General features: G+C 62.1%; 42 protein-coding genes. 7 read left to right on the top strand and 35 right to left on the bottom strand.

Annotation, left to right across the window (positions count from 1 at the left end; all coding sequences use genetic code 11):
* The 4 genes from ligA to J4E53_RS10685 form a co-directional block, all read right to left on the bottom strand.
* Positions 1-2346: NAD-dependent DNA ligase LigA (gene ligA, locus J4E53_RS10700; protein ID WP_207268134.1), on the bottom strand; the 2346-nt coding region annotated here is incomplete at its 3' end.
* A gap of 133 nt (positions 2347-2479) precedes the next feature.
* Complete coding sequence (gene zipA, locus J4E53_RS10695) at positions 2480-3325, bottom strand: cell division protein ZipA (protein ID WP_060738445.1); 846 nt, start codon at positions 3323-3325, stop codon at positions 2480-2482.
* 258 nt (positions 3326-3583) lie between these two features.
* Positions 3584-7072: a chromosome segregation protein SMC gene (gene smc / locus J4E53_RS10690; RefSeq protein ID WP_060738446.1), complete on the bottom strand. Its 3489-nt coding sequence runs from the start codon at positions 7070-7072 to the stop codon at positions 3584-3586.
* A gap of 1 nt (position 7073) precedes the next feature.
* Positions 7074-7733 (bottom strand): GntR family transcriptional regulator, encoded by a 660-nt coding sequence (locus J4E53_RS10685; protein WP_060738447.1) that lies wholly within the window; start codon positions 7731-7733, stop codon positions 7074-7076.
* A gap of 370 nt (positions 7734-8103) precedes the next feature.
* Between J4E53_RS10685 and xdhA the strand changes: the two genes are divergently transcribed.
* From xdhA to guaD, 4 genes are all read left to right on the top strand, one after another.
* Positions 8104-9558, top strand: a complete 1455-nt coding sequence (xdhA, locus tag J4E53_RS10680) for a xanthine dehydrogenase small subunit (protein ID WP_103308509.1) — start codon at positions 8104-8106, stop codon at positions 9556-9558.
* Positions 9551-11950 carry a xanthine dehydrogenase molybdopterin binding subunit gene (gene xdhB / locus J4E53_RS10675; RefSeq protein ID WP_060738449.1) on the top strand — a complete coding sequence of 800 codons (2400 nt, stop codon included), beginning with the start codon at positions 9551-9553 and terminating at the stop codon, positions 11948-11950. Before xdhA ends, xdhB begins: the two co-directional genes overlap by 8 nt.
* A gap of 127 nt (positions 11951-12077) precedes the next feature.
* On the top strand, positions 12078-12920 hold the full coding sequence (xdhC, locus tag J4E53_RS10670; protein WP_103308508.1) for a xanthine dehydrogenase accessory protein XdhC: 843 nt from the start codon (positions 12078-12080) through the stop codon (positions 12918-12920).
* 19 nt (positions 12921-12939) lie between these two features.
* Positions 12940-14244 (top strand): guanine deaminase, encoded by a 1305-nt coding sequence (gene guaD, locus J4E53_RS10665; protein ID WP_060738451.1) that lies wholly within the window; start codon positions 12940-12942, stop codon positions 14242-14244.
* A gap of 122 nt (positions 14245-14366) precedes the next feature.
* Here guaD and J4E53_RS10660 read toward each other — a convergent pair whose 3' ends face one another.
* Positions 14367-15131, bottom strand: a complete 765-nt coding sequence (locus J4E53_RS10660; RefSeq protein WP_003183531.1) for a GntR family transcriptional regulator — start codon at positions 15129-15131, stop codon at positions 14367-14369.
* Positions 15132-15486: 355 nt separating this feature from the next.
* On the opposite strand from J4E53_RS10660, the gene J4E53_RS10655 reads away from it, so the two are divergent.
* Complete coding sequence (locus J4E53_RS10655) at positions 15487-16677, top strand: benzoate/H(+) symporter BenE family transporter (protein WP_103308507.1); 1191 nt, start codon at positions 15487-15489, stop codon at positions 16675-16677.
* 169 nt (positions 16678-16846) lie between these two features.
* Here the strand turns inward: J4E53_RS10655 and J4E53_RS10650 are convergent, their stop codons facing one another.
* Positions 16847-17191, bottom strand: a complete 345-nt coding sequence (locus tag J4E53_RS10650; RefSeq protein WP_060738453.1) for a YggL family protein — start codon at positions 17189-17191, stop codon at positions 16847-16849.
* On the bottom strand, positions 17181-17375 hold the full coding sequence (locus J4E53_RS10645) for a hypothetical protein (protein WP_139236193.1): 195 nt from the start codon (positions 17373-17375) through the stop codon (positions 17181-17183). Before J4E53_RS10645 ends, J4E53_RS10650 begins: the two co-directional genes overlap by 11 nt.
* 47 nt (positions 17376-17422) lie before the next feature.
* Between J4E53_RS10645 and dacB the strand changes: the two genes are divergently transcribed.
* Positions 17423-18889, top strand: coding sequence for a D-alanyl-D-alanine carboxypeptidase/D-alanyl-D-alanine-endopeptidase (gene dacB / locus J4E53_RS10640; RefSeq protein WP_103308506.1), 1467 nt, complete (start codon positions 17423-17425; stop codon positions 18887-18889).
* Between the two features lie 149 nt (positions 18890-19038).
* Here dacB and J4E53_RS10635 read toward each other — a convergent pair whose 3' ends face one another.
* Together J4E53_RS10635 and rlmKL are read right to left on the bottom strand one after the other, a co-directional pair.
* Positions 19039-21423 carry a GGDEF domain-containing protein gene (locus tag J4E53_RS10635; protein ID WP_103308505.1) on the bottom strand — a complete coding sequence of 795 codons (2385 nt, stop codon included), beginning with the start codon at positions 21421-21423 and terminating at the stop codon, positions 19039-19041.
* A 143-nt stretch (positions 21424-21566) separates the two neighbouring features.
* A complete protein-coding gene (gene rlmKL / locus J4E53_RS10630; protein ID WP_103308504.1) occupies positions 21567-23837 on the bottom strand; it encodes a bifunctional 23S rRNA (guanine(2069)-N(7))-methyltransferase RlmK/23S rRNA (guanine(2445)-N(2))-methyltransferase RlmL in 2271 nt (756 codons plus the stop codon).
* Between the two features lie 531 nt (positions 23838-24368).
* On the opposite strand from rlmKL, the gene rmf reads away from it, so the two are divergent.
* Positions 24369-24584, top strand: a complete 216-nt coding sequence (rmf, locus tag J4E53_RS10625) for a ribosome modulation factor (protein WP_003223300.1) — start codon at positions 24369-24371, stop codon at positions 24582-24584.
* A 359-nt stretch (positions 24585-24943) separates the two neighbouring features.
* Here rmf and J4E53_RS10620 read toward each other — a convergent pair whose 3' ends face one another.
* The 26 genes from J4E53_RS10620 to sctW all read right to left on the bottom strand — a co-directional run.
* Positions 24944-25963: a quinone-dependent dihydroorotate dehydrogenase gene (locus J4E53_RS10620; RefSeq protein ID WP_060738457.1), complete on the bottom strand. Its 1020-nt coding sequence runs from the start codon at positions 25961-25963 to the stop codon at positions 24944-24946.
* 96 nt (positions 25964-26059) lie between these two features.
* Complete coding sequence (locus J4E53_RS10615) at positions 26060-27430, bottom strand: hypothetical protein (RefSeq protein ID WP_103308503.1); 1371 nt, start codon at positions 27428-27430, stop codon at positions 26060-26062.
* Positions 27431-27481: 51 nt separating this feature from the next.
* Complete coding sequence (locus tag J4E53_RS10610) at positions 27482-27919, bottom strand: hypothetical protein (RefSeq protein ID WP_060738458.1); 438 nt, start codon at positions 27917-27919, stop codon at positions 27482-27484.
* On the bottom strand, positions 27909-28610 hold the full coding sequence (locus J4E53_RS10605) for an oxygen-regulated invasion protein OrgB (RefSeq protein WP_103308502.1): 702 nt from the start codon (positions 28608-28610) through the stop codon (positions 27909-27911). The genes J4E53_RS10610 and J4E53_RS10605 overlap by 11 nt, the downstream gene beginning before the upstream one ends.
* Positions 28582-29148 (bottom strand): secretion system protein, encoded by a 567-nt coding sequence (locus J4E53_RS10600; protein WP_103308501.1) that lies wholly within the window; start codon positions 29146-29148, stop codon positions 28582-28584. Before J4E53_RS10600 ends, J4E53_RS10605 begins: the two co-directional genes overlap by 29 nt.
* Positions 29135-29857, bottom strand: a complete 723-nt coding sequence (locus J4E53_RS10595; RefSeq protein ID WP_103308500.1) for an EscJ/YscJ/HrcJ family type III secretion inner membrane ring protein — start codon at positions 29855-29857, stop codon at positions 29135-29137. The genes J4E53_RS10600 and J4E53_RS10595 overlap by 14 nt, the downstream gene beginning before the upstream one ends.
* The gene (sctI, locus tag J4E53_RS10590) at positions 29854-30162 is read right to left on the bottom strand and encodes a type III secretion system inner rod subunit SctI (protein ID WP_103308499.1); all 309 of its coding nucleotides are present in this window, start codon (positions 30160-30162) and stop codon (positions 29854-29856) included. The genes J4E53_RS10595 and sctI overlap by 4 nt, the downstream gene beginning before the upstream one ends.
* A gap of 59 nt (positions 30163-30221) precedes the next feature.
* On the bottom strand, positions 30222-30467 hold the full coding sequence (sctF, locus tag J4E53_RS10585) for a type III secretion system needle filament subunit SctF (RefSeq protein ID WP_371919210.1): 246 nt from the start codon (positions 30465-30467) through the stop codon (positions 30222-30224).
* A 21-nt stretch (positions 30468-30488) separates the two neighbouring features.
* On the bottom strand, positions 30489-31667 hold the full coding sequence (locus tag J4E53_RS10580; protein WP_060738464.1) for a PrgH/EprH family type III secretion apparatus protein: 1179 nt from the start codon (positions 31665-31667) through the stop codon (positions 30489-30491).
* A 128-nt stretch (positions 31668-31795) separates the two neighbouring features.
* Positions 31796-32260, bottom strand: a complete 465-nt coding sequence (locus J4E53_RS10575; RefSeq protein ID WP_060738465.1) for a transglycosylase SLT domain-containing protein — start codon at positions 32258-32260, stop codon at positions 31796-31798.
* Positions 32257-33438, bottom strand: a complete 1182-nt coding sequence (locus J4E53_RS10570) for a winged helix-turn-helix domain-containing protein (protein WP_237140800.1) — start codon at positions 33436-33438, stop codon at positions 32257-32259. Before J4E53_RS10570 ends, J4E53_RS10575 begins: the two co-directional genes overlap by 4 nt.
* Before the next feature lie 341 nt (positions 33439-33779).
* Positions 33780-34037, bottom strand: a complete 258-nt coding sequence (locus J4E53_RS10565; RefSeq protein WP_060738467.1) for an acyl carrier protein — start codon at positions 34035-34037, stop codon at positions 33780-33782.
* 79 nt (positions 34038-34116) lie between these two features.
* Complete coding sequence (locus J4E53_RS10560) at positions 34117-35223, bottom strand: IpaD/SipD/SspD family type III secretion system needle tip protein (RefSeq protein WP_060738468.1); 1107 nt, start codon at positions 35221-35223, stop codon at positions 34117-34119.
* Positions 35224-35236: 13 nt separating this feature from the next.
* Positions 35237-36334, bottom strand: a complete 1098-nt coding sequence (locus J4E53_RS10555; protein ID WP_103308497.1) for an IpaC/SipC family type III secretion system effector — start codon at positions 36332-36334, stop codon at positions 35237-35239.
* A 24-nt stretch (positions 36335-36358) separates the two neighbouring features.
* The gene (sctE, locus tag J4E53_RS10550; protein WP_103308496.1) at positions 36359-38128 is read right to left on the bottom strand and encodes a type III secretion system translocon subunit SctE; all 1770 of its coding nucleotides are present in this window, start codon (positions 38126-38128) and stop codon (positions 36359-36361) included.
* 2 nt (positions 38129-38130) lie between these two features.
* Positions 38131-38613, bottom strand: a complete 483-nt coding sequence (gene sicA, locus J4E53_RS10545; protein ID WP_060738471.1) for a type III secretion system translocator chaperone SicA — start codon at positions 38611-38613, stop codon at positions 38131-38133.
* A gap of 271 nt (positions 38614-38884) precedes the next feature.
* Positions 38885-39919, bottom strand: a complete 1035-nt coding sequence (locus J4E53_RS10540; RefSeq protein WP_103308495.1) for an EscU/YscU/HrcU family type III secretion system export apparatus switch protein — start codon at positions 39917-39919, stop codon at positions 38885-38887.
* Complete coding sequence (gene sctT / locus J4E53_RS10535) at positions 39894-40697, bottom strand: type III secretion system export apparatus subunit SctT (protein WP_103308494.1); 804 nt, start codon at positions 40695-40697, stop codon at positions 39894-39896. The genes J4E53_RS10540 and sctT overlap by 26 nt, the downstream gene beginning before the upstream one ends.
* 3 nt (positions 40698-40700) lie before the next feature.
* Positions 40701-40955 carry an EscS/YscS/HrcS family type III secretion system export apparatus protein gene (locus J4E53_RS10530; RefSeq protein ID WP_014337351.1) on the bottom strand — a complete coding sequence of 85 codons (255 nt, stop codon included), beginning with the start codon at positions 40953-40955 and terminating at the stop codon, positions 40701-40703.
* Positions 40956-40963: 8 nt separating this feature from the next.
* Positions 40964-41623, bottom strand: coding sequence for an EscR/YscR/HrcR family type III secretion system export apparatus protein (locus J4E53_RS10525; RefSeq protein ID WP_103308493.1), 660 nt, complete (start codon positions 41621-41623; stop codon positions 40964-40966).
* Positions 41616-42539 (bottom strand): FliM/FliN family flagellar motor switch protein, encoded by a 924-nt coding sequence (locus tag J4E53_RS10520; protein WP_103308492.1) that lies wholly within the window; start codon positions 42537-42539, stop codon positions 41616-41618. The genes J4E53_RS10525 and J4E53_RS10520 overlap by 8 nt, the downstream gene beginning before the upstream one ends.
* Positions 42536-43405 carry a type III secretion effector protein gene (locus tag J4E53_RS10515; protein WP_103308491.1) on the bottom strand — a complete coding sequence of 290 codons (870 nt, stop codon included), beginning with the start codon at positions 43403-43405 and terminating at the stop codon, positions 42536-42538. Before J4E53_RS10515 ends, J4E53_RS10520 begins: the two co-directional genes overlap by 4 nt.
* Entirely contained in the window at positions 43402-43857 is a 456-nt protein-coding gene (locus J4E53_RS10510; RefSeq protein ID WP_103308490.1) for a type III secretion protein, read from the bottom strand. Before J4E53_RS10510 ends, J4E53_RS10515 begins: the two co-directional genes overlap by 4 nt.
* Positions 43841-45127, bottom strand: a complete 1287-nt coding sequence (sctN, locus tag J4E53_RS10505) for a type III secretion system ATPase SctN (RefSeq protein ID WP_103308489.1) — start codon at positions 45125-45127, stop codon at positions 43841-43843. Before sctN ends, J4E53_RS10510 begins: the two co-directional genes overlap by 17 nt.
* Before the next feature lie 66 nt (positions 45128-45193).
* On the bottom strand, positions 45194-47245 hold the full coding sequence (locus J4E53_RS10500) for an EscV/YscV/HrcV family type III secretion system export apparatus protein (protein WP_060738479.1): 2052 nt from the start codon (positions 47243-47245) through the stop codon (positions 45194-45196).
* A gap of 24 nt (positions 47246-47269) precedes the next feature.
* On the bottom strand, positions 47270-48290 hold a 1021-nt coding region (sctW, locus tag J4E53_RS10495), incomplete at its 5' end, for a type III secretion system gatekeeper subunit SctW (protein WP_207268133.1).

The following is a 48290-nucleotide window of genomic DNA, read 5'->3' as shown; positions in this document are numbered from 1 at the left end:
GCCATGCTGACTCAAAAAAGCCACGAACGCCGCTTCGTCGAGCACCTTGAGGCCCAGCTCGTTTGCCTTGGTCAATTTCGAACCCGCCCCCGGCCCGGCCACCACGCAATGGGTTTTCGCCGACACGGAACCGGCCACCTTGGCCCCCAGGCTCTCCAGCTTGTCCTTGGCGACGTCACGACTCATCAGCTCCAGCGAACCGGTCAGCACCCAGGTGTGCCCGGCCTCCGGCAAGCCTTCGACGACTTTCTTCTCGCTTTGCCAGTGCATGCCGAAGTCGCGCAACTGCTGTTGCGCCGCTTCGGCCTGTTGACGGTTGGCGGCGATGGCGAAGAACTCGCGTACGGCGTTGGCCTGCTTTTCCGGCAGCGCCTGGCGCATGTCCAGCCAATCGGCGTTCATCACGCCTTCGAGCGAGCCGAACTTGTCCGCCAGTTTCTGCGCCCCGCCCGGCCCCACCGAAGGAATGTGCAACTTGTCGAGAAAGCCACCCAGGGTGGTGCTGGCGGAAAACTCGGCGCCCAACTCGCCCTGGTCCTGGATCTCGAGGCCATGGCGCAGCAGGTCCTTGATCACCTGGCGGTTATGCGGGTCTTCAAAGAAGCTGTGGATCTCGTGGGCGACTTCCAGACCGACGTCCGGCAAGTACGTGAGCACCTGGGGCAAGGCCGCCTGCACGCGCTCCAGCGAACCGAGGGAGCGAGCCAGGACCTTGGCCGTCTCCTCGCCCACGTCCGGAATGCCGAGGGCGTAGATAAACCGCGCCAGGCTTGGTTTTTTGCTGTCGACGATGGCGGCCAGCAGGTTCTTGCTCGACAGTTCGGCAAAGCCTTCCAGGTCGACCACCTGCTCGAAGGTCAAGGCATACAGATCGGCAGGCGAACCCACCAGCCCCTCATCCACCAGTTGCTCGACGCTCTTCTCGCCCAGGCCCTCGATGTCCATGGCCCGACGCGAAACGAAGTGAATGATCGCCTGCTTGAGTTGCGCGCCACAGGCCAGGCGACCGACGCAGCGGTACACCGCGCCTTCGCTGACGGTTTCGCGGCCCTTGCTGCGCTTGATCAATTGCGTGCGCTCGACGTGGGAGCCGCAGACGGGACATTGCTGGGGCACCTCCACCGGGCGGGCGTTTTCCGGACGGCGCTCGGAGACGACCTGCACCACCTGCGGGATCACATCTCCGGCACGGCGGATGATCACGGTGTCGCCGATCATCACGCCCAGGCGCGCCACTTCATCCATGTTGTGCAGGGTGGCGTTGGCCACGGTCACGCCGGCGACTTTCACCGGCTTGAGTCGGGCCACCGGAGTCACCGCGCCCGTGCGGCCGACCTGGAACTCGACGTCCAGCAACTCGGTGAGTTCTTCAGTGGCGGGAAACTTGTGGGCGATGGCCCAACGCGGTTCCCGGGCGCGGAAACCGAGCTCGCGCTGGGAGGCGATGCTGTTGACCTTGAACACCACGCCGTCGATCTCGTAGGGCAACGCGTTGCGCCGCTCGCCGATGTCACGGTAGTAATCCAGGCATTCGTCGATGCCGCGGGCCAGTTTCAGCTCACGGCTGATGGGCATGCCCCAGGCCTTGAGTTGCTTGAGGTTACCGATGTGGGTGTCGGCGATGTCCGACGTCACCTGGCCGATGCCGTAGCAACAGAACTCCAGGGGCCGGTTGGCCGTGATCCTGGAATCGAGCTGACGCAGGCTGCCGGCCGCCGCGTTGCGCGGGTTGGCAAACGTCTTGCCGCCCACCTCCAACTGCGTGGCGTTGAGGCGCTCGAAGCCGGCCTTGGACATGTACACCTCGCCGCGCACTTCCAGCAGCGGCGGCCAGCCGGTGCCCTGCAACTTGAGGGGAATGTTGCGCACGGTGCGCACATTGACGCTGATGTCCTCGCCCGTGGTGCCGTCACCGCGCGTGGCGCCGCGCACCAGCATGCCGTCCTGATACAACAGGCTGACCGCCAGCCCATCGAGCTTCGGCTCGCAGCTGTACTCCACCGCCGCGCCACCGCCCAGCAAGTCACCCATGGGCAGGTCGAGACCTTCCGTCACCCGCCGGTCGAACTCACGCATGGTGGTTTCGTCGAAGGCGTTGCCCAGGCTGAGCATCGGGATCTCGTGGCGCACCTGGCTGAACGCCGACAGCGCCACGCTGCCGACCCGTTGGGTCGGGGAGTCGCTGGTGACCAGTTCCGGATGCTGCTCTTCCAGGGCCTTGAGCTCGTGGAACAGGCGGTCGTACTCGGCATCGGGAATGCTTGGCTCATCGAGGACGTGGTAGCGGTAGTTGTGCTGATCCAGCTCGGTACGCAGCTTTTGGATGCGGGTTTCAACGGCGTTCATGGGTGTTCTCTCATAAAGCAAAAGAGCAGCCTAGGCTGCTCGATTTTCTTGATACATGGGGGCGCTTCGCACCCCAGCGGGAGCAAGCTCCCTCGCCACACAAAGCTCTCTGGGCAGGAGAGCCATCTATCGCTCAGCGCTTCTGGGTCAGCGCCCGGCGCTCGAATTCGACGATGCGCTGGCGGTAGTGCTCGATGGTCTGGGCGGTCAGCACGCTGCGCTGGTCATCCTTCAGTTCACCATTGAGTTCCTGGGACAGCTTGCGCGCCGCGGCCACCATCACGTCGAAGGCTTGCTTGGGATGACGCGGGCCCGGCAGGCCGAGGAAGAAACTCACCGCTGGCGTGCTGAAATGATCGATGTCGTCGAGGTCGAACACACCGGGCTTGACCGCGTTGGCCATGGAGAACAGCACCTCGCCGTTACCGGCCATGCTTTCGTGGCGGTGGAAAATGTCCATCTCGCCGAAACGCAGGCCGCTTTCGAGGATGTTCTGCAGCAACGCCGGGCCCTTGAAGCCGGCCGGGTCGCGGCAGATCACGCTGATCACCAGCACTTCTTCAGCCTGGGCCTGGTCCTTGTCGGCGCTCGGGGTCCTGGTCTCGTCCGGGAAGTCGCCGTCGCGACTGCTGAAGCTCGGCCCACCATCCAGGTCGAGGTTCAGGTTCAAATCACCCTGGGACGGCTCGCTGTTGCGCTTGCCGCGCTTGGAACCCGACTCCCGTGGCTCGCGGACAGGTGCGCTCATCGACGGCAAGTCGTGCTCGTCCAGCTGCGGCTCCTTGTGGGTGTCCAGCACCCGCGGCGGGCCCAGCAGTTCGGCGCTGTCATCCTCATCAGGCAGGTTCGACAGGCTGCGATCCAGGCGAAACTTCAGTTTCCCCTTGCCGCCGCGCATGCGACGCCAGCCGTCGAAAAGAATACCGGCAATGACAATGATGCCGATGACGATCAGCCACTCGCGCAGACCGATTTCCATGTAATCCCGTGCCTCTATAAAAATGCTGAAAAATAAGGGGCTTAGCTATTTGCAAACCGCTTTAAAACGTGGCGCCAACTCTATGTTCTGAATGGCGTTTTGCCCACGCATACGAAAAATTGACATTAAACTAGCACGACCAAAGATAACTTTACACCGTCTGTCGCATAGGCTTGTGCCCAATCTGTGAATTGAACATCAACCCCCCGGGTAAAAAATACCTACAGCGTTCGAAGTAGAAGCCCTACAACCGGTTGTTCAGGCATCCACCATGGCCATGGCCTCCTCCACATCCACCGCCACCAGTCGCGAACAGCCAGGCTCATGCATGGTCACCCCCATCAACTGATCGGCCATTTCCATGGCGATCTTGTTGTGGGTGATGTAGATGAACTGCACCGTTTCAGACATCTCCTTCACCAGCCGTGCGTAACGGCCTACGTTGGCGTCGTCCAATGGCGCGTCGACTTCGTCGAGCATGCAGAACGGCGCCGGGTTCAATTTGAAGATGGCAAAGACCAGGGCCAGCGCGGTCAGCGCCTTTTCGCCACCGGAGAGCAAATGGATGGTGCTGTTCTTCTTGCCAGGAGGACGCGCCATGATTGTCACCCCTGTATCGAGTAAATCTTCGCCCGTCAGTTCCAAATAGGCGCTGCCGCCACCGAAAACTTTTGGGAAAAGGGCCTGCAAACCGCCGTTGATCTGATCAAAGGTATCCTTGAAGCGGTTGCGGGTTTCCTTGTCGATCTTGCGGATGACGTTTTCCAGGGTCTCCAGCGCTTCCACCAGGTCATCGTTCTGGGCGTCCAGGTAGCGCTTGCGCTCGGACTGCTGCTGGTACTCGTCGATGGCCGCCAGGTTGATTGCCCCCAGGCGCTGGATACGCTGGGCAATGCGCTCCAGTTCTTCCTCGGCGTCCTTTTCATTCGCCCCGGCCACCAAGGTGGCGAGCACGCCATCGAGGTCGTAGCCGTCTTCCAGCAATTGGTCCTGCAAGGCTTTGCGCCGCACCGTCAGGGCTTGCCACTCCATGCGCTGCTGTTCCATCTGGCCGCGGATCAGTTGGGATTGCTGCTCGGCCTGGCTGCGGCGCTTCTCAGCGTCGCGCAGTTCGCGGTCGGCGTCCTCCAGGGCGATCTGCGCCGTCTTGAGTTCTTCGTCGACGCTCATGCGCTTGTCGAGCAACTCTTCGAGTTTGAGGCGCAGCTCTTCCAAAGGTGCCTCGCCCTCCTCCAGATTGAGGCTCAGTTGCTCGCGTTTTTCGGTCAGGCGTTCGGACTGCATTTCCAGTCGTTCCAAGGCCTGGCGCGTGGAATCGTATTGAGCCTTGAGCGAGCCCAGGCGCACCGCCAACTGATGGGCGTGGTCCTTGTGCTGGCGTGCTTCCTGGCGCACCCGATCCAGGCGCTCACGCAAGCTGTCACGCTGGGCCAGCAGCAGTTCACGCTGCTCGGTGTCCAGTGCCATGGCATCGAGGGCCTCTTGCAGTTGCAAGCGCGCCTCACCGATCTGTTCGTGCTCCAGCGCCCGCTGCTCGCCCAGCTCGGTGATTTCTTCTTCCAGGCGGGTGCGACGCAGCGCCAGTTGCTCGACCTTGGCCTTGCCGGCCGACAACTGCGCCTTGAGCTCGCCTTGCTGGCGCGCTTCATCCTGCAACAGCCGCCGCAGGTGTTCGCGGCCGTTTTCCTGTTGACGCTGTTGCGCCCGCAGGTTTTGCAATTCGGTTTCCAGGGCTTCGACTCTGGCTTCGCGCTCTTCGCGTTCGGCGCCCAGGCGCTGGATTTCCTGGCCACGGGCGAGCATGCCGCTCTCGGCTTCGCTGGCCCGGCGCACCCGCAGGAAATGCCGGCCGACCCAATACCCGTCACGACTGATCAGGCTTTCGCCGGCCGCCAATTGCCCGCGCAGGGCCAACGCCTGCTCAAGGCTGTCCACCGGCTTGACCTGTCCCAGCCACGGCGACAAGTCCACCTGGGCCTCGACCTTGTCCAGCAAGCTGCCGGGAATTCGTACTCCGTCGCCGGCCGGGCTGAGCAGGCGCAGATCGCCCTGGGTAAAGCCCGACAGGTCGAAGCCGCCGAAGTCATCCACCAGCACCGCTTGCAGGTCGGCCCCCAGCACGGTTTCCACCGCCAGCTCCCAACCGGCATCGACCTTCAGCCCCTCGGCCAGCCGCGGGCGTTCGGCCAGGTGCTGGTCGCGCAGCCATTCGGCGGTGCCGGTGCCCGGGTCCAGCGCCGCTTGCTGCAAGGCCTCCAGCGAAGCCAGGCGCCCATTGAGCCGCTGCAACTCACCCTGGCCCTGCTGCTGGTTCTGCAAGGCCAATTGCAAGGCCTGGCGCAGTTGCTCAAGGCGTTCGACCTGGGCGTCTTCGCTGGCCTGCAAGTCTTCGAGGGTGGCTTCGCTGGTCGCCAGTTGTTCGCTCAGTTCCAGGATCGCTGCGTCTTCCGGGTCCGCCGCGAGCAAGGCGCGTTCTTCGGACAGGCGGCGCTGGCGTTCGGCCAGGCGCTCCATACTGGTTTCCAACTGCTGGATGCGCGACTGCTGGACTTCAGCCTGGCGCCGCGGCTCGGCCGAGGCCAGGTTGAAGCTGTCCCACTGCTCTTGCCAGCCATGCATGGTCAGTTCGGCTTCTTCCAGGGCCGCGGCGGCCTCTTCGGCGGCGGCACTGGTGATTTCCTGCTCCGGCGTGAGCCTGTCCAGCTCTTCGCCAAGGGTCAACAGCAGTGTGCGGTCGTGGCCCAGGTGCGATTCGGTTTCCAGGCGCGCCCGCTCGGCTTCCTTCAAGTCATCCTGCAACTGCCGCAGCCGTTGCTGCCCATGCTGGATGCTCTGCTCGACCCGGGCAATGTCGCCGCCCACCGAATAGAAGCGTCCTTGCACCAGATTGAAGCGCTCGGACAGGTCATGATGACCGTCGCGCAGGCGCTCGATGGCGGCGTCCGCATTACGCTGTTCGGCCACCAGGGCTTCGAAGCTGACTTCCTGGTTGCCAATGATCGCTTCACGCTGGCCGACCTGCTCGTTCAACGCCTGCCAGCGCAGGGCCGAAAGCTGGGCCTTGAGCTGGCGCTCCTCGCCCTTGTATTCCTGGTACTTCTTCGCGGCCTCGGCCTGGCGGTGCAGACGTTCGAGCTGACGTTCGAGCTCTTCGCGCAGGTCGGTCAGGCGCGCCAGGTTTTCGTGGGTGCGACGAATGCGGTTTTCGGTCTCGCGCCGCCGCTCCTTGTATTTGGAGATCCCCGCAGCCTCTTCGATGAAGTTGCGCAGGTCCTCGGGCTTGGCTTCGATCAGCTTGGAGATCATGCCCTGTTCGATGATCGAGTAGCTGCGCGGGCCCAGGCCGGTGCCGAGGAAAATATCGGTGATGTCGCGACGCCGGCACTTGGCGCCATTGAGGAAATAGCTGTTCTGGCTGTCGCGGGTCACTTTGCGACGAATGGAGATTTCCGCATAGGCTGCGTACTCGCCCACCAGGGTGCCGTCGGAGTTGTCGAACACCAGCTCGATGCTCGCCTGGCTTACCGGTTTGCGACTGGTGGAGCCGTTGAAGATGACATCGGTCATCGACTCGCCGCGCAGGTTCTTGGCTGAGCTCTCGCCCATCACCCAGCGCACGGCGTCGATGATGTTCGACTTGCCGCAACCGTTGGGTCCGACCACCGCCGCCATGTTACTGGGGAAGTTCACCGTGGTCGGGTCGACGAAGGACTTGAACCCCGCCAACTTGATGCACTTGAGCCGCACGTCAGGCCGCCGTCAGGGCAGCAACCACCAGATCGCAACTGCGCTGGGCGTAGGCCGTCAGCACGATGCGGATCTGCGGCAGATCACGGGCCAGCACGGCGGCGAGCAGGCGCTGGAACAGGTCGAGAAATTCGCTCATTTCCGCCTTGCGCTGCTCCAGGGCCAGGAAGTAGGCACGGCTCATGGCCGGTTGCAGGTTCTCGACGGTTTCCTGCAAGTACGGGTTGTTGGCGAAGAGATAGGCCGCGCGCATCACGCTGAAGCTTTCATCGACGAAGGTGCGGATGTCCTGGCGCGCGTAGGCGTCCTGGAGACGCTGCTGGATGGCCACGAACGGCGCCATGTCGGCCTGTTCTTTCCAGCCATGGGCCACGGCGTTGCCCAGCAGGATGTACAGCTCGCTCATCAGCGCGCAGAGGCTGCGCACCTTGTGTTCGGTAAGTTCGGTGACGTGGGCGCCACGGCGCGGCAGGATCGCGATCAAATGGCGTCGTTCCAGGATCAGCAAGGCTTCGCGGACCGAGCCGCGGCTGACATTGAGCGCCAGCGTGACCTTCTGTTCCTGGATGCGCTCTCCCGGCTTCATTTCGCCGCGAATGATGCGTTCGGCGAGATGGTGGGCGATTTGCTCGGCGAGGCTGTCCGGGGCCTTGAACGTCATGGTTGTCCTTCAAACTCTTCGATTTGCACAAGCGGCGCAGTGTAGCGCACTCGATACGTCATGGCGCAGGGCCTGCAGCGGGTTTTTGGCACGATATAAGCAAAAAAGTTTGAGCTTTTCATCCTGAACCAAACCTGTGGGAGCGAGCTTGCTCGCGATGGCGGTGCACCAGCCGATGAACGCATCGACAGACCCGACGCTATAGCGAGCAAGCTCGCTCCCACAATGGGTCCATACTGACCAAACACGGCAGTTCATCGACCAAACGAATTTTCCTGACCTTTAAGTCAGAAAATCATTGACCGAAAAGTCAGACCTGATAAATTCAGGCCCATGTCGATACAACAATAATGAGTCTGCGAGGCCTTCCGTGATCCAGTTTTTACTCAACCAGGAACTCCGTAGCGAGCACGCCCTGGACCCGAACCTGACCGTGCTCAACTATTTGCGCGAACACGTTGGCAAACCAGGCACCAAAGAAGGTTGCGCCAGCGGCGACTGTGGTGCGTGCACTGTGGTGGTGGGCGAATTGGAGACGGACGCGAATGGCCGCGAACGCATTCGCTACCGCAGCCTCAATTCGTGCCTGACCTTCGTCTCGTCCCTGCACGGCAAGCAACTGATCAGCGTCGAAGACCTCAAGCACCAGGGCCAACTGCACAGCGTCCAGCAGGCGATGGTCGATTGCCACGGTTCGCAGTGCGGTTTCTGCACACCCGGCTTCGTCATGTCGCTGTTCGCCCTGCAAAAAAACAGCGAGCAGCCCGACGCCCACAAGGCCCACGAAGCCTTGGCCGGCAACCTGTGCCGTTGCACCGGCTATCGGCCGATCCTGGCCGCCGCCGAGCAGGCCTGCTGCGGCAAGCAACCGGACCAGTTCGACGCCCGCGCGGCCGAGACCATCGCCCGCCTCAAAGCCATCGCGCCGACCGAGACCGGCGAGCTCAACAGCGGCGACAAACGTTGCCTGGTGCCGCTGACCGTGGCCGACCTGGCCGATCTCTACGACGCCTATCCCCAGGCGCGCCTGCTGGCCGGCGGCACGGACCTGGCCCTGGAAGTCACGCAATTTCACCGCACCCTGCCGGTGATGATCTACGTGGGCAACGTCGCCGAACTCAAGCGTATCGAGCGTTTCGACGATCGCCTGGAGATCGGCGCCGCCACCGCCCTCTCCGATTGCTACGAAGCCTTGAAAGCCGAATACCCGGACTTTGGCGAACTGCTGCAACGCTTCGCCTCGCTGCAGATCCGCAACCAGGGCACCCTCGGCGGCAACATCGGCAACGCCTCGCCGATTGGCGACTCGCCGCCCCTGCTGATCGCCCTCGGCGCGCAAATCGTGCTGTGCAAGGGCCAGACCCGGCGCACCCTGGCCCTGGAAGACTATTTCATCGACTACCGGGTCACTGCGCGCCAGGAAAGCGAATTCATCGAGAAGATCATCGTGCCCCGGGCCAGTGCCGAACAGGCGTTCCGCGCCTACAAGGTCTCCAAACGCCTGGACGATGATATTTCCGCGGTGTGCGCGGCGTTCAACCTGCGCATCGACAACGGCGTGGTCCGCGACGCCCGCGTCGCCTTCGGCGGCATGGCCGCCACACCCAAGCGTGCCAAGCATTGTGAAGCCGCATTGATCGGTGCGCCGTGGACCGACAGCACCGTCGAACGCGCCTGCGCTGCCCTGGCCGAGGACTTCACGCCGCTGTCGGACTTCCGCGCCAGCAAGGAATACCGCCTGCTCAGCGCCCGCAACCTGTTGCGCAAATACTTCATCGAACTGCAAACGCCGCACATCGAGACTCGGGTGACCGCTTATGTCTAACCATCACGCCGTAGAGAAGACCCAAGCCGAACTGGCCGAGCTGTTCGCCCGTGACCTGACCACTGGCGTGGGCCGCAGCGTCAAGCATGACAGCGCCGCCAAGCATGTGTCCGGCGAAGCGCAGTACATCGATGACCGCCTGGAATTCCCGAACCAGTTGCACGTCTACGCCCGGCTGTCGGACCGTGCCCATGCCCGGATCATCCGCATCGATACCGCGCCCTGCTACGCCTTCGAAGGCGTGCGCATCGCCATTACCCATGCCGACATTCCGGGGCTGAAGGACATCGGCCCGCTGCTGCCCGGCGACCCGCTGCTGGCCATCGATGACGTGCAGTTCGTCGGCCAACCGGTGCTGGCCGTCGCCGCCAGAGACCTGGAAACCGCCCGCAAGGCGGCGATGGCCGCCATCGTCGAATACGAAGACCTGGAACCGGTGCTGGATGTGGTCGAAGCCCTGCGCAAGCGGCATTTCGTGCTCGACAGCCACACCCACCAACGTGGCGATTCGGCCACGGCACTGGCGAGCGCCGAACATCGCCTCCAGGGTTCGCTGCACATCGGCGGCCAGGAGCATTTTTACCTGGAAACCCAGATTTCCTCGGTGATGCCCACCGAGGACGGCGGCATGATCGTCTACTGCTCGACCCAGAACCCCACCGAAGTGCAGAAGCTGGTGGCCGAAGTGCTGGGCGTGTCGATGAACAAAGTCGTGGTGGACATGCGCCGCATGGGCGGCGGCTTTGGCGGCAAGGAAACCCAGGCCGCCAGCCCGGCGTGCCTGTGCGCGGTCGTCGCCCACCTCACCGGGCAACCAACCAAGATGCGCCTGCCCCGGGTCGAAGACATGCTGATGACCGGCAAGCGCCACCCCTTCTACATCGAATACGACGTGGGCTTCGACAGCCGCGGGCGCTTGCACGGCATCGCCCTGGAACTGGCCGGCAACTGCGGTTGCTCGCCGGACCTGTCGGCTTCCATCGTCGATCGGGCGATGTTCCATGCCGACAACGCCTACTACCTGGGCGATGCCACCATCAACGGCCACCGCTGCAAGACCAACACCGCGTCGAACACCGCCTACCGTGGTTTCGGCGGGCCCCAAGGCATGGTCGCCATCGAAGAGGTGATGGATGCCATCGCCCGGCACCTGGGTCTGGATCCGCTGGCGGTGCGCAAGGCCAACTACTACGGCAAGACCGAACGCAACGTCACCCACTACTACCAGACCGTCGAGCACAACATGCTCGAGGAAATGACCGCCGAGCTTGAAGAAAGCAGCCAGTACGCCGAGCGCCGCGAAGCGATCCGCCGCTACAACGCCAACAGCCCGATCCTGAAAAAAGGCCTGGCGCTGACCCCGGTGAAATTCGGCATTTCGTTCACCGCCAGCTTCCTCAACCAGGCCGGCGCGCTGATCCACGTCTACACCGATGGCAGCATCCACCTCAACCATGGCGGCACCGAAATGGGCCAGGGCCTGAACACCAAGGTCGCTCAGGTGGTGGCCGAGGTGTTCCAGGTGGAAATGGACCGCGTGCAGATCACCGCGACCAACACCGACAAAGTGCCGAACACCTCGCCCACCGCGGCCTCCAGCGGCGCCGACCTGAATGGCAAGGCGGCGCAGAATGCCGCCGAAACCATCAAGCGACGCCTGGTGGAGTTCGCCGCGCGGCAGTACAAGGTCAGCGAAGAAGACGTGGCATTCCACAACGGCCATGTGCGGGTGCGCGATCACATCCTGAGCTTCGAGGCGCTGGTGCAGCAGGCGTATTTCGCCCAGGTCTCGCTGTCGAGCACCGGCTTCTACAAGACCCCGAAAATCTACTACGACCGCAGCCAGGCCCGCGGCCGGCCGTTCTACTACTACGCCTATGGCGCAGCCTGCGCCGAGGTGATCGTCGACACCCTCACCGGCGAGTACAAGATGCTGCGCACCGACATCCTCCACGACGTCGGCGCCTCGCTGAACCCGGCCATCGACATCGGCCAGGTCGAGGGTGGTTTCATCCAGGGCATGGGCTGGCTGACCATGGAAGAGCTGGTCTGGAACGACAAGGGCAAGCTGATGACCAATGGCCCGGCCAGCTACAAGATCCCCGCCGTGGCCGACATGCCGCTGGACCTGCGGGTCAAGCTGGTGGAAAACCGCAAGAACCCTGAAGACACGGTGTTTCACTCCAAGGCCGTGGGCGAACCGCCGTTCATGCTCGGCATCGCCGCGTGGTGCGCCATCAAGGACGCCGTGGCGAGCCTGGGGGATTACCGGCATCAACCGAACATCGACGCCCCGGCCACGCCGGAGCGGGTGTTGTGGGGGTGTGAGCAGATGCGGGGGTTGAAGGCGGTCAAGGCTGAGGAAGCGGAAGTCGAAGTGGCTTCGCTCTAGACCGCGGCGCGGCCGATCGCGAGCAAGCTCGCTCCCACAGGAGTTTTGTTAACCCTGAGGTCCTCTGTGGGAGCCGGGCTTGCTCGCGATGAGGCCGGAACAGACAAAACAGATGTCGAGGTGGAATATGTACAACTGGATCAGCGCCCTCGCCGACCTGCAAACCCGCGGCGAACCCTGTGTGCTGGTGACGATCATCGAAGAACTCGGCTCCACCCCGCGCAACGCCGGTTCGAAGATGGTCATCAGCGCCAGCCAGACGTTCGACACCATCGGTGGCGGCCACCTGGAATACAAGGCCATGGAAATCGCCCGGAACATGCTCGCCAGCGGCCAGCAGAATACCCATCTGGAGCGCTTCAGCCTCGGTGCGAGCCTGGGCCAGTGCTGCGGCGGCGTCACCGTGTTGCTGTTCGAACCCATGGGCCAGGTCCAGGCGCAGATCGCCGTGTTTGGCGCCGGCCATGTCGGCCGCGCCCTGGTGCCACTGCTGGCGAGCCTGCCCTGCAAGGTGCGCTGGATCGATTCGCGGGAGGCGGAATTCCCCGAACAATTGCCCCACGGCGTACGCAAGATCGTCACCGAAGAGCCCCTGGATGAAGTCGACGAATTGCCCGCCGGCAGCTACTGCATCGTCATGACCCACAACCATCAGCTCGACCTGGAACTGAGCGCCGCGATCCTCAAGCGCAACGACTTTGCCTACTTCGGCCTGATCGGCTCGAAGACCAAACGGGTCAAGTTCGAACATCGCCTGCGCGATCGTGGTTTCGACAGCGCCACCTTGCAACGCATGCGTTGCCCGATGGGCATCGGCGAAGTCAAAGGCAAGTTGCCTGTGGAAATCGCCATCTCCATCGCCGGCGAAATCATCGCCACCTATAACGCCGATTTCGGCCAGCACACCGTGCGCGCCGAACCGATTGCCAAGCTGCTGCCGGCCTCGCGCCGCAGCCAGGCGAACCGTTGAACACTCGTTGAGAATTCCCATGCCCCTGACACGCAAAGCCTACCGCGCCGCCCTGCTCCACAGCCTCGCCGACCCGGCCGAAGTGGGTATCGAGGCGTCCTATGAATATTTCGAAGACGGTTTGCTGGTGGTAGAGAACGGCCAGATCAGCGCCATCGGCCACGCCTATGACCTGCTGCCAACCCTGGCGGCGGATATCGAAATCGCCCATTACCCGGACGCGCTGATCACCCCAGGTTTGATCGACACCCACATCCACCTGCCACAAACCGGCATGGTCGGCGCCTATGGCGAACAACTGTTGGACTGGCTCAACACCTACACCTTCCCCTGTGAAAGCCAGTTCGCCGACAAGGCCCACGCCGACGCGGTGGCGGATATTTTCGTCAAGGAATTGCTGCGCAACGGCACCACCACCGCGCTGGTGTTCGGCAGCGTGCACCCGCAGTCGGTGAACGCGTTTTTCGAAGTGGCCCAGAAGCTCGACCTGCGGATGATCGCCGGCAAGGTGATGATGGACCGCAACGCCCCGGACTACCTGACCGACACCGCCGAATCCAGCTACACCGAGAGCAAGGCGCTGATCGAGCGCTGGCACGGCAAGGGTCGCCTGCACTACGCCGTGACCCCACGCTTCGCGCCCACCAGCACCCCGGAACAGCTGGCCCTGGCCGGTCAGTTGCTGGGGGAATACCCCGACTTGTACATGCAGACCCACATCAGCGAGAACCTGCAGGAAGTGCAGTGGGTCAAGGAACTGTTCCCGGAGCGCAAGGGTTACCTGGACGTCTACGATCACTACCAGTTGCTCGGCGAGCGCTCGGTGTTCGCCCACGGCGTGCACCTGTGCGACGACGAATGCGCGCGCCTGGCCGAGACCGGTTCGGCCATCGCCTTCTGCCCGACCTCGAACTTTTTCCTCGGCAGCGGCCTGTTCAACCTGCCGATGGCCGAGAAGCACAAGGTGAACGTAGGGTTGGGTACAGACGTCGGTGGCGGCACCAGTTTTTCGCTGCTGCACACCCTGAACGAAGCCTACAAGGTGATGCAGTTACAAGGGGCGCGGCTGAGCCCGTTCAAGTCGCTGTACCTGGCCACCCTCGGCGGCGCCCGGGCCTTGCGCCTGGAGGACAAGATCGGCACGTTGCAACCGGGTACGGATGCGGACTTCCTGGTGCTGGACTACAACGCCACGCCGCTGCTGGGCTATCGCCTGAAGCAGGCCAGGGACATTGCCGAGCGGTTGTTCGTGTTGATGACGTTGGGGGATGACCGGACGGTGGCGCAGACTTATGCGGCCGGTAAATTGGTTCATCAGCGCTAAAGTTTCAGCGCCTGTTGGATCGCTATCGCGAGCAAGCTCGCTCCCACAAGGGTTATGTGAACAACACAAATCCACTGTGGGAGCGAGCTTGCTCGCGATGGACGGTATGACTGATTCAACCCTCAGAGCTTGGCCGTCGACCGCCCCGGCTTCTTGCTCTGCAACAAATGCGAGAACACCGCGTGCAAGTCATCCGACGCACTTTCTTCGTCGAGGTTGAGTTTGCTGTCGATGTGGTCCATGTGATGCATCATCAGGTCCACCGCCAACGTCGCATCGCGCGCCTCGATGGCGTCGATCAACTGGGTGTGTTCGTCGTAGGAACAGTGGGAGCGGTTGCCGCTTTCGTACTGGGCGATGATCAGCGACGTCTGGGACACGAGGCTGCGCTGGAAACTGATCAGCGGTGCATTCTTCGCCGCTTCGGCCAGCTTGAGGTGGAACTCGCCCGACAAACGGATACCGGCGCCGCGGTCGCCACGGGAGAAACTGTCACGCTCATCGCTGACCATCTGCCGCAGCTCAGCCAGTTGTTCGGCCGTGGCGTGCTGCACCGCCAGTTCGGTGATCGCCCGCTCCACCAGGCGCCGGGCCATGAACACCTGGCGAGCCTCTTCGACACTGGGGCTGGCCACCACGGCACCGCGATTGGGCCGCAGCAACACCACGCCTTCGTGGGCCAGGCGTGACAACGCCCGGCGGATGATCGTGCGGCTGACCCCGAAAATTTCCCCCAGCGCCTCTTCGCTCAACTTGGTACCGGGCGCCAGGCGTTGTTCGAGGATGGCCTCGAAGATATGCGCATAGACAATATCGTCCTGGGTTCCGCTGCGGCCGGCTTTACCAGCTCGCGGTTGTTTCTTGAGGGGCTGCAACTGTTCGTTCATGGGCACTCGAGTCGGGAGAACTGCGGCGAATTGACCGTGACTGTAATACGGCACAGCGGGTCGCTGGCAAGTATCGCGTAAAAAACAGCTCGATTGTACACAACCTCTGATGGCAACACGACTGTACGGCTGTTTGCGGGCATGGCTGTATTGCAATCGGCAGTTGGGTTGAGTTTAGGCTTAAACCCACCATTCTGTGACACCTGTGGGAGCAAGGCTTGTGGGAGCAAGGCTTGCCCGCGATGAACGACAACGCGGTCCTTTGACAGACCGAATCGTCTGCATCGCGAGCAAGCTTTGCTCCCACAAGCCTTGCTCCCACACGCATAATCTATAACAAGGAACATCGCCCACCATGACCGAAGTCACGACCACGCCACTTCGTCCATTAGCCGACACCTCGCCCTCGGCCATCGTCGCCGGGTTCATCGCGATGATGACCGGCTACACCAGCTCCCTGGTGCTGATGTTCCAGGCCGGACAGTCGGCGGGGCTGACCAGCGGGCAGATTTCCTCGTGGATCTGGGCGATTTCCATTGGCATGGCCGTGTGCTCCATCGGGTTGTCGCTGCGTTATCGCACGCCGATTACCATCGCCTGGTCGACACCTGGCGCTGCGCTGTTGATCACCAGCCTGGGCGGTGTGAGTTACGGCGAGGCCATCGGCGCCTATATAACCTGCGCAGTCCTGGTGACGATCTGTGGCCTGACCGGCAGTTTCGAGCGCCTGGTCAAGCGCATTCCGGCCTCGCTGGCGGCAGCGTTGCTGGCGGGCATCCTGTTCAAGATCGGCAGCGAGATCTTCGTCGCCACCCAGCATCGCACCGGCCTGGTGCTGGGGATGTTTTTCACCTACCTGATCGTCAAGCGCCTATCGCCCCGCTACGCGGTATTGGCGGCGCTGCTGATCGGCACGGCGCTGTCGGGCCTGCTGGGGCTGCTGGACTTCAGCGGCTTCGCCCTGGAAGTCGCGACGCCGGTGTGGACCACGCCGCACTTCTCCCTGGCGGCCACCATCAGCATCGGTATTCCACTGTTCGTGGTGGCGATGACCTCGCAGAACATGCCCGGCATCGCCGTGCTGCGGGCCGACGGCTACAACGTGCCGGCCTCGCCTCTGATCACCAGCACCGGTATTGCCTCGCTGCTGTTGGCGCCGTTCGGCTCCCATGGCATCAACCTGGCCGCCATCAGCGCGGCCATCTGCACCGGCCCCCACGCCCACGAAGATCGCAACAAGCGCTACACGGCAGCGGTGTGGTGCGGGATTTTCTACGGGATTGCCGGGGTGTTCGGCGCGACGCTGGCGGCGTTGTTCGCGGCGCTGCCCAAGGAACTGGTGCTGTCCATCGCGGCCTTGGCACTGTTCGGCTCGATCATCAATGGCTTGAGCATCGCCATGAGCGAAGCGAAGGAACGGGAAGCGGCGCTGATCACCTTCATGGTCACGGCGTCGGGGCTGACACTGTTCTCCATCGGTTCGGCGTTCTGGGGGATTGTGGCGGGGGTGTTGACCCTGGTGATTCTGAACTGGCGTAGCGCTTGAAAGCTTCGCGAGCAAGCTCGCTCCCACAGGAGATTTGGGGTGTTCATGCGCCCCTTGTGGGAGCGAGCTTGCTCGCGATAGCGGCCTGAAGGTCACTCAATACCCAACAGACAGGCACAAAAAAACCGGCCCCCAGACGGGCAGCCGGTTTCGGAACATCATCGGACCATCAAGCGACCGGGTTGATCGGCTTTTCCGGATACCAGACGTCCATCAGCGGGCTGACTTCCACGCTGGTCAGCTCAGGACGGGCCTTGAGCCAGGCTTCAACGGCAGCGCGCTGCGCTTCGGTGACCGAGCCACGCTTCTGCAGGCAAACCAGACCGTAGTCGTCGCCGCCGACGTAGCCCAGGCCGTTGGCTTCCATGGCTTCTTTCAGGAAAGCGTCGAGGAAAGCGTCAATAGCCTCATCGGCCAGATCTTCTTTGAAATCCAGGTTCAGTTCGAAACCCAGCTCTTGAAATTCATCCACGCACAGTTTTTTGCGCAGACGCTGGGAACGGTTAGTCGCCATTGGAACAATCCTCATAAGTAATAACGGCCGGCACTTTACCAGTTTGATGCGTCGATTGCCCGACTGATCGGGCGTATCGGCCTACCGTCGGTAAAAAATAGCAGCCGAAGGGCTCAGGCACGGCCCAAGCCGTTGCAGCTTGGGGCATAATGCCGACACTTTCATGACCGTTGAGGACGTTCATTTTCATGTCCTCGTTTTTTCCCCCTCGCCCGTAGGGTTCTATTTCAAATGATCAAATCTTTGCGTCCACTGCTTCTGGCCAGCCTTCTTCTTCCCCTGGCCCTCCCTGTCACCACCCACGCCGCCACGATCAACACTGCCCTGTCGCCCAATGTGCAAAAAGCCCTCAAGGCCAGCAAACTGCAGGATGACGCCCTGTCCCTGGTGATGGTGCCGCTCAATGGCCCCGGCACTCCAACGCTGTACAACGCCGACGTTTCGGTCAACCCCGCTTCCACCATGAAACTGGTGACCACCTACGCGGCCCTGGAAATGCTCGGCCCCAATCACCAGTGGAAAACCGAGTTCTACACCGACGGCACCCTCAGCGGCGGGATTCTCAACGGCAACCTGTACCTCAAGGGCGGCGGCGATCCCAAGCTGAACATGGAAAAACTCTGGCTGCTGATGCGCGACCTGCGGGCCAACGGCGTGCAGCAGATCACCGGCGACCTGGTCCTGGACCGCAGTTTCTTCATCCAGCCGCAACTGCCCGAGTTCAACGACGACGGCAATGACGAAAACAAGCCGTTCCTGGTCAAGCCCGACTCGCTGCTGGTCAACCTCAAGGCCCTGCGCTTCGTCGCCCGCAATGACGGCGGCCGGGTGCTGGTGTCGGTGGAACCGCCGATTGCCAGCATTCGCATCGAAAACCAGGTCAAGGCGGTCAATTCCAAGCAATGCGCCGGCGGCGTGCGCTACAACCCGGTGCCACAGGCAGACGGCAGCGTGACGGTGACCGTCGGCGGCCAGCTTGGTGACGGTTGCAGCTCCCAGACCTACCTGTCGCTGCTGGACCATGCCACCTACACCGCGGGTGCCGTGCGGGCGATCTGGAAGGAACTGGGCGGCAGCATCCAGGGCAAGGACCGCCTGGCCGCGACCCCGAGCAACGCCAAGGTGCTGGCCCGGGCGTTCTCCCCGGACCTGGCGGAGATCATCCGCGACATCAACAAATACAGTAACAACACCATGGCCCAGCAGTTGTTCCTGAGCCTCGGCGCGCAGTTCCGTAACGAAGCCGATGGTGATGACGCCAAGGCGGCGCAACGGGTGGTGCGCCAGTGGCTGGCCAAGAAAGGCATCACCGCGCCGCACCTGGTGATGGAGAACGGCTCCGGTCTGTCCCGTGCCGAACGGGTCAGCGCCCGGGAAATGGCGGCGATGCTGCAAGCGGCCTGGCGCAGCCCGTATTCGGCGGAGTTCATTAGCTCGATGCCGATTGCCGGCACCGACGGCACCATGCGCAAACGCCTGAAGACCACCGCCATGGCCGGCGAGGCCCACGTCAAGACCGGGACCCTGAACACCGTCCGCGCCATCGCCGGCTACAGCCGCGACATCAATGGCAACACCTGGGCGGTGGTAGCGATCCTCAACGATCCGAAGCCATGGGGCGCTTCGTCGGTGCTGGACCAGGTGCTGCTGGACCTGTACCGCCAGCCGAAACTGCCGCAGACGGCTTCGGTGCTCTGACCCAGCGCAAAACCCAATGTGGGAGCGCGCTTGCTCGCGATTCGGTCGGCCAGTTGATAGGGATGTGACTGACCTGGCGCTATCGCGAGCAAGCTCGCTCCCACAGGGGATTTGTGTCCACTTTGGCCCCATGTACCCAGCCCAAGTGGCTAATCCAGCTGCGTCTCGACCCGATCCCGCCCGGCCTGCTTGGCCGCGTACACACCCGAGTCGGCCCTGAGCAGCAACGCATCGGCGCCCTCCCCGGCGCGCCAGGTGGCGATGCCGAAGCTGGCGGTGACCACCCCCACATCCTCGATGGGCGCAGCCCGCAAGCCTTCCCACAGTTCCAGGGCCAGGGAATAGGCGCTGTCGCTGTCAGTGTCCGGGCACAGCACCACGAACTCTTCCCCACCCAACCGGCAGAACACATCGGTGCGGCGCAACCGTTGGGCGATGCGCTGGCAGACCGCCTGCAATACCCGGTCGCCCACCGCATGGCCGTGTTGGTCATTGATGCGCTTGAAGTGGTCGATGTCGAGCATGATGACCGCCAGCCCACCGGAACCACGCTCGACCCGGGCCATCTCCGAGGTCAGGCGCTCCTGGAAATAGCGGCGATTGCGAATGCCGGTCAGGGCGTCGGTCACGGACAGCGCCCGCAGTTCTTCTTCCACGCGTTTGAGGTCGGAAATATCCGAGATATAGCCGTGCCACAACACCCCACCGCCAGGCAGCTCCTCAGGCGTGGCCTCGCCGCGCACCCAACGCAGGCCGCGCAAAGGCAGTTGCACCCGGTACTCTTCACGCCACGGGCTCAAGGTGTGGGCCGAAGCACGAATCGAAGCGCGGACGCGCGTACTGTCCAAGGAGTGAATACGCGAGAAAATCGCCTCGGCGTTCTGCACCAGTACATCGGGTTCCAACTCATAGATGTCGCGGATGCCGTCGCTGGCATAGATCACGCTGAAGCGACCATTGAAGTCCATCTTGAACTGGTAGATCCCCCCGGGCACATGAGCGCTGAGCTTTTTCAACAGCAGGTCACGGGCCGCCAGCGCTTCGTGGACGCGTTTGCGTTCGGTGACGTCGATGCAGATTGCCAGGTGCCCGACCCACAGCCCCTGCTCATCGAGCATCGGTGTGGCGAGCATGTTCACGGTCAAGTGGCTGCCATCGCGGCGTACCAGGGTCCATTCCCGAGCCTGTTGCCCACCCTGTTCACCGCCCTCGAGCAGCATCGCATGGCAGGTGGGGATCGGTTTGCCAAAACGCGCGCCGAGCTGGGCGGCCCGGGCCTGGAGCTCGCGGGGCACATGCAGGCTTTCCAGGGTCATGCTTTGCAGCACCTCGCAACTCGGGTAGCCGAGCATCTGTTCGGCGCCAGCGTTGAATGTCGTGATAACGCCGCGCAGGTCAGTGGCAATGATCGCGACCTGGGTTGCGGCATCCAGCACCCCGCGCAACTGGCCGTGGGTGCCGCGCAATTCCTGTTCCCGGGCGCGCAGTTCACGGGTGCGTTGCTCCACCAGCTTCAAGGCCCGCTGCCGCTGGCTGACCAGCACGTAGAGCAAGGCACTGAGCAGCAGGCTGAGCAAACCGCCGAGTATCACCATGCCCGTGATCGAAGAGTGATTGGTCGACAGGAACACCCGGCTGGGCCGCAATTCCACCCGGTAATTGTGATCAGCCAGGTGCAACAGGCGGGTCGCCGATAAATCACTGTCACCCGGCGCGTCGAGAGTGTCGAACAACACTTCCTCCCGGTCGGACGTGGACTGGTCCAGAACACGCATCGAAAGGTTGTCATGACCTGCGGTCGGCAAGCCATCGCCCACCAGCTGACGCATGTTGATACCCGCCACCACGTAACCGAACGGTTCCTTGACCGACGCCCGGGTGACCGGCGCCACCAGCAACACGCCACGGGCGAAGTCCGGTCCGACCCCCATCAGGTCCAACGGCTGCGAGACCACCAGCGTGCCAAGCAAACGCGCTCGCTCAAGCGCGGCCCGCCGCAATGGATGGGAAAGCAGATCGAACCCCAGGGGGGACATCGAGAGCGGCTGGCTCTGGAGGTACAGCACTGGCACGTACTCGTCTCGCTCGGCGGCACGCCGCAAGCCGCCGCTATTGTCGGCCTCGCGGATGGCAAAGGCGTCGTCTCCCTGGGCTCGCGTCTCTTGTTCGAAGGATTGTCGCAGGTCCCGAGATACCCGGGGCGCCCAGGCGAAGGCCAGGGTGCGCCGCAACAGCGGTTCGACGTAGCCGTGAAATTCCGCGTTGGAAACCGCTACCGAATTGGCAAAGAACCGCCGCAAACCATCGAGACGTTGTTCTTCGTCCTGGAAGCGTTCTTCGATACGGCTGAAGCGCTCCTCGGCTTGCAACTCGAAGCGCTGGCGCAGTTGCTGACTGAACAGGTTCGTCATCGCCCAGCTCAGCAAGCCGGTCAGGAAGGTGCCGGCCAGCAGCACCAGCGAAGCCACTAGCCAGGCCGACACATCTTCGCTGATAAAGCCCAGGATCCTGGGGCGCACCCGATGCAATGCCATAAACACAACTCAGAATGGAGCCAGGCATAGGCACTGCCCTGGACACAACCTAAGTTATAGCCATTAGCCATTACTTTGACCAGCCCCAAAATGCAGCTGGAAGCCTTGAATTACAAGGCTTCATGGATCCAATCAGACTTCGATCAACGGGCCATGATCTTCCAGGCACGGTGGATCTTGCCGTTGCGGGCAAAATCCGGATCAATGGTCTTGGCGGTGATCTCTTCCACCGCGTAGCGCTCGCCGAGATTGTCCTCGAGCTGGAACTTGCGGAAGTTGTTGGAGAAATACAGCACACCGCCCGGGGCCAGGCGCGCCATGGCCAGGTCCAGCAACTGGACATGGTCGCGCTGCACATCGAACACGCCTTCCATGCGCTTGGAGTTGGAGAAGGTCGGCGGGTCGATGAAGATCAGGTCGTACTCGTCACGACTGGCTTCCAGCCAGGCCATCACGTCGCCCTGCTCCAGACGATTCTTGTCGGAAAAACCATTGAGCGACAGGTTGCGCCGCGCCCAGTCCAGGTAGGTTTTCGACAAGTCGACACTGGTGGTGCTCCGAGCACCACCCTTGGCAGCGTGGACGCTGGCGGTCGCGGTGTAGCAGAACAGGTTGAGGAAGCGTTTGCCGGCCGCCTCTTTCTGGATCCGCAGGCGCATCGGCCGATGATCCAGAAACAGCCCGGTGTCCAGGTAGTCGGTGAGGTTGACCAGCAGCTTCACGCCGCCTTCGTTGACCTCGGTGAACTTGCCCTGGGCGCTCTGGCGCTCGTACTGCTTGGTGCCGCTCTGACGCTCGCGGCGCTTGATCACCACACGGTTCTTGTCGACGTTCAGTGCCTGGGGAATGGCCGCCAGGGCGTCGAACAAGCGGGCCGAGGCCTTTTCCGGGTCGATGGACTTCGGCGCGACGTACTCCTGGACGTGAACCCAGTCGTGGTAGAGGTCGATGGCCATGGAATATTCCGGCATGTCGGCATCGTAGACCCGGTAGCAGTCCACACCTTCACGCTTGGCCCATTTACTCAGCAACTTGAGGTTCTTTTGCAGGCGATTGGCGAACATCTGCCCGCCTTCGCTCAACCGCGCCTGCTCGACCACAGGGGCCGGTGCCGGAGCCAGTTTGATCGGGTTGCCGTTCTTGTTGTACTGGCGCTCTTGCGGTACTTCAGGGGCCTGATCGTAGGCGGCCTGTTCGCGCTCGGCCTGGCGTTGCTCCGGGGTGCGACGCTCGCCGGTGACGAACTGATCCGGCAGGACCTTGATCAGCAGCAGCTTGCACGGCAAGGCGCCGTTCCAGAACGAATACTGCTTGTGGCTGCGAATGCCCATGCGCTTGCCCAGGTCTGGCGCGCCGGTGAACACCGCCGCCTCCCAGTTCAGGCAGGCCTGGCGCAGACGTTCGCCGAGATTCTGGTAGAGGTAAAGCAGGCTGGCTTCGTCGCCCAGACGCTCGCCGTACGGCGGGTTGCAGATCACCAGGCCTTTCTGGTTCTGGTCCGGACGCGGTTCAAAGGTGGCGACTTCGCCCTGATAGATCTTGATCCACTCGCTCAGGCCCGCACGCTCGACGTTGTTGCGGCCCGGCTGGATCAGCCGTGGGTCGGCTTCGTAGCCGCGAATCCACAACGGCGGCTTGGCCAGCCCGGCGGCGGCGCGGGCGGTGGCCTCTTCGTGGAGTTTCTTCCACAACGCCGGCACATGGCCGAGCCAGGCGGTGAAGCCCCACTGCTGGCGACGCAGGTTCGGCGCCATATCGGCGGCGATCATGCCTGCTTCCACCAGGAACGTGCCGACACCACACATCGGGTCGGCCAGCGCCCCGCCTTCAGCGGCAATGCGCGGCCAACCGGCGCGGATCAGGATCGCGGCGGCGAGGTTTTCCTTCAGCGGCGCGGCGCCTTGCTGCAGGCGATAACCGCGCTGGTGCAGGCTGTGGCCGGAAAGGTCGAGGGAGAGGATCGCTTCGCCGCGGTCCAGGCGCAGGTGGATGCGCAGGTCCGGGTTGAGCTTGTCGATGGACGGCCGCTCGCCCGTCGGGGTGCGCAGCTTGTCGACGATGGCGTCCTTGACCTTCAAGGCGCCGAAGTGAGTGTTGTCGATGCCCGAACCATGGCCACTGAACTCCACCGCCAGGGTGCCATCGGCCAGCATATGATCTTGCCAGTCGACATCCAGCACACCGTGGTACAGGTCTTCGGCATCCTTCATCGGGAAGCGCTTGAGCACCAGCAACACGCGGTTGGCCAGGCGCGACCACAGGCACAGGCGATAGGCCGTTTCCATGTCGGCCATGCCACGCACGGCCGAGGTGTGCTCGCGCGCCTCTTCAAGGCCAAGCCCGACGGCTTCCTCGATCAGCAGGCCTTCGAGGCCCTTGGGGCAGGTGAGGAAGAGTTCGAAACGATCGGACATGGGATTTCCAGAGCCTTTGGCTAAGTGGACCGGGCAACGCATTGCCGGGCCGGGTTCAGTCAGGTGCTTTTCTCAAGAGCACCCGCGTGGCACGAATGTGTGCCGTGCCGCCCTCGCCGCTCAGGTTAAAAGAGCTTTGATGCGAAGGCAGGTAAAAAATTCTGTGCAACAAATTGTGAAAACTCGACCCTTTCGTCGAATAGTACCCGAGTGCAACAGGGGGACATTCTCATTCAAGCAAAGCCAGTCCCCTTTGGCGCAGGGCCGATCATACAGGGGTCTTGCTCAAAAGCGGTCAACGAACATGAAGTTACTTATCGCCCTAACATCTTTATTGTTACGTGCTTATGACAAAACGATCATTCCATCCCTGTGACGCTTTGGTTAGAACTCAACACAGGTTGACGTCGCAACGGCGTCAACACCTCGGCTCGTCACGCCGGCAACGAGCCACCAACGGCAGAATGATTCTGCCCCGGCCTCGATAGAGGTCGACGCTAAGTAACAGTCAACAAGTGAGGGCAACACCCTATGAGAAGACTTAAGCGTGATCCGTTGGAAAGAGCATTTTTACGTGGTTACCAATATGGCGTTGGTGGTAAATCCCGTGAGCTTTGCCCCTTTACTCTACCGTCGGTACGTCAAGCCTGGATCAACGGCTGGCGAGAAGGACGCGGCGACAACTGGGACGGTATGACCGGCACTGCGGGTATCCACAGACTCAACGAACTTCACGCCGTCGGCTGACACAGGGCTTAATACTCAAGAACTCGACAATTTGACACCCATATCGATTTAACCACGCACGTCCCATCCGGACGGCGGGCTACGGCCCAGGGGGCTCCTTCGAGGAGCCCTTTTTAATGCCTGGGCTTTATGCGATCGCCTGAGCGGCAAACACCAATACCTTGGCTTTATGTAATTACTAAGCTGCAAACGCCGTTGTGGCGAGGGAGCTTGCTCCCGCTGGGCTGCGCAGCAGCCCCAAAAGCCATTGCACGGTGAGCCAGGCAAATGGCATCAGTCGGTTTCAGGACTGCTTCGCAGTCCAGCGGGAGCAAGCTCCCTCGCCACAGGGGTCTGTTCAGACTTCAAGGCGCGGCTGATCAACCCAACGCCGCAATGGCATCCACCGATTCGCGGATCAACGCCGGCCCTTTATAGATGAACCCCGAATAGATCTGCACCAGGCTCGCCCCGGCGGTGATCTTCTCGGCGGCATGCTTGCCTTCGGTAATCCCGCCCGCCGCGATGATCGGCAAGCGCCCCGCCAATTCAGCGGCCAGCACCTTCACGGTGTGGGTGCTCTTGTCACGCACTGGCGCGCCAGACAAACCACCCGCCTCGTCACCGTGCTCCAGCCCTTCGACACCTTCGCGCCCCAGGGTCGTGTTGGTGGCGATCACCGCGTCCATGCCCGTCTCGATCAGGGCCTGGGCCACCTGGGTGGTCTCCTCGTCGGTCATGTCCGGGGCGATCTTGATCGCCAGTGGCACATGCCGGCCGTGGGTCAACGCCAGTTCCGCGCGACGCCGGGCCAGGTCGGCCAGCAATTGCTTGAGGGAATCACCGAATTGCAGGCTGCGCAGCCCCGGGGTGTTGGGGGAGCTGACGTTGACGGTCACGTAGCTGGCGTGGGCGTAGACCTTGTCCAGGCAGATCAGGTAGTCGTCGACGGCCCGCTCCACTGGCGTGTCGAAGTTCTTGCCGATGTTGATGCCCAGCACGCCCTGGTACTTGGCCGCTGCGACGCGAGCCAGCAAGTTGTCTACACCCAGGTTATTGAAACCCATGCGGTTGATGATCGCCTCGGCTTGCGGCAGGCGGAAGATCCGTGGCTTGGGGTTGCCCGGCTGGGGTCGTGGGGTAACGGTGCCGATTTCGACGAAACCGAAACCCAACTGGGCGAACCCGTCGATGGCCGCACCATTCTTGTCCAGGCCCGCCGCCAACCCGACCGGGTTGGGAAACGCCAGGCCCATGACCGTCACCGGCAATTTCGCCGGTGCCTTGCACAGCAAACCGTTGAGGCCCAAACGTCCGCCCGCGCCGATCAGGTCAAGGGACAGATCGTGGGAGGTTTCCGGGGAAAGTTTGAACAACAGCTGACGGGCCAGGGTGTACATGGGTGGGTTTGACTCGATCGACGAAATGAGGCGCGGATTATAGCCGGGGTGAAGGGATGGGAGCGAGCAACCGATGGCGGCTGCTCCCGGGTTGAATCAAGACGTGGTCGTTTCCTGCAGAGTATAGGTATTGCCGGTTTGTTTCAGGTTGGCAAAGATGAGTGGAAAATAAAGAACCGTCATCATTATGGCGAAACAGCCATTGAGCATATGGCCCTGGGTATCGTCTCCGAACTGGGATTCACTCAATATGGCCGCTATCGCACCTAGGAACAGGGTGAGAGTATGCCCAAACGATAGACGTACCCCCGCAACATTCACGAATGCATCGGCCAATTGCGTTCTGGTGGGCCACTGAACACCAGCGCGCACCTCCAAGGCCACTTGTTGTAAAGACTCAGGATCAGAAAAGACCGAATCCAGTCCTCGTTGGGGCGAAAGCACATGCCAACTTTTGCAGACAATCAAGGTAGCCACATCGGCTACCATTCCGAGCGCGTTCAGCCCGGCTTGAATAGCGTCCGCCCCGAAATCGTGACCAAGCTCCCCGGCTGCCCTGGCAGGCCCACTCAATGGCATGACCTTTCCCAGCTCAGCCAAAGCAAATTGACCTGCGCCATAAGCCGCTGCTGTCACCGCGGTTGACGCTGCGTTCGCGGGACCTGCGTTGTCTTTCAAAGGAAAGAAGGATTGAGCCACCGCCCGAGCCATGATGTAGACGACTCCACCGGTCAATGCTGGGAAAACCTTTGACGCCGCTCCCGTGAGAACGGCCGCGACCGAACCTCCCAGCGCAGCAGACGCTATGCACAAATTCCCCAACCGAGACTTCCAGGTCGCCTCCCCTGCCATCTCCCTGCGGACAGCCCCCATCAGCGTCAATGCCGGCCCCATCATTGCCAGCGCAACGGTCGCCCATGCCCGCGTGGCCTCAGGTGTATCACCTTCGCGCAGAGCGTGTTCGACGTGATAGCCAACGTACTGGCGCAAACAGGTGGCCAGCGCAATGATCAAGCCCGTGTGCCCAGCGACATTCAGGAGATTGAGTCCTGGCCCCTTGGCGGCTTCGAGCAGTTCCATGCCAGCCTCAAGTACTTCCTTCAAGCGATCTACACGGCTTTCGGCGCCAGTAGTGCCCCCTTCGCCGATTAAATTAAAAATTCCGCTGTTTTCAGGATCAGCGGGCATTTCACCCGATTCGATAAAGTGTTCAATTCGGATTTTCGCATCTAGATCCAGCTGTCCCAGATTCTTATTGCACTCCTGAAAGAAAGGCTCCGTTGCGCGACTTAAAAGCTCAAAGGCCGCTTTGACTTGCCTGGGTGATCCCAACTCGCTCGGTTGAAATCCCGTAGCGTTCAACATCGCGGGATCAAGCTTCTCTAGAGGCCCTGCTGAGGTATTTGAAACCGAAACAACGTCGTTCCGAGCCGCAGCGGGTATGCCGGCTCCTCCTGTAATTTGCATGGTCAATTTCTCCTTGTAGTTTGATCAACAGCCAAATTTTCCGAGCGTTACTCACCACTCACTCATCTCCCAAGCCTCATCCCCCATAGGCTGAAACACATCCCGCATAAATCCCTTAACAAACAGGTCCACCGCAAACGCCAGGCCATTGGCACCGCTGACCTCCCGGTAAAGCTGCGACTTTTCCAACCCCTGCTCCTTCAGTCGAACCAGCACCTGCAGCGTGACCGCCATCAGCGCCTGAGCGGTGGGATAGGCTGCGGTTTCGCCGTCGGCTCCCCGCAGGGCGCGGAGGAATTCATGGATGGCCTTCTCACCCTGCCCTTCCATCGCCAGCAGTACCTGATACAGATGCTCGAACTCAGGGTCCGGGCGTTTGCCCTGGCTCGTCCCCTGATGGGCGGCCAACAGGCGCGACTCCAGGCTCTGCACCGCAACATCCGCGCCGCGCTCAAAGGCGATTGGAGCGGTCGACGATTCAATCTTCATGGTCGTGCATCGCCTCGGCTGCCTGCCCGGTGAAGCTTGAGCACAACGCTTCAAGCGCCTGGGTCGCCCCTTGGTCCAGGACGCGAACCGTCTCCGGCAACTGCGCAATGCGCGCCATCAAGCGGGGTTCCAGACGTTGCCGGGTGGCTTCAACGTCGAACTCCAGCAGTTGATCGCCAAGCCGCAGCACGTAGCGGTTGTGCGGGTGGTAGTGCACGAGCAGATCGCCGGTCCACAACGGGCGCAGGCGTTCGCGCCATTCATCGCCACGTTCCCGGCAATGCTGCGGCAACAGCAGGTGCAGTACCGCGCCAGTCTCGCCCGGTTGCGCGGTAAGCCAACGCTGGAGCATTCCATCCAGCCACTGGGGTTGCTCCAGGGCTTGGGCGAGCAGGTCCCGGGCAGCCTGGGCCAGCGCGTTGCGCAATTGCAGACTCAGCGATTGCCCGTTCCGCAAGCCTTCGGCCAGATGCCCGGTCGCCCGCAGAATGCCTTCGGCATACCCCCGTTGGAATGCCTCGGCATGCAGCGCTTGCGCATCGCGCTGGGCCTGCTCGATATACTCACGCGCCCGGCGCCGGGCCTCGAGCTGCAAGGCATGGCGGCGCCGGGCGGCGGCGATGTCTTCGCGAGCCAGGTGCACATCTTCGCCAACGGGCACGTCAGTCAGGGTTCGGATGGAGTCGAGCATGCTGCACCGCCAAAAAGAACAAGGTTGGATCAGGTTTCGTGACGGGCCATTGCCGGTGCAGGTGAACCACCGCCTCGCAGAACTGCAAGTCCAGGCGTTCGAGCAGCGGGGACGGGACGTACCCGTGCCAGCCCCATAATGCGTTGAGGCCGGCCGCTTGTACCTGCTCCAGCGAAACCGGCGGACATTCGATCGCCAGGCGTTCCCGAGCCTCCAGGTTGAAGCTGGCGAATCGGCGAACCGAGCCTGGCAGGCCCAGCAGCGCCGCGCCGCGCGCCAGTTCGGCGCGCAAACGACAGGCGCCCATGAGCGAGGCGATGTAGGGCAATTGCCGCCAATGACGAACCCACTGCTTCGCCACGCCGGTCAACGGCGGCGAGGGCCACGGCCCTTGCAGTCCCAGCCCCTCGAGGACGATCCGGTCGAGCAGATCACGGGCCTCATCGCCCTCGAACCCCGCCGGTACGACCAGGCGCTGGGGGTGCAGGTAGGCCAAAGGCTCGGCGAGGATGCGTTCCAGACACTCAAGGTCCGACATCACGCGGCCTTGCAGTTGACTGGCGATACAACCAAGCGCCACCACCGGCCACCAGCACCGCGCCAATCGCCGCCAACCACCACGGCCACGGCGAATGCCGCCGCGTCGTGACCACCGACGGCGCGACATGCTGGGTTGCAGAGCGTTTGGACAGCACCACCGAAACGTTCTCGTACGCCACCGCGGCAAAACTGTTCTTGAGAAAGCGCTTGATGTCGGTGATCAGCAACTGCGGTTCGACATCGCGCTCATGCAACACCACCGCTGAAAGGTGGATGGGCGACGGCTTGCGCCCACCTTCGCCCGCATCGAGGTCGTAACTGACGTGGACCCGTGCCGACACCACGCCTTCGAGCACACCCAGCGACTGTTCGATGCGCTGCTCCAACGCCGAATACAGTCGGGCCTTTTCCGCACGGGGCGAGGCCACCAGGGAATCGGCGGGAAACATTTCGGCCACTTGCAGGCGTGGCCGGGAAGGCAATGAATACAGGTTGAGCAGATCGACGGCGGCGGGCAAATCCAACTGATCGATTTTCACCGCATAACCGTTCTTGCCGGCGTCGACTTTCACCGCGGCGATATTGTTGCGCTGCAGCACCGAAAGCACTTCATTGGCCTGTTGTTGATCCAGCCCTTCCAGCAGGTTCGGCTGACGGCAACCCGCCAGCGCCAGGCACAACAGCAGTCCCCACAGGCCTGGCTTCATGACGCACGCAACAAGGTTTCTGCCGTGCTCACCCCTTTGCGCACCAGCACGTTGAGCAGATTGATCTCCACGTTGTACTGCCCGGTCAACTCCTGCAGGTGGGCCAGCACTTCGGGGTGAGTGACGTCCGGCCGTTGCATCAACTGATTGATCGCCGAGACCTCTTGCTCGCTGTTGACGGCGGAACCGGCAAACAAATCGATCATTCGCGATTCCAGTGACACGACCGGACCTTCCTGCGGGCCGCGCAACTCAATCAAGGCCGAGCGCGCACTGGCCGACGGGGAAACAGCTTGGATGGACATACGATGCACTCATGAAAATGGCCATCGTCATGAGCGATGGCCAACTGAAAGAGAACGGGTCAGCGAGCCGCCTGGATGATCGCCATGTCGATATCCTTGAAGCCCTTGATCGTGTTGGTCTGGGCGTTGCGGAACACCGTGTAGGAGGAAAACGCGGTCTGATAGGCCGCCAGTTTTCCGGGGTCTGAAGCATCCGCCTTGAGGTCCACCAGCGCTTGGTCCAAGGCTTCCTTCAGGCCTTGGGCGCCAAGCTCGAAGGCAACGGCTTGCTTGCCGAGAAAGTCATCGGGGAATAAGGGAAACATGATCGGGATACCAGGCATTCGTTATTCACTCTGCATGTTGGAGAAATGCCAGGACGAAGCGCTCGTCTTGACGTAGCCCTGCGGGCCGGTTTGGAACGACTTGCCCTTGAGTCCGTCGTCCCTGAGCTCGACAGTGAAATGCACGTAGCGGCCACCCCACTGCCGGTAAAAATCGTCGACGTACTGGCGGGCGGCAGCCAGTTCGGCATCCTGCAAATCGCCCGCGACGGCAAACGTGACACTGTCCCCATGCTCGACCCGACTGAAGGTCAGCGAAAGACGCTGCAAACCGCCCTGGGCCAGATCGGCGAGCAGCGCGTCATCCTGCACTTGCAGCACGACGTCGCGGGCATACGGCGCCGCCGCGAGCAAGGTCTCGAGCAGCCTGGCCTGCTGGTCCGGCGTGAGCAGGTTGCGTTGCGCGCTGAGCAGCAGCCGCGGCACCGACGGGTCCTTGAGGTCGAGGAAATGCCAGGCCAGTTGCGGATCATGGTCCACCAGCACCTGCTCCAGCCGGCGCCGCTCCTGGTCCATCACCCGCACGTGCCCGCTCAAGGTGGCGTGGCGCGTCAGCACCTGTCGGCTCCAGCCGGCATCGCGCTCGGACGCCACAAAGACATAAACCCCCTGATCACGCCCGCGCAGCACCTGGACCTGCGCACTGGCGCCCGCCATCAGCTCACGCACATCGGTTTCAGGCGCAGGCGTCGGCATCCACCAGAGGCTGATCGCGACGATCGCTACCGCCAACGCCAGAGCGCCGCCAAGCCCGCGCAGCCACCGCCGGCGCCCACCCAGCAGCACGCCAGTCTCTCCCCGGGCGTCGAGTGGCGAATCGAGCAACTCCGGCGCCCAAGGCTGGTCTTCAGGACGCAAGGCGATATACAGGCCGTCGATCTGCACCCTGGACTGGAAGGCACACTGCCGGACTTGCACGGGGTCGCCGAGCAGCCGCAGCGGCAAACCGTCCGGCGTGACCTGATCGGCCAGCACCTCGAAATTGCACCCGCCGTCCTCCAGGGGCACGAAGAAAGCATCCGCCGGCACGCTGGCTGAATGTGAGCCTTCTGCGAGCACATTCACCGCCCCAACGATGAACAGGGTCGTGCCTTCACCAAGGGGAAACTCGCAGCCCTGCAAGGGACCATTGAGTATCCGCAGGACACAGGGCTGTGGCGTGGGGGCTGTCAGGACTGTCACCGTCCAGGCTCCAGAGCAGTCAAATGAGCTGCCATGGTAGAAAGGCCGGCCGCCGGCTTCCTGATCGGATTCTGCCGATAGCGTGCGGCAAAGGATCAGAATCCTGCGCCGGCCTGGTCATGGCGCGGTCATCGTCGGGCTTGGGTAAACACTTGATAGCGCTGCCAGACCTTGCGCGCATAACGCAGGCGCGCAGCCTGGCGCCGGGGAGAATTGCCAGCGTTGTAGGCACCGACCGCCGTCCAGTTATAGCCATAACGGGTGATGAACCCGGCCAGCACCGACGCCCCGACCTCCACCGACAGGCAAGGATCGTCCAGCAGGCGTTGTTCGGTAATGCCCTGGGTGCTCAGCCGTGGGAGATGGATGCTGTTGATCTGCATCAGCCCGATATCGCGGGTGCCATCGCGGTTGTGGTTGATGGCATCCGAGCGCAGGCCCGACTCGACCTCGGCAATCGCCTGAAGCAGTTCGGGTTCGATGGCGTGCAATTGTCCCGCCTTGCTCCAGCACCAGGCGTGCGCCTGGGCCATGCCAAACCCCAGGCCGAGACACACCGGCAGGCATAACCACGGTTTGCTGCGCCGCGTCATGCCAGGCGTCTCTCGCGGATCCACACCGGCTGTTCATGAATGCGCGCCCGCAAGATCTGCGCCCGAACACAGCCCGGATCATGCGCCAGACACTGGTCAAGCACTTGCAGCGCCTGCTCGTTGCGTTGCCAGAACCAGTGATGCCAGGCATGAAAATACAGCACGTCCGCCTGATCGGCCGACAACAGGCAGCGCCGGAACAACACTTGGGCCGCCTGCTCGCAGCCGCGCAAACTGGTAAGCAACGCCAGGCGTGTCAACGCCGGGATGCTGCCAGGGTCCAGCGCCAACGCACTGGAAACCGCCGAATGCGCCTCTTCGATGGCGCGCTCCGGGTCACCCAGGCCCATCATCGCCTGCCCCAGCCACACATCCGCCAGACCACACCAGGGTGGCGCGTACCCGGCATCGAGTTTCAAACACTGCCTGAACAGCACCCGGGCATCGCACAGGCTTTGCACCGTGTGCTGTTGCACGCTGCACAAGCCATTGAGATACGCCACCGCCACCGGATAGGACCCGCAGCGATCACCGACCGGCCGCAGCCCCGGTACGTGCTGGGCAACCAGGCATGTCAACGTACCCAGCGCCTCCCCCGGATCCCAGGCATCCAGCGTCTGACCGTGCAGCAAGGCCTGGTCGCGTCCACGAATCAACTCGATCGACCAGTGTTGCAACCCGCCCGCACCGATAAAACGACCGTTCAAGCAATAATCCGCCGACAACTGCCCGGCCAACGACCGCACGTCGTCCGAAGCCCCGCAGGCCGCGATCAGACCCGAGGGAATGACATGCAATGCCTCACCGAACGCCGTGGTCAGTTGGCGGATCATCAGATCCTGCAGATCCAGCGCCGCGATCTCGTCCAGATTGCGAAAAGGCAACACCGCCAGCGAAGGCGCCACCGCTCTCGCCTCGCTCGGTACGTCGAGCTCGACCACGGAACCGGTGAACCGATAACCCTGGCCGTAAACCGTCGCAATGTAGCCCTTGTTCTCCTTGAACAACTTGCGCAATGCGTAGATACAACGGGTCAACGACTCCTCCGCCGCATCCATCCGGGGCCAGACATGGTCCAGCAGAAAATCCTTGCTGACGACCGTACCCGCCGACTTCAACAACAGACGCAGTACGTGCAGCTCTTTGGGTGGAACATGAACGCCTTGTCCATCTCGCATCAGCGTTCCATCGCTTTGCAATAGCCAGTGGTCAAAAACGAATGACTTGACCAGCGGTTGATCAGTTGCACTGTCCATACTTTGAAACTTCTCTATAGAAAGTTACTGAAGCGCGCGTGAGCCTGTGGGTGTGACAGGCCCGGGATGACGAGCTGCTTGACTATAGGAAGATGCGTAGGAGGATTCCGTAGGTCGCTGAACGTTATTAACGTAGGAAACCGCGACGAAAACCGTAGGAAGGCACTCAATAAAATCAAGATATAAAACTTAACCACACCGCAAAGAGCGAACAAACACGGCAATGAATATTAAAAACGCTTTACCCCCTGGATAGGTACCCATCAAGGGCTATTCCCTATATGCCTCTGCACCGAATCGACTACATCCTGCACTGTCCTCCACACCTCCACCTCACCTTCGGGCAGCTCGATACCGAAAGCGTTATTAAGCGCCAGGACAAGCTCCACCAGACTCATGGAATCGATAAACAGGTCCTCGACCAACCGCGAAGCATCGCCAATGACCCGATCACTGGGGGGAATACCAAGCGCCAATGATTTGATGACGGCCTGGATACTTTCGCTTAGATTTTCTGACATTTTCTTTCCTGAAAAGAATCTGACAGACGTGGAACAGTACACGCCATGCCAGATTGAATATTGCAGCCGTTGCTCGACCTTAGAAGTTCAACATCGCCCTCAACATATCCGCATACTGATTCAAATGCGCCGACAAAGTCTTATTGAAGTTATCGTGATAAGCGTTGGCGTTCGAATACTTCTGCGTGAAGGACTGCAATCTGTTTTTCAGAAGTTCCTCCTGGGCGTTGAAGCCGGTTTGCCAGGCGTTGAATGCGGCCGTATCGAGCTTTACCTTGTCGCCATAATCCTTCAGCCCCTCGTGCATCACATTCAACGGCCCGATGTCGATGACCACGCACCAGGGACCGTTCGGCTTGGGATTCTGCTGAAGGCAACTGTCAGGCAGGCCCAGCGCCTTGAGCCATTTTTCCGCGTCTTCCTTGCTCGCTCCGGTATCGGGGGGGGCCGGAAAGAGCATGGCGGCAGGGTTGGGCAGGGAATATTTTGCAATCAGTTTTTCCAGTGCCTCGCGCAACGGGCCCGCACTTAACTCGACCTCTTTACCGTCGTTAACCCCTTCGACCCAATCCTTCATCATCGCGGTGATTTCGGTGTTGAAATCGGAGAAGAAGTCCGAATAGGCCGAGATGATGTGTTCGTAGCCGGCGAGGTAGCCGTTCTTGATCAGGTCGATCAGCTCAAGGAGTTTGTCGAAGAAGTCGTTCGATGAGTTTATCGTCGCATCCAAGGCCTCGGCGATCTCGAGGGGCTTGTCCTGCTCCAGGTGTTCCTGGAGGGCTCGGAGGATCTTGCCTTGTTCGTCATTGAGTTGCTGGCGCTGGCTGTTGTCCAGAAGCCCCGTGCCCTGGCTGTGGGTCATCACGGCAACGCATTGGCGCACCTGTACGGCCCACATTTGTGCTCGATCACGTTTGGCGTGGATCAGTTCGACAAACTCCGCGACGAGGTGCTGCGTCGTGGACTCGGCGGCATCGCCCTGCACTGGCTTGGCGATGATGGACGGGCACTTGAGCAGATGACCAAGGCTGCGGTTCATTGCGTTCATGGACCGATCGAGCAGATTCGTCAGGGAACTGACCGTTTGAATCTCAGCCGGTACGTCTGGAGGCGGGGCTGCATCGGTGATGGCCTCCACGTTCGGCAGCAGTACGATAGGCGAACGAATAGATTGAGTGATTTCCATAGGCCTCGCTCCTTCACGCCGTCACGGCACGAATGCCATCGCTACGGGATTGGAAAAGCTGCATCACCGTGTCCATCATTTTTTGCAGCAGCGCCGCGTCGGCCCCATCCCTCTGGCTGACTTCATCAGCCAGGCTCTTCTGGCTGCTTTGCGCACTTTGCATCAGCACTTCTTTCTCCTTCGCCGCGAACTCGGTCAGACGCACCATGTTCGTGACCACTTGGCTGAAGCTCATCGACAGGGCGCTGAGGGCGCGGCCGATTTCCAGTTTCCTTTCGATCCCCTTGCTGCCCATCTGGCTCAGCCAGTCGGAGGTCTGGCCGACCTTCTGGGCCTTGAGGATCTCCCCGTCGAACCAGGCACGTTCCTTGTCCGTCAGTGTCGAACCCTTGGGTTTGAAGTCGACCGTTTTCGGCCGAGCGAAATCATCGAAGGTTTTGATCTTGTAGGTGGTCTGCGGGTTCCACTCATTGCGACCGCGTTCCAACGTGAGGTCGCGTTCCAGGTTGCCGGCATCCATGGCATTACGACGGTTCACGTCGATGTCGGCATGCTTCAACGCCTGGCCCTGGAAGGTCTTGACCATGGCAAACCCGGCGATGGCGCCGGACACCACCGCGCCGGTGATGGCGCTGTTCAGCGCCGCCCGGCCCGACTCGACAATGGCCGCGCCCTGGGATTTCGCCGCCTCAGAAGCCATGACGCTGAAGTGGCCGCGCAGTTGCGCATTGGCGACCCGCGCGACGTTCAAGGCAATGATCGCGGCCACCAGGACGTTGGCGTGTTTCTCCCAGGCGCCCGGGTCAAATGCCAGGTCGGTGCGCACGTCATCGCTGACCATCAACAACGCTTCAGCGAAGTCCTCCTGGTCCGATTCAGTGGGCTGGTAGGCGTTGATCCGGCTTCCCAGTTCCGCAGCCGAAGGGCCTGCGAAGTGACCGTTCTGGAGGATTTGCTTTGCAGCGATCTGGTCGAGGATCGGCGAATCCTCAAGGGATTTGCGTTTTGAAAATTGCTCTTGGGCGATCAACTCGCTCAGCCCTGCGTCATTGATCCGGTCGTGGTCAATGACAGGGGATGCGATGGTGGTTGAAACGTAAATAGTGCTCATCGTAGATACCTGTTGTCCGTGATTTCAAACATGCCTGACCATTTGCAGGCTGACGGAATGGCTGCGTTGCATATCGGCAAACAAGTGCTCGATCTGGCGGGTTCGTTCCTGCATCGCCTGGCCATAGTTGCTGACCACCTGAGTCAGGTAGGCGCTGATTTCCTCGCTGATAGCCATGCGTACCCGCACATCGGCCAGGTGCACGGCAGCCTGGACCTGGTGCTGGCCGCTTTTGATCTGCAACCCGCCCTGCACCGCGACATGGCCGAACTCGGTGACGGCCTGGGCGATTTCCAGGTTGGCGGCATAACGGGCCAGCAATACCGGATCGGCACCGTTGGTGATGAAGCCGCGCAGTTGGGTGAGCATCTGGGTCAGCGTGTTGCCGACCGAGCTTGCCACTTGCTTCATCGCTTGCATGGCGGCGGGCGCGGCCTGGGCGGCCACCGACGCCAGTTTCGAGGCGACGGCACTGACCATCGGCCCGATCACCTGCACCCCGACCACGGCCACCAGCGCGACGGCAGCCAGCGTCGAAACGACACCCTGGATCATGCCGGCGATCTGCGCGATTTCCTTGGCCTTGTCTTCATCGACACCCAGCTCCATCAGCATCTTGGTATAGATCTCGGTGAACAGCTTGATGGCTTCCTGCATGACGAGGGTCAGCGGCTTCATCGCTTCGGCCATGAACGACACGCCGGTTTTGTCCTGGATCACCGAGTCGGCAATCATCACGGCCGCACCGACCACGCCCACGGCGATGAGCACCGGGTTGGCGGTCAAGACACCGGCGGCGATGGTCGCCACGGTCAAGATCGCCCCGACGATCTTGCCGATGCAGCCCATGGTCTTTTGCAGGGCCTCGGCCTTGCGGACTTCTTCCAGGTACTTTTCCGACTCGCGCTGCATGTGCGCCTGGAGCCTGGCTTGCAGTTCCTGGAACAGCTCCTGGCTGAGCTCCTCTTTGTTTTGCGCCGACTCGCCGAGCAACTCGATGATTTTCAAGCGGTTCAATAGCGCCAGCGCACTGCTGCTGAGGGCCTTTTCGTCGGTTTGCTTGGGGGTCGAACTCGTGGCGCTGAACACCAACACTTTGCCGAACACCACGCTCACCGTTTTCGCGCAGGCGTTGGCGACCTCGATCAGTTTCAGATGCGCATCGGTGGCGGTCTGCAGGGTCTGGACCTGGCTGGTCAAGTCGCCGCGGATCTGGTCGCGCCGGGCCAGCTCCTGGGCATATTCGGGGGACTCCGGGTCCAACTGCGCCAGTCGCGCCTCGCTTTGTTGAAGCAACGCCTGGACATGCAGGACCCGCTCCTGCAATTGATCGAGGTGTTCCTGGCTGCTCCCGACGTTGCCCTCGGCCGCCGTCATGGCCTCGACGGCGGCGGTGTATTCAGCCGACAGGTTTTCATGGGCCTGTTGCCTGGCGCCGGCCATGCTCTGCAGCATGGCCAGGCGATTTTTCAGCTTTTTGACGTCGACCTCGCCGATCAGCTCGCTGATCATCGCCATCAACAGGGTGAACAGGTCGCCGTTGGTTTCCTGTTTGTTGCCATCGGCGCGCGGTGGCGGCGCATGTAGCATGGGCCGGCCTGTAGAGGCGGCGGATGTGCCGGTTTGACCTTCGTATTTCACTGACATCAGGTCCGCCAGCGCTTTTTGGCCGGCCTCCTGGAAGTCCGCGGTCCGAGCGGCCTTGCTGGCCGCCGCGGCGTATTTTTCAAAGGCCTCGCTGCGGCTCATCGTGCCGTGAAGTGCCGGGTTAAATGCAGCCCTTATCTCACTCATGTTCAGTCCTCCGAACAGTGCTGTTCCATGTGGGCCAGGGTGTCGAGATACACCTTGGCCTGCTCGCGCAGGTCGTCTTGCGGGGCTTGCTCAAGCACATACTCGAAACACAACCGAGCCTTGCCGACCTTGCCCAGGGCCAGATGACATTGGCCGGTGTAGAGCATCGGCCGGTAGTCGTTGCTGCCTTGGGCAAAGGCGATGGCATACAGGTCGATTGCCTTTTGGTGGTTTTGCTTGAGCTGGTGCACCGCCGCCAGTCCCATCCAGTAATGGCTGTTGTAGAAGTCGTAGATGCACAGGAAGTGAAAGAACTTCTCGGCATCGTCCAGCCGCCCCTGTTCGTAGAACTGGAAGGCGAAGGCATAGAGACTGTCCATGTGCTCGTCACTGAGGCCTTGCACGTCCTTCAACGCCGCGCCACCGAGCACCGCGTCGACGACGTCCAGGGCCACCTGCTCGTCTTGTTTGTTGTCACGACTCATCAGCCACACTCCTGAAAAAACGTCAGCGTCGCTGACCGGTGCATTGGGCCAAAACACCGATAGGCCTCGCTGCCAAATTGCGCTCATCAATCCCTTTGTGGCGAGGGAGCAAGCTCGCGCTGGGCTGTGTAGGAGCTGGCGAAGCCTGCGATCTTTTGATCTTTCGCTTGAGACTCAAGTGCCAGGGGAAAGATCGCAGCCTCGCTCCGCTCGACAGCTCCTACAGGCCCAGCGCGAGCTTGCTCCCTCGCCACAGGGGCTTTGCCTGGCTTCAGGCCTGTTCGACCTGCTCCAGCCAGATCAACAGGCGCAGCACCTCCTCGACTTCCTGCACCTGCAGAAAGCTGTAGCGCTGGTGGGTCTTGAAGATCCGTCGGGCCAGGGCGACGTCGTTGATCACCGGCACCCCGACCTCCTTGGCGTATGCCCGGACCGCCAGGGCACGCTGGTTGGTCTCCATCAGGGAAATGAACGGCAGCAGAGTGATTTCCGGGCGGAAATACACGCCGATGGCAATGTGGGTCGGGTTGGCGATGATCATCCGCGAGCTGCGCACATCGGACTTGACCTGCTCCGACAACAGCTCCATGTGCAGGTCGCGGCGGCGCCCCTTGATCTGTGGGTTGCCGTCCTGCTCCTTGTGTTCACGCTTGACCGAATCCTTGTCCATCATCTGGTCTTTCATGAACAACCAGTACTCGCTGAGGGCATCGAGCACGACGATCAGCAGGACACAGGCGAGAAATGCCAGCACCAACACCAGCAACAAACGCCCCCAGATCGCGAACAACGCCGGTGCCTGGACGAACAGTTGGGCGAAGATCAATTGCCGCTGGGTGATCCAGACGATCCACAGCGCCGTGGCGAAACTGCCCAGGTACAACAGCGCCTTGAGCGTGTCCTTGACCGTGCGCAGGCTGAACAGTTTTTTGAAGCCATTGATCGGGTTCAACGCACCCAGGTTTAGCTTCAAGGCTTCGCTGGCCAAGGCAAAACCGCTTTGCAGCAAGGCAGGCAAGGCACTGGTCAGCACGCACACCAACAACAACGGCAGCAACGCCTTGAGGCCGATCAGCACCAGCATCACCGAGTAGGCCTGCAGGTCGGCGTCAAAATCGCTGGCGATGATCCGCCGGTAGACCTCCATGACCTCGACTAACGAGCTGTTGAACACCATGTAGCTGATGCCGCAGAGGGTCAGGCAGGTGATGACCAGGTCCTTGGCCTTGAACGTCTGGCCTTTGCGCGCGGCATCACGCAAGCGCTTGGCCGTGGGTTTCTCAGTCTTCGAGGCGCTGGATGACATCACCCTCCTCCCCACCGCCCAGCGCCTGCGCCACGCCGTCGGCCATCGTGCCCATGCGCAAGACTTCGTCCGGCAGATGTACGCCGAAGTACAGCATCAGCACCACCAACGCCACCAGGCTCTTGACCGTCAGTGACACAGAGAAGGCATTCATCTGCGGCGCATAACGCGAGAGCAAGCCCAGCAGCGCCTCGCTGACCAGCAAGGTCGCCACCACCGGCGCACTGATGACCAGCGTCTTGCTCACCAGCGCATCCAGCAACCCGAGCACCGCCGGCAAGTGCAACTGACAGCCGCTCGCCGGTGCACACAGGCGATAACTGTGGCCAACGGTTTCGAGCATCAACAGCATTCCGCCACCGGCGAGATACACCGCCGCGGCAAACAACTGGAGAAAATTCGCCAGCTCCGAGGTGTCGACACCGTTGGCCGGATCCATGGTGCTGCTGAGCATCGCCCCGCGCTGGTTGTCGATCAGGTTGCCCATGGCGTGCAACACCCAGAACGGCCAGCCCAACAGCATTCCCAACAGCACGCCGATACTCGCCTCGCGCAGCACCAGGCCGAGGAACGCCAGGCTGTCGAGGGCGGGTGCGGGCACACCGATGTAGCGCCAGAACCCCAGCGCCACCAGAACAATCACCGCCTGACGCGCGACACCGGTGAGCACGCCGCTGTTGAGAAACGGCAACATGAAAAAAATCGGTGCCAGCCGCGCCACACCCAGGACCGCTGCGGCGAACCAGGCGTACAGGTCGAAAAACAACGCCACCGACATCGGCTAGCTCAACGCCAGGCGGATGACTTCACGACTGAAATCCAGCAGCGTTTCGCCGTACCAGCCCGACAGCAGGAACAGGCACGCCGCCACCGCCAACAACTTGAAACCAAACGGCAGCGTCTGTTCCTGCAACTGGGTCACGGTCTGGATCAATCCGACCACCAGGCCGACCACGGTGGCGACGATGATCGGCCAGGCCACCATCAGCAGGATCAGGTACAGGGTTTTGTTGCCGGCATAGACCAGATCGTTCATCGGTGCACCTAGGCCAGCAAGGTCAGGTATTGCTTGACCAGCCCGGTCGACAGCAGCGCCCAACCGTCCAGCGCGACAAACAGCACCAGTTTGATCGGCACGGAAATGATCACCGGACTCATCATCATCATGCCCAGCGCCAGCAGGATGCTGGAGATCACCAGGTCGACGATCACGAAGGGCAAGTACAGGTAGAAGCCAATCTTGAAGGCACTCTTGATTTCACTCAGGGCATAGGCCGGCAACAGCGCAAACAGCGAGGGCTCAAGTTCTTCATCGGCAGGCAGGCCCGCGTCGGATTCATCCTGGAGCGCCTGGGCCCGCTCGAAAAACTGCGCCAGCTCCGGGTCGGTGTAGGTGCGCAGGTAATCCTTGTAACTGCCCAGGCCGTTCTCGGCGAAGTTCACCACCGACTCGACATCGGTAAAGGCCACCGCCTCGCGCTTGTAGTAGTCATGGCCCTGCTTCATGACCGGCGTCATGACGAAAATCGCCAGCATCAGGGCAATCGCATTGAGCGCCATGTTCGACGGCACCTGCTGCAGGCCCAACGCGTTGCGCACGATGATGAACACAATGGAAAACTTGAGGTAGCACGTGCCCGCCGCCACCAGGAACGGCAGCAGCGACGCGAACGCCAACAGCGCGATCAGCGAGACATCATTCATCGGCGCTGGCCCGATAGACCTGGAGCAATTCGACACCCAACTGACCGTCCAACCGCACCAGCTCCCCGCGGGCCACCGGCTTGCCGTTGGCCCGCACCTCGATGTGCCGCGCCGCGTCCTCGGTCAGCGGGATCAGTTGCCCATCGATGATGCGCGACAAGGTGGCCAGGTCGGTTTCATGGCTGGGGAGCAGGAACTCCAGGCGCACCGGGAGCGCTCCCAGGTCGATCGTCGCGTCGGTTTCTGGCGGGTTATCCGCATTGGCATCGGTCACGCTCGGTTGCATGTGTAGACCCTCCTGGGTAAAGGTGAAAGTGCCAAGGCAGTAGTCGGCCAGCCAACAGCGCTGAGAACCCTGGACGATGCGCACGACATCGCCCTCTTCCAGGCGCATCCGGCTGGCGCGGCTCAGGTGGCTGACGCCGAGCATCAACTCCAGGCGCAACGGCAATTCGTCCAGCCATGAATCGACACCCACGCGCTCGCTGGCAACGGGTGTCGGCGGCAGTTGCAGCAACCACAGGCGCCCCCGTGGGGTTTCGAGCCAGGGCAGCTCGCAGGTAGGCAATCGCGCCGGGGCGACGCATTCGATGTCGGACAGCGCCCGGTACTGCAGCTCCTCCACCTCCAGCAGCAAGGGACGTGGCAGCGCCCGAAACAACTCGACGATATTCATCAACGACGTCTCCACCTTCAGTAACGATTGCAACTGTGGAAGCGCGCGATACAGCCAGTCATGGGCCGCGATCAACCCTTGCCAGTGGCCGCCGTCGCCGTGGGCGCAGAAACGCAAATAGCCGTCATGCCCTGGCACCTGGCCCAACCCCGTGTCCCGACCGGCCCGTCGCCAACGTTGAACCGCCTGGGCCTGGGCATGGGCCAACGGCTCGACACGTCGTAGCGGCAACGCGCTCATGCCGGACGCTCGACCTGCTCGTCCTGCTCCTCATCCGGCGCCTGATGCGAGCCCTGGCGCGACTGCTCGCCGCCACTGTCGGCCAGCCGCCAGGCCGGTTCCCGGGCCAGCTCGAAAGGCGCCTTGAGTTGCTCGAACACCAGGGTATTGCTGGGGTTGAGCGTCAGGCTCCGGGGGGATTCTTCGGGCACCCGGGTAATGGTTATCTGTCCACTGGCAGCCCCTCTATTGAACGGTACTTGCAGCACGCCCCGGCCCGTGTCCGGCAACGCCTCGACCATCACCTCAAGCATTGGCGGCGCTGGTGGTAGTGCCGCTGAAGGGAGGGTCGCTGGGGCAACGGCCGGCGTCTGGCGCGGGCCTTGAGCGCTCATCGGCGCCTGGGGCAACGGTTGTTCGTCGAGACGGGGTGCCGTGAAAGGCTCCACCGCCAGCGACTCAACCGATGCCGACACCGCCGCTTTATCGACGCCAGAGACCACAGGCTCCAGGCGTTGCGGCAACGCGTATTGGGTCAACTTGCCGAACGGCGGGCCTGCCTGTGGAAAAGCCAAGGTTTGCCGGACAACCCACCGTTTGCCAGCAGGCTCAACCCCCTCCGTATCACGGCCAAACGGCCGGGCTTCATCGCGCTCGACCGCCAGCGCCTCCTGCGCCACCTTCATCGCCTGCCTGGTCAGCGTCAGGGCGGCTTCCATCAGGGGGCGCCGAGGCAGAATCAGCGCCGTCACCAGGTCCAGCACACCTTGTGGCAGTTCATCCTCTTGCACCGGGACAAGTTGGTCCAGCAGCTCATCCAGCGGACCTTCGTCGACGGGCTCCAGGGCCTGGACCGGCCCCGTGGGCACTGCAAAGACCTCGTTCATCGCCGCACTCCGATCATCTCTTCCAGCTCCCGTTCTTCGCGGCGCACCGCCTCGAGCCGTTGCCCACGCAACAGCTGTTGGACGCCGCGCGCATACTTGTCGTGTCTGCGTTGCAGCCCACGCAGTTGCTCGCGCTGCGCCTGCAACTGTTGCTCGACCTGCCGGTACTGCTGATCCACGCGGTCACGCTCGACACGCAGCAGGTCGATGCGTCGCCGGATGACCGCCTGGGTGCGCAACAACGCCAACAACTGGCCGTGATCCAGCACACAATCATTGGCTTGATGGCTGCTCAACAAACGTTGCAGCGCCGCCTCTTGCTCCTCGACAGCGGACTGTTCCTGGCGCAGCGGCTGCAATTGACGCTGGACACGCAACACGGCCTGCTCGCCGCGTTGCCGGCGGAACTGACTGAAGGCCAGCAGGCGTCGTCGATCAAGCAATGATTTCATGCAGGCTCCGCAGGGTTTCATCTGGCTCACTGGATTGATCCGTCGGCTGGCGTAACCATTGGTCGAGGGCTTCGCGACGTTGCAGCGCGTGATCATTGGCCGCGTCCGCGCCCGGGCTGTACTCGCCCATGTCGAGAAACACCTGCAACTGTTCAAGGCGCGCCAGGGCGTCGCGAGTCGCGGCTGCCAATTGCCGAACCTCTGGCGTAGTGACCTGCGTCGCCACCCGGCTGACGCTGCGCAAGACATCGATGGCCGGGTAATGCCCCTTGGCGGCCAAGGCACGGCTCAGGTAGACGTGGCCGTCGAGAATGGAGCGAATCTCCTCGGCGATCGGATCCGGCTCGTCGTCGCTTTCCAGCAGCACGGTGTACCAGGCCGTGATGCTGCCCGACGCGGTCACGCCCGGACGCTCCAGCAGGCGCGGCAAGGCATCGAACACCGAGGCCGGATAACCCCGCCGCGCCGGTGCTTCACCGGCGGCCAAGGCCAGGTCGCGGCGCGCGCGGGCGTAGCGGGTCAACGAGTCCAGCAACAGCACCACGCGCCGGCCCTGGTCGCGAAAATACTCGGCGATGGTGGTGGCCTGCAGCGCCGAGTTGCAGCGATCCACCGAGGAAAAATCCGACGTGGCGTACACCACCACGCAACGGGAATGCTTGGGCGACTGGCGCAAATGCTCGATGAACTCGGTGACTTCGCGCCCGCGTTCGCCAATCAGGCCAATGACAAAAACCTCCGCGTCCGTGTGTTCGATCAGCATGTTGATCAAGGTGGTCTTGCCGGAACCGGCGGCGGCAAAAATGCCGATGCGCTGGCCGACGCCGCAGGTCAGCAAGCCGTCGATGACGCGAATGCCGGTGCGCAGCGGCTCCACCACCGGGCGTCGCTGCTGGTACGACGGTGGGTCGGCATCCACCGCACAATCGCGCTGGGCGACCGCCGTCGACGGCACCAGGCGCTCGACGATAACGCCCTGGGGATCGACCACGCTGCCGAGCAAGGCGTCACTGCACGTCAACTGCAAAGTCGAGCCGGTGGGCACGATCATCGATTCCCGGGACAAGCCTTTCGCCTCGCCCAGCAAACTGAGCAGCACCGCGCCAGGCTTGAAGCCGATGACCTGCGCCCTGGCTGCGACCTGGGGCGAACGCCAATGCCGGCGCACTTCACAGATTTCGCCGACCACCACCTCACTCAGCGCCGCTTCGATCAATGGACCGCTCAAACGCAAGGGATGGGCCGCCCGTCTTTCCAGCTGGACATTCATCGTCACGGCTGCTCAGCCAGCGTTTCAACAACCTGCAAAAAGATGTGCGACATGGGGCAGATCTCCTCAAAGCGTCTTGATGACATTGACCGAGACATTCTCGGAAACCTCGCCGAACGACATGACGTCCAGCTCCCGGAAACGTCCCTCGATCAGTTTCTTGATGTAGCGCCGCACGTCGACCGAACACAGCAGCACCATGTCCTTGTGAGCGATGTGCACGCTGTCCAGGCCGACACTGAGACGGTCCATCAGCTCTTCCGAGTCGGCCGGCTCCAGGTTGAGGAAATTGCCGCCCGAAGTTTGCCGGATGCCCCGGCGGACCACGTCCTCGAACTCCGCCGACAACAGCAAGACCCGCAGGTCGTTGCCCTGGGCGAACTTGTTGCTGATGTAGCGAGCCATCGCGCCGCGAACGTGCTCCACCAGCGCCAGCACATCCTTTTCCCGGGAGGCCCAATGGGCGAGGGATTCGAGGATGAGCTTCATGTTGCGCACGGAGATCCGCTCGCCGATCAAGCGTTGCAGCACCTCGGCGATCTTCTGCACCGTGACGTGGCGATAGACTTCCTTGAGCAGGTCGGGGTAACGCGCTTCCATTTCGTCGAGCAACTGCTTGGTTTCCTGCACGCCGAAAAACTCCTGGATGTTGCGCGCCAGCAACGTGACCAGGCAGCGATAACACTCTTCGTCGGCAGGCCGCAGGTGATAACCCAACTGCTGCACCCGCTCCCGGTCGGTGGCCGTAACCCAGACGCCGCCCAGGCGATTGCTGTCGGTGCCGCGCACCAGGGCAAAGCCCAACGGTTCCAATTCGGGGGAGTAATCCAGCAGGCGCCAGTGATCGAAATGAATATCGAACTGCTCGGCGCGCACTTCATTGATCAGCACCGCCACTTGATGGACCGGCAGCACCTCGCTGGCCCGCAGCCGCGGTTCGGGAATGCGCAACCCGTAATCGACGAAAAACTGGCTGCGAAAGCGCGCCGCCCAACGATTCTTCTCCAACGCTTGCAGGTGCGCCGGGGGCACCAGCAGCATCAGGGCGATGGTTTCGGTCGCAACGTTGTCGACGTCATCGATCAATCCCGACGCCCCCGGCCCCGCGCCGGCCTCGACAGGTTCGCTGCGGCTTTCCCCCGATCCAGCCGGGCGCGAGGCGCGGCGATGGCGCACGAACACCACCAGCCCCAGCACCGCGGCGATCGAGAGAAATGTCGGCAGTGGAAAACCGGGCAACAGGCCCACGCCCACCGCCAGCAACGCGGTGACGCCCAGGACGAACGGGTTGCCCAGCATCTGGGTGAGCATGTTGCGCCCCAGGTTGCTGTCATCGCCGTTGACGCGGGTGACGATGAAACCGGCGCCGATGGCGATCAGCAGCGCCGGGATCTGGGCGACCAGGCCATCGCCGATGGTCAACAGGGTGTAGGTCGACAGGGCCGTGGACAGGTCCATGCCCAGTTGCCCGACGCCGATGGCCATGCCGCCGATGAAGTTGACGAAGATAATGATGATGCCGGCGATGGCATCGCCCTTGATGAATTTCATCGCCCCGTCGAAAGAACCGTACAGCTGGCTTTCACGTTCCAGCACGCTGCGTTTTTCCCGCGCCTGGGCCGCATCGATGGCGCCGGCCTTGAGGTCGCCGTCGATGCTCATTTGCTTGCCGGGCATGCCGTCCAGGGAGAAGCGCGCCGCCACTTCGGCCACCCGCTCCGAGCCTTTGGTAATCACGATGAACTGGACAATGGTGACGATGGAAAAAATCACGAAGCCCACCACCAGGCTTTCGCCGATCACGAAGTCACCGAAGGAGGCGATGATCTCGCCGGCGTCGGCCTGGCTGAGAATCAGCCGGCTGGTGCTGATCGACAGGGCCAGGCGAAACAAGGTCGTCAACAGTAGCAGCGCCGGGAACGTCGAATAGCTGAGGATGCGCTCGATGTAGAACGAGCCCATGAACACCAACAACGAGATGACGATGTTCAGGCCGATGAGAAAATCCACCAGCACCGTCGGCAGGGGGATGATCAGCATGGCGATGATCATCACCATCAAGGTCAGGATCAGCAGCTCCGGACGCGCGCCGACACTTCGCAGGAACACATTGAGCATTTCAGGCCTGGCTCCGCGACAAGATCATGGCTGACCGCCGCACTGGCGCTGTTCGATGCATTCATGGGCATAGGCGACGTCGGCCAGGCGGGTGAACTGAATGGCCAGGCGTTGTGGCGCCTCTTCATCGGCAAACAATGGCGGCGGCAATTGCAGGCTGAGCCGCCGCAGGGTTTGCAGCAACGTCGAACGCTCGCGGTGGGCACTGAGCAGCACCGGCTCGCCCAACGCCCCGAGCAGCAGCTGGTCGAGGTCGTCGGGGTAGGTCAACACGCCGAGCAGGAACACCAGCCATTCGGCCTCATGGGGGTTGTGCCGACAGATCAGTGCATCGCCGAGCACGGCGCCGATAAACAGCCCATCGGCCGAACGCAAGCGCTTCAGGTCGGTCACCCGGGTCAGCAATTGGCCGAACTCGAGGCGCGAGCAACTGGGGTCCTGGGCGCTGATGTCAGTCAGCAACGCGGCTTCGATGAAGGCCAGCACATTCATGCGCTGTGCCGGGCCATACAGGGCGATCCAGTCCTGGTAGCAACCGAGCGGGCCTTCGTCAGACTCGAGAAAATCCCGGTAGGTCTCGCGCAACAGCCCGGCCCTGACGGCCATGCTCTTGCCGAACATCCTGGCCTTGAGCGCGGCGTTGATCCCGGCGTTCATGCGTTTGGGAGAGCCTTGGGCAACCACCGTCTGCAAGAGCGTTTCGAGGCGCTGGCGGGTGTGGGTTTCCAGGTTGCGGCGGCGCAACAACGCCCGCAGCACCAGCGCCAGGTCGCTGTCATCGGGGAACAGGCGGCGCGCCATCTGCAGCAACCAGGCCACGGGCTTGTCCGCCAGCCGCGCCAGGCTCAGCACCTGCCCGGCCTTGGGCACGGTGTCGTCCTCCAGCACGCGTTCGAAGGTGTCAGTCAGGGTTTCGGACTTGAGTTCGAACAACCGTCGGGCACGGAACTGCGTCAGCGCCGCCGACAACTCGTCGCTGATCTGCACGATGCGCTGCGCCACGGCCGCCGTCGCGCTGTCGTCCAGCGTCGCCTCGGCGTCGACT

Source organism: Pseudomonas sp. FW305-28 (genome assembly GCF_017351395.1).
Lineage (GTDB): Bacteria > Pseudomonadota > Gammaproteobacteria > Pseudomonadales > Pseudomonadaceae > Aquipseudomonas > Aquipseudomonas fluorescens_AA.
This window is presented reverse-complemented; position numbering and strand designations above follow the sequence as displayed.

Coding starts and splice junctions, on each gene's coding strand:
- zipA (WP_060738445.1), bottom strand. CDS start 3,325: ATGGAAATCGGTCTGCGCGAGTGGCTGATCGTCATCGGCATCATTGTC.
- J4E53_RS10685 (WP_060738447.1), bottom strand. CDS start 7,733: ATGACGTTCAAGGCCCCGGACAGCCTCGCCGAGCAAATCGCCCACCAT.
- xdhB (WP_060738449.1), top strand. CDS start 9,551: ATGTCTAACCATCACGCCGTAGAGAAGACCCAAGCCGAACTGGCCGAG.
- xdhC (WP_103308508.1), top strand. CDS start 12,078: ATGTACAACTGGATCAGCGCCCTCGCCGACCTGCAAACCCGCGGCGAA.
- guaD (WP_060738451.1), top strand. CDS start 12,940: ATGCCCCTGACACGCAAAGCCTACCGCGCCGCCCTGCTCCACAGCCTC.
- J4E53_RS10660 (WP_003183531.1), bottom strand. CDS start 15,131: ATGAACGAACAGTTGCAGCCCCTCAAGAAACAACCGCGAGCTGGTAAA.
- J4E53_RS10655 (WP_103308507.1), top strand. CDS start 15,487: ATGACCGAAGTCACGACCACGCCACTTCGTCCATTAGCCGACACCTCG.
- J4E53_RS10650 (WP_060738453.1), bottom strand. CDS start 17,191: ATGGCGACTAACCGTTCCCAGCGTCTGCGCAAAAAACTGTGCGTGGAT.
- J4E53_RS10645 (WP_139236193.1), bottom strand. CDS start 17,375: ATGAACGTCCTCAACGGTCATGAAAGTGTCGGCATTATGCCCCAAGCT.
- dacB (WP_103308506.1), top strand. CDS start 17,423: ATGATCAAATCTTTGCGTCCACTGCTTCTGGCCAGCCTTCTTCTTCCC.
- J4E53_RS10635 (WP_103308505.1), bottom strand. CDS start 21,423: ATGGCATTGCATCGGGTGCGCCCCAGGATCCTGGGCTTTATCAGCGAA.
- rlmKL (WP_103308504.1), bottom strand. CDS start 23,837: ATGTCCGATCGTTTCGAACTCTTCCTCACCTGCCCCAAGGGCCTCGAA.
- rmf (WP_003223300.1), top strand. CDS start 24,369: ATGAGAAGACTTAAGCGTGATCCGTTGGAAAGAGCATTTTTACGTGGT.
- J4E53_RS10620 (WP_060738457.1), bottom strand. CDS start 25,963: ATGTACACCCTGGCCCGTCAGCTGTTGTTCAAACTTTCCCCGGAAACC.
- J4E53_RS10615 (WP_103308503.1), bottom strand. CDS start 27,430: ATGCAAATTACAGGAGGAGCCGGCATACCCGCTGCGGCTCGGAACGAC.
- J4E53_RS10610 (WP_060738458.1), bottom strand. CDS start 27,919: ATGAAGATTGAATCGTCGACCGCTCCAATCGCCTTTGAGCGCGGCGCG.
- J4E53_RS10605 (WP_103308502.1), bottom strand. CDS start 28,610: ATGCTCGACTCCATCCGAACCCTGACTGACGTGCCCGTTGGCGAAGAT.
- J4E53_RS10600 (WP_103308501.1), bottom strand. CDS start 29,148: ATGTCGGACCTTGAGTGTCTGGAACGCATCCTCGCCGAGCCTTTGGCC.
- J4E53_RS10595 (WP_103308500.1), bottom strand. CDS start 29,857: ATGAAGCCAGGCCTGTGGGGACTGCTGTTGTGCCTGGCGCTGGCGGGT.
- sctI (WP_103308499.1), bottom strand. CDS start 30,162: ATGTCCATCCAAGCTGTTTCCCCGTCGGCCAGTGCGCGCTCGGCCTTG.
- sctF (WP_371919210.1), bottom strand. CDS start 30,467: ATGTTTCCCTTATTCCCCGATGACTTTCTCGGCAAGCAAGCCGTTGCC.
- J4E53_RS10575 (WP_060738465.1), bottom strand. CDS start 32,260: ATGACGCGGCGCAGCAAACCGTGGTTATGCCTGCCGGTGTGTCTCGGC.
- J4E53_RS10570 (WP_237140800.1), bottom strand. CDS start 33,438: ATGCGAGATGGACAAGGCGTTCATGTTCCACCCAAAGAGCTGCACGTA.
- J4E53_RS10565 (WP_060738467.1), bottom strand. CDS start 34,037: ATGTCAGAAAATCTAAGCGAAAGTATCCAGGCCGTCATCAAATCATTG.
- J4E53_RS10560 (WP_060738468.1), bottom strand. CDS start 35,223: ATGGAAATCACTCAATCTATTCGTTCGCCTATCGTACTGCTGCCGAAC.
- J4E53_RS10555 (WP_103308497.1), bottom strand. CDS start 36,334: ATGAGCACTATTTACGTTTCAACCACCATCGCATCCCCTGTCATTGAC.
- sctE (WP_103308496.1), bottom strand. CDS start 38,128: ATGAGTGAGATAAGGGCTGCATTTAACCCGGCACTTCACGGCACGATG.
- sicA (WP_060738471.1), bottom strand. CDS start 38,613: ATGAGTCGTGACAACAAACAAGACGAGCAGGTGGCCCTGGACGTCGTC.
- J4E53_RS10540 (WP_103308495.1), bottom strand. CDS start 39,919: ATGTCATCCAGCGCCTCGAAGACTGAGAAACCCACGGCCAAGCGCTTG.
- sctT (WP_103308494.1), bottom strand. CDS start 40,697: ATGTCGGTGGCGTTGTTTTTCGACCTGTACGCCTGGTTCGCCGCAGCG.
- J4E53_RS10530 (WP_014337351.1), bottom strand. CDS start 40,955: ATGAACGATCTGGTCTATGCCGGCAACAAAACCCTGTACCTGATCCTG.
- J4E53_RS10525 (WP_103308493.1), bottom strand. CDS start 41,623: ATGAATGATGTCTCGCTGATCGCGCTGTTGGCGTTCGCGTCGCTGCTG.
- J4E53_RS10520 (WP_103308492.1), bottom strand. CDS start 42,539: ATGAGCGCGTTGCCGCTACGACGTGTCGAGCCGTTGGCCCATGCCCAG.
- J4E53_RS10515 (WP_103308491.1), bottom strand. CDS start 43,405: ATGAACGAGGTCTTTGCAGTGCCCACGGGGCCGGTCCAGGCCCTGGAG.
- J4E53_RS10510 (WP_103308490.1), bottom strand. CDS start 43,857: ATGAAATCATTGCTTGATCGACGACGCCTGCTGGCCTTCAGTCAGTTC.
- sctN (WP_103308489.1), bottom strand. CDS start 45,127: ATGAATGTCCAGCTGGAAAGACGGGCGGCCCATCCCTTGCGTTTGAGC.
- J4E53_RS10500 (WP_060738479.1), bottom strand. CDS start 47,245: ATGCTCAATGTGTTCCTGCGAAGTGTCGGCGCGCGTCCGGAGCTGCTG.